We start from the raw sequence: 57,295 nt of genomic DNA, 5'->3' as shown, positions 1-57,295 counted from the left end.
CCCGATCGTGGACAGGAAGTTCTGTCCTTGGGCCAGGCAAATGAAGGTCGCATCGTCCTTTGACCAGCGATAGGTCGTCTGTGCCAGCGAGGTATAGACGAAGCGCGGGTTGGCTGGTTTCAACAGCCCAAAGGGGAAGAACGTCATCCCCGGGAAGCTGGAAGCAAGCTCCCAGCCCGGCGGCAAGGTTGCACCGATAAGTACAGCCACCTTGCCATCACTGGCGGTAAAACTCAGCTGGACGCCGACTTCGCTGACCTTGAGCAGCGCAGCGGTCCCGGTGTTGACTCGCACGACGCCTTGGTCGGGCCCGCTGACATCGCTGCTCTGCAGGCCCTCGACCGTCAGCTTGGTGCCTTTTTCCAACAAGAACGCGGTGGCGATGTCCGCTACCTGCTCATCGCTCAGCAGGCGGTTATCGAGCACCACCTTACCGTTGTCCGCTGCCTGCTTGCGTAGGTCGCTTGCCAGTTGATTGATATCCACTGTGGACTCCTGCTCAAGTGATATTGGTCACTTGTTGGTTATTACCGTTGGGCTGGAACAACTTGTCGGGGATAAAGCCGGCCTTCTTCACCCCGGCAGCGATGATCGATTCCACGGCCTGGCAGATGGCACGGTTGCGAGCTTCGGCATTCCCGGCCTGGGAAGCGATCTGCGAAACGGGGAACACGCTGTTGACGATGAAGTCCTTCAGCGAGACAGGCGTGGCGGCTGCGCCCTGATTGATGACGCTCTTGGTGCCTTCAGTGATCGCATACCAGCGTTCGTAGTTGTAACGGATGCTGTTGAGGACCTTGCCCTTCTCGTCGCTGTCGAAATAGCTGTTCGTCTGCTTGAGGATGGTCGACTCAGTGGTGATGCCAAAGGCGTGCCTCTTGATGTCGAGATAGTTGGTGAGGCTGGTGTCCTCGGCCGAGGCGATGAAATACGGGCTGAAGTTCAGGTTGTTCTGGTCAAGCCAGTCGATGTTCCACAGCACCGCCTGCTGGAGTACCCGGTCTGTCCTGAACACCGAGTTCAGGTAGTCCCCACCCGGGCTGCCCAGCAACCTTCGATGCGCCTGACGATCAGCAATGATGCTGTCGGTGGTATCGGTGGCCGTTTCGCTGCCAAATCCCATCCCGATGAAGCCGCGTGCGAGCATCGCACCTTCGGCGGCGGCCAGCCCCCGGAAGGCATTAAGGTGATAGACGTTGTCATCCACCAGCCAGGCGTAGTTCCAGCGATTGTTGGAGCTGCGCCGCAGCCATTTGCAAAACTCGATGGCCGCGTAACGGCTGGCGCCGAAACCGACATAGGGATAGTTCCCACCCAGCAGCCAGCCGGCATCGTTATGGAACGACCAACCGATGACATGCAGGTTGGGAACGGTGTGCAAGACTTTCCAGTACTTGGGGTATTCGAGAGCGTGAACAATGAGATAGATGCGCCGATTGGCATCATTGACCCGCCCCGGGTAATACCAGGCCGGTACCGGGCGCGTGTCTGGCACGATTTGGCCGCTAGGGTTTTGCTGGGTGCGTGCATTGAAAGCTTGCAGGTCCGACACATTGGCGAAGTGGGTCTGCCTCAGGTCTTGCAGAAGATCCGCACCGCGTGCGAAACCGGAGGCGATCCAGTCGCTGCGATTGCTTGAAATGACGACCAGCGGCGGCAGGGACGCAGCATTGTTTTCGGCGAGTAGAATCGCGGCCGAGGTGCCGTTGGTGTAGAAGTCCAGCGCCCGGGGCAGCTTTCCCGCGTCGCGCAATACATCGATCCTGTCGTTGACCAACTCCAGGCAATCGCTCTGGTCGGTATCTTCGAGTACCGGGGTTTCAATCGGCTGATACTTTTGACTGACCAGGTTGCCGCCATAGTTGCTTTTCACGCGCAGGGTAATCGCCATAAATACTCCTGACCCGGTTATCCAAGTGAGTGGCTGTTGCAGGAGACCGCCTGCGCGGTCCCCTGCGCTGGGCTAGGGCCTTACTTGGCAACCGCAAGGAGTTGCGTCAGCGACACCTTGAACTGCTCGAGCAATTTCGACGGCTGTACCCCCCCACCCTGCGGGGGAGCCTGAATCACCTGCAGCGCGAAATCTGCGCTGAGCTGGCCGCTGACGGGGACCTTGGCGTTGTAATAGGCGGTGACTTTGCTGACGTAGTTGGCCGGCAACGTCGCACTGGTAGCAAAGACTCGCCCGGTGACCAGCGGGGACTTACCGATCGAGATGATCTCGCCGTTGGCATCCGGGGTATCGAAGATGAAATACATTTCGGCATCCGGATCAAACCTGGAAGACGACAACGCCACCGTCACATCCACCGGATTGGCGTTATTCAGTGCAACTGTGCTCGACCAGCCGAAGCCTGTGGCGGGAGTCGGCGGCTTGGGCGGGATCGCCAGCGCAACGTAGGCCGCATTACCCGCTTCCACGATCGCCTCTTGCAGCGGGATAATCGCGCTGCCGGCAGGTGCCGGATGGTTGGCATCGGTAATGAAGGCGATCAGGTTATACGGCGCACCCTGTACGGGTGGCGACACGTTGCTGAACAGGAACGGCGTGTCGGTGACGGCCACCCCCTGCCCTGGCGCGCTGATGCTGACAACGTTGCTCTGGTCCTGGGTGTTCAATCGGACCCACTGCAGCTTCTTGTTGATGTTATCCGCGCTGCAATACCACAGCTGAACGCTGCCGACGGCCGTCTTAGTGACATCCGTGCTCAGGTTCTTGGCCCGGACATACACGTAGTTGGTGCCGTGATAATCGACAGCCTGCGAAAAGCCCTGGTCGTAGCACTCCACGAAACTGCTGAGGTCCGCGGGGCCGGCGGGCGCACTGCGGGTGATGAGGTCCGGCGAGGCGTCGTTCGGCGGCGTCTTGCCTGGCGATGTCTGGGCCAGGTTGTTGCGCACGAATAGCCAGTTGTAGTCATTAGACATGTTGCATTCCTCCTTAAAAGGTTTCGGCCTAACGGAAGCCGCCGTTGGGAACAACGCCATTGGAACCGACAATTGTCACCAGCGTCGGCTCTACATCCAGGAGTGTCCTGTAGCCTTCGTAGCCCAGGTACCGCTCGCCGTTTTTCGAGTCCACAAACACACTGTGTTCATCGAAGTTGCAACGCTTGTAATGGTTCTCCAGGTTCTGATCCCCATCCAGCAAATCACTGATGCTGGCACGCACTGCAGCCGACAGTTCAGGTGCATTGGTCACAACAAACTGCATGGTGAAGTTTGCGGGCTTTGGCTTGCCTTTGAAGTTGACATAGAAGGTGACTTTGCCGGCATAACCACCCTGGATTTTCACATTGGTGCCGACGATAAAGTTGGGGTTGACGTTGGGGTCTGGAGCACCGGGTTTTTGCGGTACGGGGGTGTCCCCGACGGCAATGGAGTCGCCCCATTTGGTGTTGTTGTTTGACGAGAAACCGACGACCGCCCCGACCGGCACGTTGGTTATCTGGATAGAGCAGGTGAACAGCGCATCATCCCAAGTCTGGTTCATGCTGATCTGCTGCTCATAAACATCCGAGGCCGAGACCGCCTGGATATTCACGTTGTGCCAGCCCAGGTTGCGGTTGGCGTAGATCCACGCCGCGTATTGATCGACGCTGGAATTGACGCCCGACGGGAACTGCGCATTCACCGCATCGAAACTGTCCGCGACGACCGCTATCAGGCAATGGTGCTCGGTGGTTTGCGGCTTCCAGGTGAACGCATTAGTGGCAACTACTTCTCCTGGACCGGCAGTCAGGGTTTGATAGTTCTGCCGCACTTCAATGGTTTTTCTCGGATCGTTAGGGTCCTCGACGACGGAGGTGTAGTTCATCAGACTGTCTTGGTTGTACCAGACATTCGGGGCCAGGAAGAGATTCTGCGGCACCTGAAACAAATAGATGTTTTGGGAGACATTTGCCGCACTGACGTTTTTCGCGCGGACATAAAAGTTATTGCTGAAGAACTCTTTTACGTCCTGATCGTAAGCTTGGTCATACTTCGAAACCATTTCCTGGGTCGTCAGCGCACTTTGGCCAGCGACCAGGATATCGGGGCTCCCGGTCCAGCTCCCCGAGCGCGGTAATTTACCAGTGTCACTCAGATTATTTCGAATCAGAAAATCATTTTTGACAGCCATGATGAGGCCTCACATTTTAAAAGAGTGATAGTCGGAATGATGACAACTTAGATGGATGCGCCGGTTAAACCCTCTCCATGCAACATCACATCAGGTGACTTGCAACGGTCTACGGGTATCGAGGTATTGGGTAGCGTTCGACACGAACGGCGAGCGTGCGCCGGTCGGCGTTCGACAGGTGTTGCAGGAAGGGAAATGAGTTCGAGCAAATCATTGGCAAACGCATCATCGGCCTCCTTGGCCTAGGTCAGCGATCCGAGCTCTCGGCCGGAGTGGCAGAGAACCATTGCGATTGAAAATCTCGACTGCTTAACACTGGAATGCTAGATCAGAACTTTATATGCCCGGTTGGGGGGCTGCGCTCCCCATTACCGGTGTGGCGGGTGTATCCGCTGAATGGGTATAGCAACGAGCCATCACCCTGTCTAATTTTTTCCGGCCCGGTTTGCTACCGCCGGTCGTCTGAGCATATCTCGCTGAGGATAACAATCGACAGGGGGGAGGAATGGGCTTGCAAAATCGGCTCGACGAGTCCCGGTTACTGTCCGTTCCTGTGCTGTCCATGCAATCTCAAGCGGGTATGAGCAGCTTCAGCGTTCGACTCACGACTGCCCAAACATCCGACTAATCGACTGGACAGTAAATCGCCCCAGGCGAATGATGCAAGCCAGCTGCATCGGAACAGACCTCGAATAAAAACAACGGAGGGTCGCCTACCGACTATGAACATTCTCTACGATGAACGCGTCGACGGTGTCCTGCCTGACGTCGACAAACAGGCGCTGCTGCACGCCCTGCAGACTCGCTTGCCTGACCTGGAAATCCTGCACCAGCGCGAAGCGCTCAAGCCGTACGAATGCGACGGACTCTCGGCTTATCGCACCACGCCCATGCTGGTGGTGCTGCCGCGCCACATCGATCAGGTCCAGGGCGTGCTTCGAGTCTGCCATGAGCGGCGTGTACCGGTGGTGGCTCGCGGCGCGGGCACCGGGTTGTCCGGCGGTGCGCTGCCGCTGGAAAAAGGCGTGCTGCTGGTGATGGCGCGCTTCAACAACATTCTGCACATCGACCCCGCCGCCCGCACCGCCCGGGTTCAGCCGGGGGTACGCAACCTGGCGATTTCCCAGGCGGCTGCGCCCTTTGGCTTGTATTACGCGCCGGACCCTTCCTCGCAGATCGCCTGTTCCATCGGCGGTAATGTGGCGGAAAACGCCGGTGGCGTGCATTGCCTGAAGTACGGGCTGACCGTGCACAACCTGCTCAAAGTCGACGTGCTAACCGTAGACGGCGAACCTCTGAGCCTGGGGTCCCAGGCCCTCGATGCTCCGGGTTTCGATCTGCTCGCGTTGTTCACCGGCTCCGAAGGCATGCTCGGGGTGATCACCGAGGTCACGGTCAAGCTGCTGCCCAAACCACAAACCGCCAAAGTGCTGCTGGCCGCCTTCGATTGCGTCGAAAAGGCTGGCCGTGCGGTCGGTGACATCATTGCCGCCGGCATCATCCCGGGCGGCCTGGAGATGATGGACAACCTGGCCATTCGCGCCGCCGAAGACTTCATTCACGCCGGCTACCCGGTGGACGCCGAAGCGATTCTGTTGTGTGAACTCGATGGCGTGGAAGCCGACGTCCACGATGACTGCCACCGCGTGCGCCAGGTGCTGGAACAGGCCGGCGCCACCGAAGTGCGCCAGGCTCGGGATGAGGCTGAACGCGTGGGTTTCTGGGCCGGGCGCAAGAATGCGTTTCCGGCGGTGGGCCGCCTCTCACCGGATTATTACTGCATGGACGGGACAATCCCGCGCCGCGAACTGCCTGGGGTGCTGCACGCTATCGCGGCGTTATCGACCGAGTACGGCCTGCGGGTAGCGAATGTTTTCCACGCCGGCGACGGCAACATGCACCCGCTGATCCTGTTCGATGCCAATCAACCGGGCGAACTCGACCGCGCCGAAGCCCTGGGCGGCAAGATCCTCGAATTGTGCGTGAAGGTCGGCGGCAGCATTACCGGTGAACACGGTGTGGGTCGCGAGAAGATCAATCAGATGTGCGCCCAGTTCAATAGCGATGAGCTGACCGTGTTCCACGCCGTCAAAGCCGCCTTCGACCCCGGCGGATTGCTCAACCCCGGCAAGAACATCCCGACGTTGCATCGATGCGCCGAGTTTGGCGCCATGCACGTTCATCTGGGTCAGGTGCCCTTCCCCGACCTGGAGCGTTTCTGATGCGCAGCGCCCCCCCTATCGACGCCAGCGCAGCGCTGCTGGAGCAGGTCAACCAGGCGCTGAACGACGCCACGCCGCTGCGTATCCAGGGCTCCAACAGCAAGGCGTTCCTCGGCCGCGCTGTCACCGGGGAAGTCCTCGACACCCGCGCCCACCGGGGCATCGTCAGCTACGACCCGACGGAACTGGTGATCACCGCCCGTTGCGGCACGCCCTTGGCGGAGTTGGCAGAAGTACTGGACGCCGCGCACCAGATGCTGCCTTGCGAACCGCCCTCCTTCGGTGAACACGCCACCGTCGGCGGCATGATTGCCTGCGGACTCTCGGGACCGCGACGCCCCTGGTCAGGATCGGTCCGCGACTTTGTCCTCGGGACGCGGGTCATCACCGGACAGGGCAAGCATTTGCGCTTCGGCGGCGAGGTCATGAAGAACGTCGCCGGCTACGATCTGTCGCGCTTGATGGCCGGCAGTTACGGCGCACTTGGGGTGGTGACCGAAGTGTCCCTCAAGGTCCTGCCCAAACCACGGCAAACCTTGAGTATCAGCCTGGAAATGGACACCGACCGTGCCTTGCTGCGCCTGGCGGAATGGGGGCAGCAACCGCTGCCGATCAGCGCGGCGTGTCACGATGGCCAGCGCCTGCACCTGCGGCTCGAAGGGGGCGAAGGCTCGGTGGCGGCGGCCCATGAGCGCTTGGGCGGCGAGTTGCTGGACGCGGCCTACTGGCAAGACCTGAACGAACACCGGTTGAGTTTTTTCGATGAGGAACTGCCCCTTTGGCGCCTGTCCTTGCCGCACAACACGCCCCGACTGGCGCTGCCAGGTACCCAATTGATCGACTGGGGTGGCGCCCAGCGCTGGCTCAAATCCGACGCCGACGCGAGGGTCATTCGCGCGGTGGTCGAAAAAGCCGGCGGGCATGGGACCTGCTACCACCCGGGCCTGATTGACAGTCCCTTCCAACCGCTGCCCGACACGTTGATGCGCTACCACCGGAACCTGAAGCAGCAACTCGATCCACGGGGCATCTTCAACCCCGGTCGCCTGTACGCGGAGCTTTGAACCATGCAGACCACCTTGAGCGAAGACGCCCGCCGACTGCCGCGCGCCGAAGAAGCCGAACGCATCCTGCGCAGTTGCGTGCACTGCGGTTTTTGCAATGCCACTTGCCCGACCTATCAACTGCTGGGCGATGAACTGGATGGCCCGAGGGGGCGCATCTACCTGATCAAGCAGGTGCTCGAAGGCAATGAAGTCACGCAAAAGACCCAGCAACACCTGGACCGGTGCCTGTCCTGCCGTAACTGCGAAACCACCTGCCCCTCCGGCGTCGACTATCACAATTTGCTCGACATCGGCCGGGCGGTGGTCGACGCGGCAGTACCGCGCCCACTCAGTCAGCGTTTGCTGCGCGAGAGGTTGCGCAGCGTCGTTCCCAATCCCGCCCTATTCAACCTGCTGATCGGCAGTGGCCAGCTATTTCGGGCATTGTTGCCCAACACCTTGCAGGCCAAGTTGCCTCGCCGCGTCTACCCGCCCAAACCGCGCCCGACCACGCGCCACGCCCGCCAGGTATTGATGCTTGAGGGCTGCGTGCAACCGAGTCTGTCCCCCAATACCAACGCCGCCACGGCGCGGGTGCTGGATCGCCTGGGGATCAGCGTCATATCCACCCGCGAGGCAGGCTGCTGCGGTGCGGTGGATTACCACCTCGACGCTCAGGCTGCGGGCCTTGAGCGTGCCCGCCGCAACATTGATGCATGGTGGCCGAGCATTGAAAACGGGGCCGAGGCCATTGTGCAAACCGCCAGCGGCTGCGGGGCCTTTATCAAGGATTACGGCCACCTGCTCAGCACTGACCCGGCGTATGCCGACAAGGCGCACAGGGTCAGTGCCCTGGCCAGGGACCTGGTTGAAGTGCTGCGCGGCGAGCCGCTGGATAAGCTCGGTGTACACAGCGACCAGCGCCTGGCGTTCCACTGCCCCTGCACCTTGCAGCACGCGCAAAAACTCGGCGGAGCCGTTGAAACCCTGCTGACAAGCCTGGGCTTCAACCTGACCGCGGTTCCCGACGGCCACCTGTGCTGCGGCTCGGCGGGCACCTATTCGCTGACCCAGCCCGAATTGTCGCGGCAACTGCGCGATAACAAGCTGAATGCGCTGGAAAGCGGACACCCAGACGTTATCGTCACCGCCAATATCGGCTGCCAGTCCCACCTCGACGGCGCGGGACGCACCCCGGTCAGGCACTGGATCGAACTGGTCGAGGCCGCGTTGCCCTCGCAGGTACTGGAGAATCCTTGCGGCTGCACGCATCGAAGCCCACAGCAAACTAGCCGGGGCGCAATGCCTGGATTGAATCGCCCCCCTGTGGTAATGGAATGGACGCCCCCTTCCTAACGGCATCTATGTGCCAAAGTTAAAGTGTTACCCACACTTAGCGGAAGGGAGCGTCCTCATGAAGCTTACGACTGTTTCGGTTGACTTGGCAAAAGCTGTGTTTCAACTTCACGCGATCGATCAACAAGGAAAAACAGCGCTAAGGAAGCAGCTTAAACGTGAACAGGTTGTCCCTTTTTTTGCCAACCTGGAGCCCTGCCTAGTGGGCATGGAGGCATGTGGCGGAGCCCACTATTGGGCAAGAAAACTGCAGGCACTTGGTCATACGGTCAAGTTAATGGCTCCGCAATTTGTGAAGCCCTACGTGAAGTCGAACAAAAACGATGTAGCTGACGCAGAAGCGATCTGTGAAGCCGTTACTCGGCCCAACATGCGCTTTGTGCCGATCAAGACGGTAGAGCAGCAAGCTATTTTGGCGGTGCATCGCGCACGGCAAGGGTTTGTAAAGGCCAGAACGGCACAAGCTAATTCGATTCGTGGGCTCCTTGGAGAATTTGGCGTGGTCTTGCCTCAGGGCATTCGACATATCGTCGAGCGTTTGCCGGATATTTTGGAAGATCATGAAAACGCTCTTCCTGAATCGTTACGCCAACTGATGCAGCGCTTGATGGAGCATTTCAAAGAGCTGGATCGACAGGTCGTCGAGTTGGAACGAGAGATTCAACAATGGCATCGCAGCAATGAAGACAGCTGCCGCCTGGCAGAAATCCCAGGCGTTGGCCCACTCACTGCAACCGCGCTAGTGGCGTCAGTGGGTGACGCGAAAAACTTCAGTAACGGTCGGCAAATGGCGGCATGGTTGGGGTTAGTACCACGACAACACTCCAGCGGAGGAAAGCCCACGGTGTTGGTGATCAGTAAACGGTGCGATGGTTATTTACGCACCTTGCTGATTCATGGCTCACGCTCGATAGTGCGAGTGGTGGAGAGCAAGACAGATCCTTCGGCGGATTGGCTGAAGGGGTTATTGGCTCGTCGTCACACCAACGTTGCTGTCGTTGCACAGGCTAATAAAACGGCCCGGATAGCCTGGGCATTATTGGCCCATGGCGGCAAGTTCCGACCCGACTACACCCCCGACGTAACGGTGGCGTAGCCGGCCCGGTGGAATGAAAAAGTGATGCGTTAGAAGGAGTACTTCCAAGGTTGCTCAGGCGATCATGACGTGATGGCAAGACAGGTAGGACCGGGATCGGGTAACTCTGCCCCGCTCACAGCGCTTCGAGCGCGTTGTGGTGATAAGAGCCCGATCAGCGAATTCCATCAGGGACAGAGGCACCGCCTCACTTAAAGTCCGGATGTATGGCTGCAACCTTATCCCGTCTGTGTTTTCACGAATTGAGTGCTTGGCATACTGGGGGCGTCCATGTATGAGCGGGCTTGCCCCGCGCTGGGCTGCGTAGCAGACCCAAAACCAGGCGCTGCGGTTTACCTGACAGAACACAGGGATCCTGATTGGGGCTGCTTCGCAGCCCAGCGCGGGGCAAGCCCGCTCACCACAGCAAGCCCGCTCACCACAAGTAGGGTGTTCGCCCTTAACTGACGGGCCCGGCGCAAACCAAGGGTGCTCAGGCGGCCCAAGCCCCCTGTATGACGTTTTGTCAGCCGATCTGTATCTAACGCGCGCCCTGCTCCCGCACTACCATCACGCGCATTCGACCTGCGCAACGACGCGCTCAACCTACAGGAGTTAACCCATGCCCGAACTGTCGAGCCTGCTGGCTTATGGCCTGATTTCCCTTGGCATGGTGCTGACGCCCGGCCCGAACATGATCTACCTGATTTCGCGCTCGATCTGCCAGGGGCCGCTGGCCGGGTTGATTTCACTCGGCGGCGTGGCGCTGGGTTTCGTCGTGTATATGCTGTGTGCGGCGCTGGGGATTACCGCGTTGCTGATGGCGGTGCCGTATGCGTATGACGCACTCCGGCTCGGCGGTGCGCTTTACCTGTTGTACCTGGCCTGGCAAGCGGTCAAGCCCGGCGGGCGCTCGGCGTTTCATGTGCGCGACTTGCCCAGGGACGGCCCACGCAAGCTGTTCATGATGGGCTTTGTGACCAACCTGTTGAACCCGAAAGTCGCGGTGATGTATCTGTCATTGCTGCCCCAATTCATCTCCCCCACTGGCCACGGCAGCGTGCTGACACAATCCATCGTGCTGGGGTTTACCCAGATCATGATCAGTGTGAGCGTGAATGCGGTGATCGCCATCATGGCCGGTTCCATCGCGACGTTCCTGGCGGCCAAGCCGGTATGGCAACTGGTGCAGCGCTGGCTGATGGGGACGGTGCTGGCTGGCCTGGCGGTGCGCATGGTTTTTGATGCGCGGCGTTGAAGACGGGGTTTGAGGGCACTGTGGTAATGGAATGGACGCCCCCTTCCTAACGGCATCTATGTGCCAAAGTTAAAGTGTTACCCACACTTAGCGGAAGGGAGCGTCCTCATGAAGCTTACGACTGTTTCGGTTGACTTGGCAAAAGCTGTGTTTCAACTTCACGCGATCGATCAACAAGGAAAAACAGCGCTAAGGAAGCAGCTTAAACGTGAACAGGTTGTCCCTTTTTTTGCCAACCTGGAGCCCTGCCTAGTGGGCATGGAGGCATGTGGCGGAGCCCACTATTGGGCAAGAAAACTGCAGGCACTTGGTCATACGGTCAAGTTAATGGCTCCGCAATTTGTGAAGCCCTACGTGAAGTCGAACAAAAACGATGTAGCTGACGCAGAAGCGATCTGTGAAGCCGTTACTCGGCCCAACATGCGCTTTGTGCCGATCAAGACGGTAGAGCAGCAAGCTATTTTGGCGGTGCATCGCGCACGGCAAGGGTTTGTAAAGGCCAGAACGGCACAAGCTAATTCGATTCGTGGGCTCCTTGGAGAATTTGGCGTGGTCTTGCCTCAGGGCATTCGACATATCGTCGAGCGTTTGCCGGATATTTTGGAAGATCATGAAAACGCTCTTCCTGAATCGTTACGCCAACTGATGCAGCGCTTGATGGAGCATTTCAAAGAGCTGGATCGACAGGTCGTCGAGTTGGAACGAGAGATTCAACAATGGCATCGCAGCAATGAAGACAGCTGCCGCCTGGCAGAAATCCCAGGCGTTGGCCCACTCACTGCAACCGCGCTAGTGGCGTCAGTGGGTGACGCGAAAAACTTCAGTAACGGTCGGCAAATGGCGGCATGGTTGGGGTTAGTACCACGACAACACTCCAGCGGAGGAAAGCCCACGTTGTTGGGGATCAGTAAACGGGGCGATGGTTATTTACGCACCTTGCTGATTCATGGCTCACGCTCGATAGTGCGAGTGGTGGAGAGCAAGACAGATCCTTCGGCGGATTGGCTGAAGGGGTTATTGGCTCGTCGTCACACCAACGTTGCTGTCGTTGCACAGGCTAATAAAACGGCCCGGATAGCCTGGGCATTATTGGCCCATGGCGGCAAGTTCCGACCCGACTACACCCCCGACGTAACGGTGGCGTAGCCGGCCCGGTGGAATGAAAAAGTGATGCGTTAGAAGGAGTACTTCCAAGGTTGCTCAGGCGATCATGACGTGATGGCAAGACAGGTAGGACCGGGATCGGGTAACTCTGCCCCGCTCACAGCGCTTCGAGCGCGTTGTGGTGATAAGAGCCCGATCAGCGAATTCCATCAGGGACAGAGGCACCGCCTCACTTAAAGTCCGGATGTATGGCTGCAACCTTATCCCGTCTGTGTTTTCACGAATTGAGTGCTTGGCATACTGGGGGCGTCCATGTATGAGCGGGCTTGCCCCGCGTTGGGCTGTGCAGCAGCCCCAAAACCAGACGCTGTGCGCTATCGGGTATACCGCATTTGTCTTCATTGGGGGTGCTTCGCACCCCAGCGCGGGGCAAGCCCGCTCACCACAAGTTAAGAGTAGTCCTCGATCACGTGGGGTGTGGAGGTGCAATCTCGAATGCGTTATCGGGTGAGCCTGCGCAAGCTTATTGTGGTGAGCGGGCTGCTGTGGTGAGCGGGCTTGCTGTGGTGAGCGGGCTTGCCCCGCGCTGGGGTGCGAAGCGCCCCTATTGAAGACGACTGCGGTGAATCAGGCACGCCCCTGGCACCAACGCTTACAGTGAGACGCAACGTCTCACGGTCTCGTCGCTACCGCGTGCGATCTGGCATGGCGCGTCTCGTTTGACCTCGATGCCGGCCATCCTTGGGTGTTCATTCGGCGGCTCTAGGAGAGGGGCGTCCAGGCGTTTTTGCACAGCTGGCACCGGCCTTGCTCTGGCCACTGGCAACCCACCCGGCGCGCCAGTGCCAACCGTTTCAAGGAGACTTCGCTATGAGCCTTTCGAGCAACTCGCAACGCAGCATGCGTGCCGCTGTCTGGCACGGTCGTAACGACATCCGCGTCGAAGACGTGCCGCTGCCCGTTTCGCCGCCTGCCGGTTGGGTGCAGATCCGCGTGCAATGGTGCGGCATTTGCGGGTCCGATCTGCATGAGTACGTGGCCGGACCGGTGTTCATCCCGGTTGACGCTCCGCACCCGCTGACCGGGATTAAGGGCCAGTGCATTCTCGGTCATGAGTTTTGTGGCGAGATCGTCGAACTCGGTGCCGGCGTACAGGGTTTCAGCGTCGGCGAGCCGGTGGCGGCCGATGCCTGCCAACATTGCGGCACCTGCTACTACTGCACCCACGGGCTCTACAACATTTGCGAAAACCTGGCCTTCACCGGCCTGATGAACAACGGCGCCTTCGCAGAACTGGTCAACGTGCCCGCCAACCTGCTGTACAAGCTACCGGCGAACTTCCCCGCTGAAGCCGGGGCGCTGATCGAGCCGCTGGCCGTCGGCATGCACGCGGTGAAAAAAGCCGGAAGCCTGCTCGGGCAAAACGTCGTGGTGGTCGGTGCCGGCACCATCGGCCTGTGCACCATCATGTGCGCCAAGGCGGCGGGCGCGGCCCAGGTGATCGCGCTGGAAATGTCCGGCGCGCGCAAGACCAAGGCCCGGGAAGTGGGCGCGACCCATGTGCTCGATCCGAATGAATGCGACGCCCTGGCCGAGGTCCGCCGCCTGACCGGCGGGCTCGGCGCGGACGTCAGTTTCGAATGCATCGGCAACAAACACACGGCCAAACTTGCCATCGACCTGATCCGCAAGGCTGGCAAGTGCGTACTGGTGGGCATCTTCGAAGAACCCAGTGAATTCAACTTCTTCGAGCTGGTGGCCACGGAAAAACAGGTACTCGGCGCGCTGGCCTATAACGGGGAGTTCGCCGACGTGATCGCGTTTATCGCGGATGGGCGGCTGGACATCTCGCCGCTGGTGACGGGGCGCATTCAGTTGGAGCAGATCGTGGGGCAGGGCTTTGAGGAGTTGGTTAAAAACAAGGAACACAATGTGAAGATCATTGTGTCGCCTGCCAGGGTCTGACGCGCGCGCTGACCGCCGCAGTCTTTGCCCCGCTCCCGACTCCCCAAGCAAGACAGAGAAGGGGAGTGGGGGGCGTGTGGGCACGACTGAAAAACTCGGCCCGTCGAGATCACCGTGAGGTCGTGCGTGAGCGTGACGTGGCGATAACCGCCCCCGTAATGATCAACACCGCGGGAATCATCAGGATCGGCTTGGCATCGCTTTGCCCCACGGCAATCAGCAGCAGCGTGGAGAACAGCGGCGCCAGGTAAGACAGGGCGCCCAGCATCGATAGGTTTCCGTGCTTGGTCGCGTGGTCCCAGGCGAAAAAAGCCAGGCCCACAGGGCCCAGCCCCAGGGCGATGATTGCGGCCCACTGGCCCGGCTCAGGCCGCACCGTGGTTTCGAAAGCCAGGTGACAGAGCCCGCCGGCCAATGCCACCAGCCCGCAGATCCCCCCGATGATGCTGCTCGGAACATGGCTGAACCGCCGGTTGAACACCGAATACATCGCCCAGACCCAGGCACACGCAAAGGCTGCGGCGTAACCGATCACCGGCATCGACGCACTGTCACTCCGGGCCCGCAGCTGCATGATGAAGGCCGTCCCCGCCAGGCCGAGCAAGGCGCCCAGCAGCTGGCGCTTGCGCAGCGACTCGCCGGTGGCAAAGCTCGACAGCAGCACGATCAGCAGCGGCCACAGGTAGGCAATCAGGCTGGCTTCAGCCGCAGGCGCGGCCTTCAACGCAAAGAAATACAACGCGTGATAGACAAAGATCCCGGCAAACCCCGTGGCCCACACAGGCCAGGGCTGGCGCCAGCTGCTGAACCCTGCTGCGCCACGCATCCCCAGCACGCACAGGCTGGCCACGAACGCGACCGCGAAGCTCAACGCCAGCAACTGAAAGGCCGGGATCCCGGCGGTCAACGTGGTCAGAAGCGCCAGGCACGCCCACAAAAATACGGCAATCACCCCGACCAGCGTCGCACTGGCGGCGCCCTTGGCAAGGGTGATGGATGGGTTGGAAGTACTCATGCAAGCCCCGTCTGCGGATAATCCTCAAGCGGGAACAATAGAAAGGTCGAGAGAGCGAGTATTGATCAGGCCCGCCAAAGAATTGTTCGGGACTGCTGTTTTTTCAGTGATCTCGCCCTTGTTTACGCACCACAGCCGGCGTCAGATGGCGGGCTTTCTTCAGGGCATGGGTTAACGCACTCTGGTCGGCGTACCCGGCGCGATGCGCAATATCAATAATCGACAAAGACGTTTGGCGCAGCAGGTCAATGGCCAGATTCAGGCGCAAGTTCGCGATATGCGAGAACGGCGTCGTGTTCAGGTGCTGCCCAAACAGCACATACAAACGCCGCTCACTGGTGCCCGCATAACGCGCAATATCATGCACCGTCAGGGCGCTGCCCAGGTGCTGCTCAATGTAGGCCAACGCACGAGCGAGAATGAACTGACCGGGATCGCTCCGCGCAACCTCGGGCTGCAATAACGAACACAACAGCAACCGACTCCAGGACTCGGCCATCGCGAGCGAGCCGACCAACTGTGGCCCGTTGCTGCTGGCGTAATCGAGCAAATGCCGTATATCGGGCCTGACCGCAAAAAAGCGCTTGTCGTTGAGTGGGTCAAATGACGCAACCGTACCCTTCTGCGCCTCGTCACGCTCGGTCGAGACGTCCAGCACCAGGAAACGGTTATGGGTGTTGGCCAGGAACGTATGCCGGGAACCCGCAGAAATCACCACCCCCTGGCTCGCATCGACCTTGCCACCTCGCCCGTCGACCTCAATCTCCATCGACCCGGATTGAGGGAGCACGATTTGATGGAAGTCGTGCTGGTGAAGCTCGACCTGACCTGAGTAGGAGCGTAATGAGAGGGAGAGCGATTGGGGGGCGGTGGTGCTCATCCGTGAGTCTCCGGGGGTGAGGGGGGTATCGTATGTCAGGGTTCTGGTTGGATGCCAGACTGTATGTGGGGGGAGGGATTTTGCTGGGCTTAGGGTTGTGTTTATGAGGACGTTAAGGCGTGTGATTCAAAGGTGCGAGAGGGGGGGCATTGCGGCGGGAGGAGGACAGCGGTAAACCGTCAGAAACAAGAAAGCCCGCACAGGGCGGGCTTCTTGAGGTGTTTCGTAGACTGTCTGAGACAGCCAGAAACTAGTATGTGGTGCACCCGGCGGGATTCGAACCCACGACCCCTGCCTTCGGAGGGCAGTACTCTATCCAGCTGAGCTACGGATGCTTGTGCGGGCGACATCATACCCATGTCGACCTTGGGCGTCCATGCCGGTCTTTGGCCGTTCAAACGTAGGCATTTGCCGCGCGGAGGCCCTGCGCCGGGCGCCGTTGGTCAACACGGCGGAACGGGCTCGAATCACGCTGATCAGAAAAATCCGGCAAATGCGCCGTTTTCGTTCTTTTTTTCGAACAGACTATTGCCCTGTACCCCCATTGATCCTAGGATTCGTTTGAGATTTCAAACGCTCTGACTCTCGTGCGCTATTCACTGATCGCGCGCGCGGGGGCTGATTTCCCTGACGGCAGCCCACAAGGCGCCTTTCAACAACTCTAATTCGCTCCGCGTGCGCGCGGTGCTGTTAAGGAAAGCCGACATGCAGCTCAAAGATTCCCAGTTGTTCCGCCAGCAAGCCTTTATCGATGGCGCTTGGGTGGATGCGGACAACGGCCAGACCATCAAGGTCAACAACCCTGCCACGGGCGAGATTATCGGCACCGTGCCAAAGATGGGCGCTGCGGAAACCCGCCGCGCTATCGAAGCTGCCGACAAGGCGCTGCCGGCCTGGCGTGCGCTGACCGCCAAGGAGCGCGCCAACAAGCTGCGCCGTTGGTTCGAGCTGCTGATCGAAAACCAGGACGATCTCGGTCGCCTGATGACCCTGGAACAAGGCAAGCCATTGGCCGAAGCCAAGGGCGAAATTGTCTACGCCGCGTCCTTTATCGAGTGGTTCGCCGAAGAAGCCAAGCGCATCTATGGCGACGTGATCCCCGGCCACCAGCCCGACAAGCGCCTGATTGTGATCAAGCAGCCTATCGGCGTGACCGCCGCCATCACCCCGTGGAACTTCCCGGCTGCGATGATCACCCGTAAAGCCGGCCCGGCCTTGGCCGCCGGTTGCACCATGGTGATCAAGCCAGCCTCGCAAACCCCGTTCTCGGCCCTGGCCCTGGTTGAGCTGGCGCACCGTGCCGGTATCCCGAAAGGCGTGCTGAGCGTGGTCACCGGCAGTGCCGGCGATATCGGCGGCGAGCTGACCAGCAACCCGATCGTGCGTAAATTGTCCTTCACCGGCTCGACCGAAATCGGTCGCCAGTTGATGGCCGAATGCGCCAAGGACATCAAGAAAGTTTCCCTGGAGCTGGGCGGCAACGCGCCATTCATCGTGTTCGACGACGCGGACCTGGATAAGGCCGTCGAAGGCGCGATCATCTCCAAGTACCGCAACAACGGCCAGACCTGCGTCTGCGCCAACCGCCTGTACATCCAGGATTCGGTGTACGACGCGTTCGCCGAAAAACTGAAAGTCGCGGTGGCCAAATTGAAGATCGGCAACGGTCTGGAAGAGGGCACCACCACCGGTCCGCTGATCGACGAAAAAGCCGTGGCCAAGGTCCAGGAACACATCGCCGACGCCCTGAGCAAAGGCGCCAAGCTGTTGGCCGGTGGCAAGGTCATGGAAGGCAACTTCTTTGAGCCGACCATCCTGGTCGACGTGCCGAAGAACGCCGCCGTCGCCAAGGAAGAAACCTTCGGCCCGCTGGCGCCGCTGTTCCGCTTTAAAGACGAAGCCGAAGTGATCGCGATGTCCAACGACACCGAATTCGGCCTGGCGTCCTACTTCTATGCCCGCGACCTGGGCCGTGTGTTCCGTGTGGCCGAAGCCCTGGAATACGGCATGGTCGGGGTCAACACCGGGTTGATCTCCAACGAAGTGGCGCCGTTCGGCGGCATCAAGGCTTCGGGCCTGGGCCGTGAAGGCTCCAAGTATGGGATCGAGGACTACCTGGAAATCAAATACCTCTGCCTGGGCATCTAAGCCCCGTAAGAGATTGCAGCAAACGCAAAGGGCACGAGAGCGCTGACCCTTTGCGTGTTTCACACCGTTATTCGTAGTGGCCGGGAAAGCTGTGGCAGTCGATCATCGCATGCTGCCGTAGTTGCCTCCCCGCCACGTATTCCTTGAACAACGCCACCCGATGAGTGGCGAATGAGGACTTTATGAGCAAGACCAACGCTTCCCTGATGAAACGCCGCGAAGCCGCCGTACCGCGCGGTGTTGGCCAGATTCACCCGATCTTCGCCGAATCCGCGAAGAACGCCACGGTGACCGACGTTGAAGGTCGCGAGTTCATCGACTTCGCCGGCGGTATCGCCGTGCTGAACACCGGCCACGTGCACCCAAAAATCATCGCTGCCGTGACCGAACAGCTGAACAAGCTGACCCACACGTGCTTCCAGGTACTGGCCTACGAGCCGTACGTCGAAGTGTGCGAAAAAGTGAACGCCAAGGTCCCCGGCGATTTCGCCAAGAAAACCCTGTTGGTCACCACCGGTTCCGAAGCCGTTGAAAACGCCGTGAAAATCGCCCGTGCCGCGACTGGCCGTGCCGGCGTGATCGCCTTCACCGGCGCCTACCACGGCCGCACCATGATGACCCTGGGTCTGACCGGTAAAGTCGTGCCTTACTCGGCCGGCATGGGCCTGATGCCAGGCGGCGTGTTCCGCGCGCTGTACCCGAACGAACTGCACGGTGTCAGCGACGACGACTCCATCGCCAGCATCGAACGCATCTTCAAGAACGATGCCGAGCCGCGTGATATTGCCGCCATCATCATCGAGCCGGTCCAAGGCGAAGGCGGTTTCTACGTCGCGCCGAAGCCGTTCATGAAGCGCCTGCGCGAACTGTGCGACAAGCACGGCATCCTGCTGATCGCCGACGAAGTGCAAACCGGTGCCGGCCGTACCGGTACCTTCTTCGCCATGGAACAGATGGGCGTTGCCGCCGACCTGACCACCTTCGCCAAATCCATCGCTGGCGGCTTCCCCCTGGCCGGTGTGTGCGGCAAGGCCGAATACATGGACGCCATTGCCCCAGGTGGCCTGGGCGGCACCTATGCCGGTAGCCCGATCGCTTGCGCCGCTGCGCTGGCGGTGATGGAAGTGTTTGAGGAAGAGCACCTGCTGGACCGCTGCAAGGCTGTCGGCGAGCGCCTGGTGACTGGCCTCAAGGCGATTCAAGCCAAGTACCCGGTGATCGGTGACGTGCGTGCCCTGGGCGCGATGATCGCGGTCGAGTTGTTTGAAGACGGCGACAGCCACAAGCCAAACGCCGCAGCCGTTGCCGCCGTGGTGGCCAAGGCGCGTGACAAGGGCCTGATCCTGCTGTCCTGCGGCACCTACGGCAACGTGTTGCGCGTACTGGTCCCGCTGACCTCGCCGGACGAGCAGTTGGACAAAGGCTTGGCGATCATCGAAGAGTGCTTCGCAGAGCTGGCGTAAGTTAAGGTGTAAGAGTATCTGTACGGTATGGCAGAGCGGCGGCGATAAGTCGCCGCTCTGTTATAGCGGCCTATAACACATAGGCTTTCTATATGTTTATGTCGAACTCTCCATTGATTGTGCTTTGATGTCTGCCATAGGTCGGCTGGCACTTGACATTCACACTTCCGGAAATGTTTGAACTGGTGACAGCTGTAATTGTGACTGTGCCTTCAATGTTTTTGTTGTATACCGGAAGGTTATCGATAATGGTGACTTCATAAAATAAGAAGCTAATATCGTTGACGTTGTGAACGCCTACCGTGACCTCCTTTTCACCAAAATCGATATCGATAAGGCGGCCAGTCGTTGATTCGCGTCCTTGAATCAGCGGATTTCCATCAGGGTGGTAAGAAAACTCATCTGCATTAAAATCATCACAGTACGTGATAGTTGTATTAAATGTTCCGCTCGCATTTGATACTTGGATTATTGAAGGCGCGCAGTTGTTTTGTTGAATGCGATTCATGGTGTTCGTCCTTGTTGGTTAAAATGGCGGTTTCCTATAACTAAGGTCTTCATTGGATGTCTTTATAGAGCATCCGAGTAGTTAGGCTAGGTGTGGGGCAGGCCCCTGTCTACTGTCAAATGTCACAGTGGACAAGCTAATAAATTTATGAATCCTGCAAGTTGTTTGTGAGTGATTCGTCGTAACTAATTGAATGTTAGTGTTTGAGGTTGCCGCGGAATTTGCTTAAACAGGCGTTGTTGAATGTGCTGCGACGCTCGGTTGGATGTGTACGGTGATGGGCCGAACGCCTTCCGGTTGCATCGAGAAAAAACCGTAAGATTTGCTCAGTGCCGACTGGTAGTTGCCGGGGGCGGCGGCTTGCCCTTGGTGTTGTTGTGCTTTGGAGTGAGCACGTTATCAGCAGGCCCGAAACAATATTTGTCGGGCATTCAGCCGGCAACCACGCGATTCTTGCCCAGGCGCTTGGCCTCATACATGGCGGCATCGGCGCGGGCGAACAGGCTGTCCAGGGTGGAGTCTTCCTCGGTCAGGCTGGCTAGGCCCTGGCTGATGGTCACGCTGAACGCCTGGCCCTCATAGCTGAAGCTCAGCGCCTGAATCTCCTTGCCCAGGCGCTCGGCCACTTGCAGCGCCATCTCCGGCGCGCAACCTGGCAGCACGGCCGCGAACTCTTCGCCGCCAATGCGCCCGAACAGGTCGCCACGGCGCAGGACCCCGCGACCGCTCTCGGCGATACGCCGCAGCACCTGGTCGCCCTCCAGGTGGCCGTAGGTGTCGTTGACGTCCTTGAAGTCATCGATGTCCAGCAGCAGGAAGGCCAGCGGCGCGCCTTGGGCGCAGGCGCTGTCGAAGGCCTGGTTGGCGCATTCGAAGAAGTGTCGGCGGTTGCTGCTCTGGGTCAGCACGTCGGTGGTGGCGAGACGGTGCAGCTCCAGTTCCAGCTGTTTTTTTTCCGTGATGTCTTCGGCCATGCCGACGACGATCACCGGCTCGCCGGGTTCTACCTGCTGGTTGATGTAGCACTTGTCGCTCAGCCAGCGGATCTGCCCGTCGGCGGTGATGATGCGGTACTCGCGGTCTTCCACGGCCCCCTGCTCCAGCACGCGCGCCAGGCTGTGTTCGGCGTAATCGAGGTCTTCGGGGTGAATACTGTTGCGCCATTCGCGGTGGTCGGCCAGCAGCAGGCCGGCGGAACGTCCAAAAATCCGCTCATACGCCGGGCTCACGTAGAGCACGCGGCGGGTTTGCCAATCGATGGCCCACAACACGGCGTTTACGCTGACCAGCAGAGAACTGAGCAATTGTTCGCGCTCACTCAGTCGCTCGACTTCGCCCTGGGCATGGACCAGTGCCAGAAGGGTTGCTGCCGCGGCCGGACGCGGAGGGTCAGCGGTAGGGCTGTCGGCGGTGAAGGGCTTTTCGAGAACCATCGGCACAACTCTCTCTGGGCGCGCCGCAAGATCGAGCAGCGGTCACTACAAGGGGCCACCATGATGGCGAAGTGTTCATTGAGAGAGGCGAATTGCAGTGAAGTTCCGTCAACAGGCTCGATTGGCGGTGTCCGAGAAATGGCGCCAAAAAGCTGATGGGTGGGAGGGCAAGCCCTCCCACGCGACTGTCAGACCGCCGCAGGACGCAGCGAATAGGTCTTCAATTGGTGGGCAAAATCCCGCAGGGACTGGATGCCGCTGGCCTCGGCCTCGTGCACCCATTCCTTGATGGCGGCGAGCATATCGTGGCCGTTGGAGCTGGTCTTGAGCCAGATCTGCTGCAGCGCCAGGCGTTTTTCGTAGATCACTTTCAGCGCCTGGCTGTGTTCCAGCATGCTCTGGATACGCAGGTGGTGGCGGTCATCCAGCAGGCTGGTTTCCCGCGACAGCAGGCGTTTGGCGCGGTGGAACTGGTGGCGCACCGAGTGATCGACTTTTTCCAGTTCCTGCTTGACCAACGGGCCGATCACCAACTTGCGGTACTGGGCCATGATCTGGAAGCGGTTGTTGAGGATCGCCATGGCGGTGTCCATGTCCAGATGGCCCTTGCCTTCCACGCGGTGGGCAATCGGTGCCACACGCTGCACCTTGGCCAGGCGCAGGAAGCTGAACACCTTGATCCATGCCCACCCCAGGTCGAATTCCCACTTCTTCACCGACAGCTTGGCCGAGTTGGGGTAGGTGTGGTGATTGTTGTGCAGCTCTTCGCCGCCGACGATGATGCCCCACGGCACCAGGTTGGTGGCGGCGTCACGGCATTCGAAGTTGCGGTAGCCCACGGCGTGGCCCAGGCCGTTGATCACGCCGGCGGCCCAGAACGGAATCCACATCATCTGGATTGCCCAGATGGTGATGCCGATGGCGCCGAACAGCAGCAGGTCGATCACGCCCATGATCGCCACACCCAGCAGCGGGTAAGGAGTGTAGAGCTTGCGCTCGATCCAGTCGTCCGGGCAGTTCTTGCCGTAGATGCGCAGGGTCTCGGGGTTTTCGGCCTCGGCACGGTACAGCTCGGCGCCTTTGCGCAATACGGTGGACAGGCCCTTGATCACCGGGCTGTGCGGGTCGTCGACGGTTTCGCACTTGGCGTGGTGCTTGCGGTGGATGGCGGTCCACTCGCGGGTGTTCTGCGCCGTGGTCAGCCACAGCCAGAAGCGGAAGAAGTGTTTCAGGCCGGCATTGAGCTCCAGGGAGCGATGGGCTGAATAGCGGTGCAGATAGACCGTGACCCCAACGATGGTCACGTGGGTCATCAACAGGGTGACTGCCACCAGTTGCCAGGCCGACAAGTCAAGAAAACCGTTGTACCACATAGGCTGTATGGCCCTCAGATAAAGAAAAGAACAGCACACGCATTATCACTAAGCCTACAGAGAAAACCAGCGGCCCTTTCAGATAAGACTTACGAGATGTTACATATCCTATAATCCCCATTCTTTGTAGGACGATTCTGGGCTTTTAGTAAGGATTACTGGGCATATGCTGTTTTCATACCGAGGAGCCCTGCGTGCGGGGCTGGTATACCTGCTGGCTTCGAGCGTCTGGATAGGCCTCACTCATCGGGTATTGATCGAGTTTCTCGATAGTCCAACCGACCTGCACCAGTGGTTGCAGGTGCGCGGTTACGTGTGGGTCGCGCTCAGTGCCTGGCTGATCTACCTGATCTGTGCCCGATCTGACCGGGCCGACCAGCAGCAACCCTTGAAGGAGAACCGCGAGCGCCTGCGCCAGGCTGCAGCCGTGTTCGATTGCACCCGCGAAGGGGTGCTGGTCACCGACGCCAAGGGCCTGATTGTGCATGTGAACCGGGCCTTCATGGAAATCACCGGCTACCAGTGCGAAGACGTCATGGGCCGGCAGCCGAGCCTGTTCAAGTCCGGTCGCCATTCGTCGAATTTCTATCAACAGATGTTCCAGACCCTGGAACACACCGGTGAATGGAGCGGTGAAATCTGGAATCGGCGCAAAAGCGGTGAGATTTATCCACAGTGGCAAACCATTCGCGTGATTCACGATGACCTGGGCCATATCAGCCATTACGTCGCGGTGTTTTCCGACATCAGCGCCATCAAGGATTCCGAGCACGAACTGGCCCACCTGGCCCACCACGACCCGCTGACCGACCTGCCCAACCGCCTGCTGTTCACCGACCGTGCCGAGCAGGCGCTGGCCTCGGCGCAACTCCACAAGCGCGGCTGCGCCCTGCTGTTGCTGGACCTGGATCACTTCAAGATCATCAACGACAGCCTTGGCCATAATGTGGGCGACCAGTTGCTCAAACTGGTGGGCGAGCGGCTCAAGGCGCTGTTCGGCCCTGGCGTGACCCTGGCGCGCCTGGGCGGGGATGAGTTCGCGGTGCTCGCGGAAAACTGCTCACAGGTGGTGCAGGCGGCGGCTTTGGCACAGCGCATGCTGGATGTGATGAAGCAGCCGTTCATCTTTGACGGCCATCAGCTGTTTATCAGCGCCAGCATCGGCATCAGCCTGTTCCCCAATGATGCCCTGAGCGCCGAGCAATTGTTGCGCAACGCCGATTCCGCGCTCTTCAAGGCCAAAAGCGTGGGCCGCGAAGGCTACGCGTTGTACACCGAAGAACTCACCGCCCACGCGCAGAACCGGGTGGAAATCGCCAGCGAACTGCGCCGCGCCCTCGAGCAGCAGGAGTTGCGCGTCTACTACCAACCGGTGCACGACTTGCACACCAGCCGCCTGATCGGCGTCGAAGCACTGGTGCGCTGGCAACACCCCGAGCGTGGCCTGGTGCCGCCGGGTGATTTCATCCCCATCGCCGAACGCACCGGGTTGATTGCCGAGATCGATGGGTGGGTGATGGACCAGGCCTGCCGGCAGATGTGCCGATGGCTGGCCGACGGCGCGCCGCTGAGCTTTATTGCAATCAATGTATCCAGCCGCCTGTTTGCCCGGCGCGAACTCTACGATCAAGTCGCCCAGGTGCTGCACGATACCGGCCTGGATCCGGCCTTTTTGGAGCTGGAGGTCACCGAAAGCGCGGTAATGGACGACCCCGAAGTGGCCCTGGAGCAACTCCACCGCCTGCGCGAACTGGGCTTGCGCCTGGCCATCGATGACTTCGGCACCGGCTATTCCTCCCTGCTGCGCCTCAAGCGCCTGCCGGTGCAGAAACTCAAGATCGACCAGGGCTTTGTCGCCGGGCTGCCGTGGGACGAAGACGATGCCGCCATCGTGCGGGTGGTGATCGCCCTGGCGAAAAGCATGGGCATGCAGGTGCATGCCGAGGGGATCGAACAGATGGAGCAGGCGCGGTTCTTGTTGGAGCAGCACTGCGATATGGGCCAGGGGTACTGGTTTGGGCGGCCGATGCCGGCGGACGAGATTGATTGGAACTGCGCACCCACTCTCCAGCCTTGAAATGCATTCAAATGTGGGAGGGGGCTTGCCCCCGATAGCGGTGTGCCAGTCTGAACATGTGTTACTGATAGACCGCCCTCGGGGGCAAACCCCCTCCCACATTGGGATATTCACAAGGCGTTATTTCAGCGCTCGGTCGCAAAACACGCGCGCAACCCCACGTCCTGCCAGAAAATTCTTTCTGGTTATATAAACATTCTTAAATAGTATTTTTAAGAATATCCGCGCTTATCTACTATCGCCCTACGCCGCAAGCAGTGCCGCCACTGCGAGGCACTATTCATTTCAGGAGCGAGACCATGAGCGCATCTCTACGTAGCGTCGACGGCCAGGACGAAGCAGCCATTTTGCGCGAGATCCAGAGCGCCTTGCGCGATCTGCGGTTTGGCGCGGTGGAAATCACTGTGCACAACGCTCAAGTGGTACAGATCGAACGCAAGGAAAAATTCCGTTTGCAGAATCCGGGTAACAAACCGAGCTAAGCAATAACGGCGATAGACCCCGTCACTATAAGAAAAAGCCAACACCCAGAATTTTCAGGAGCTTCTATGTCGTCGATTCGCCGTTATGCCCTGGCCGCCCTGGCCAGCGCCGTGTTTGCCGGTTCCGCCGTTGCCAAGGACTACGAGTTGCTCAACGTCTCGTACGATCCTACCCGTGAGCTGTATCAGGACTACAACGCTGAGTTCACCAACTTCTGGAAACAGTCCCACCCCGGCGACACCGTCAAGATCCAGCAATCCCACGGTGGTTCGGGCAAGCAAGGCCGGGCCGTGATCGACGGCCTGCGCGCCGACGTGGTGACCCTGGCCCTGGCCGGCGACATCGACGAAATCGCCAAGCTGGGCAAGACCCTGCCGGAAAACTGGCAGACCCGCCTGCCGGATGCGAGCACCCCCTACACCTCGACCATCGTGTTCCTGGTGCGCAAGGGCAACCCTAAAGGCATCAAGGATTGGGGCGACCTGATCAAGAAAGACGTGTCGGTGATCACGCCCAACCCGAAAACCTCCGGCGGTGCGCGCTGGAACTTCCTTGCCGCCTGGGCCTACGGCCTGAAATCCGGTGGCAGCGAAGCCAAGGCCCAGGAATACGTCAAGGAGCTGTTCAAGCACGTGCCGATCCTCGACACCGGCGCGCGCGGCTCGACCATTACCTTCGTCAACAACGGTCAGGGCGACGTGTTGCTGGCCTGGGAAAACGAAGCCTTCCTGGCCCTGAAAGAAGACGGCGGCGCCGACAAGTTCGACATCGTCGTGCCGTCCCTGTCGATCCTCGCGGAGCCGCCGGTGGCCGTGGTCGACAAGAACGCCGAGAAAAAGGGCAACACCGAGATCGCCACTGAATACCTCAAGCACCTGTACAGCCCGGCTGGCCAGGAGATTGCGGCGAAGAACTTCTACCGCCCACGGGATGCAAAAGTGGCCGCCAAATACGCCCAGCAGTTCCCGAAACTGGACCTGGTGACTATCGACAAAGACTTCGGCGGCTGGAAAACTGCCCAGCCGAAATTCTTTAACGACGGTGGCGTGTTCGACCAGATCTACACGGCGCAGTAAGCCAAAGTACCGGTAGGAGCGAGCTTGCTCGCGAAGATCGTCAACGATGACGCGGGCATTCTGAATGAGCGCGGTGCCCTTGAGGTCTTCGCGAGCAAGCTCGCTCCTACAGTGGTTTCTACCTTTAACCAAGGACTCTTATGTCGCGTCGTATTTCCCCCGTCATACCCGGCTTCGGGCTGACGCTGGGCTACACCGTGGTGTACCTCAGCCTGATCGTACTCATCCCCCTCGCGGCGATGTTTGTACACGCCGCTCAACTCACCTGGGATCAGTTCTGGAACATCATCTCCGCACCGCGTGTGCTGGCGGCGTTGAAACTGAGCTTCAGTACCGCGCTGTACGCCGCCCTGATCAACGGCGTGATCGGCACGCTGCTGGCCTGGGTGCTGGTGCGCTACACCTTCCCCGGCCGCAAGATCATCGACGCGATGATCGATCTGCCGTTCGCCCTGCCCACCGCCGTGGCCGGTATTGCCCTGACTGCGCTGTACACGCCGACCGGCCTGGTGGGCCAGTTCGCCGCCGACCTGGGCTTCAAGATTGCCTACAGCCCCTTGGGCATCACCCTGGCGCTGACTTTCGTGACCCTGCCGTTCGTGGTGCGCACGGTGCAGCCGGTACTCGCCGATATCCCCCGGGAAATCGAAGAAGCCGCCGCCTGCCTGGGCGCCAAGCCGTTGCAGGTGTTTCGCTACATCCTCGTCCCCGCGCTGCTGCCCGCCTGGCTGACCGGCTTCGCCCTGGCGTTTGCCCGTGGCGTCGGTGAGTACGGCTCGGTGATTTTCATCGCCGGCAACATGCCGATGAAAACCGAGATCCTGCCGCTGCTGATCATGGTCAAGCTCGACCAGTACGACTACCGCGGCGCCACCTCCATTGGCGTACTGATGCTGGTGGTTTCCTTTGTCCTGCTGCTGCTGATCAACTTGTTGCAGCGGCGCATCGAACGTCCATAAGGAGGCGCGGAACATGTCCCAATCGTCTATTTCCGCGGCATCCTCGGCCAACGCAGCCCGCCGTGGCAGCGCTGTTTCCCGACGCATCCTGATCAGCCTGGGCTGGCTGGTGTTCTTCCTGTTCCTGCTGCTGCCGCTGTTTATCGTGGTGTCCCAGGGCTTGAAGAACGGCCTCGGTGCGTTTTTCACCGCGATCCTTGAACCGGACGCGTTGTCCGCACTGAAACTCACGGTGATCGCCGTGCTGATTTCGGTGCCGCTCAACCTGGTATTCGGCGTCAGCGCGGCCTGGTGCGTGAGCAAGTACTCGTTCCGTGGCAAGAGCATCCTGGTGACGCTGATCGACCTGCCGTTCTCGGTCTCCCCGGTGATCGCCGGCCTGGTCTACGTGCTGATGTTCGGCGCCCAGGGCCTGTTTGGCCCGTGGTTGCAGGAGCATGACATCCAGATCGTGTTCGCCTTGCCCGGCATCGTGCTGGCGACCATCTTCGTCACCGTGCCGTTCGTCGCCCGCGAACTGATCCCGCTGATGCAGGAGCAAGGCACCCAGGAAGAAGAGGCCGCGCGCCTGCTCGGTGCCAATGGCTGGCAGATGTTTTGGCATGTCACCGTGCCGAATATCAAATGGGGCCTGATCTACGGCGTGGTGCTGTGCACCGCGCGGGCCATGGGGGAGTTCGGCGCGGTGTCGGTGGTGTCCGGCCATATTCGCGGCGTGACCAACACCTTGCCGCTGCACGTCGAGATTCTCTACAACGAATACAACCACGTTGCCGCGTTTGCGGTGGCGAGTCTGCTGCTGATCCTGGCGCTCTTCATCCTGCTGCTCAAGCAGTGGAGCGAGAACCGTATTAATCGCCTGCGCGCCAGTGCGGCTGAGGAATAAGTCATGTCGATCGAAGTCCGTAACGTCAGCAAGAACTTCAACGCCTTCAAGGCCCTGGACAGCATCAACCTGGATATCCAGAGTGGCGAGCTGGTGGCCTTGCTTGGGCCTTCCGGCTGCGGCAAGACCACCTTGCTGCGCATCATCGCCGGCCTGGAAACCCCGGATGACGGCAGCATCGTGTTCCACGGTGAAGACGTCTCCGGCCACGACGTGCGTGATCGCAACGTCGGTTTTGTGTTCCAGCACTACGCGCTGTTCCGCCACATGACCGTGTTCGACAATGTCGCCTTCGGCCTGCGCATGAAGCCGAAGAACCAGCGTCCGAACGAAAGCCAGATTGCGGCCAAGGTTCACGAACTGCTGAACATGGTGCAGCTGGACTGGCTGTCCGACCGTTACCCGGAACAACTCTCCGGTGGCCAGCGCCAGCGTATCGCCTTGGCCCGCGCGTTGGCGGTCGAGCCGAAAGTGCTGCTGCTGGATGAACCCTTCGGCGCCCTCGATGCCAAGGTGCGTAAGGAACTGCGCCGCTGGCTGGCGCGCCTGCACGAAGACATTAACCTGACCTCGGTGTTCGTGACCCACGACCAGGAAGAGGCCATGGAAGTCGCCGACCGCATCGTGGTGATGAACAAAGGCGTGATCGAGCAGATCGGCTCACCGGGCGACGTCTACGAAAACCCGGCCAGCGATTTCGTCTACCACTTCCTCGGCGACTCCAACCGCCTGCACCTGGGCGAGGACAAGCATGTGCTGTTCCGTCCGCATGAAGTGTCGCTGTCGCGCCACGAACTGGAAGACCACCACGCGGCTGAAGTGCGTGATATTCGTCCGTTGGGTGCGACCACGCGGGTGACCTTGAAGGTCGAAGGCCAGACAGACCTGATCGAAGCCGAAGTGGTGAAAGACCACGACAGCCTGACCGGTTTGGCACGGGGCGAGACCTTGTTCTTCAAGCCCAAGGTCTGGCAAAAAGCCTGAGTTCACCGCAAAACCAACTCTGAAACTGGGACCAAATGTGGGAGGGGGCTTGCCCCCGATAGCAGTGGGTCAGCAGCAGATAAGCTGACTGAAACACCGCCATCGGGAGCAAGCCCCCTCCCACATTCAGACCTGTCTCGGCTTCAGATCGCGGCGAACCACCGGTCCCGAGCGCTCTTCGATCTGCTGCTTCAAACCCTTGCGCAGCCCCAGCAAAAACGCCACCTCCGCCACCACAAACAACGGCCCCACAATCAGCCCCGACACGTCGTCCACAAACGCCGGCTTCCTGCCCTCGTAGTAATGCCCGACAAACTGAATCACCCAGCCCACCACGAACATTCCCACCCCGCTGCTGAGCCACACCGTCGTGCTCTGCGCCGCCAACACGTGCCCGGCCCACACCGACAAACCCATCAACACCGTCATCAGCACGCCCAGGGCCAGTTCAAGCCGCAGGTAAAACCACGCCGAAAACAGCGCCACTATCACCGCCGGGGAAAGCCACAGCCCGCCCACCGCCCATTCGGGGCGTGACAGCAGCACAGCCACGGCGACCACAATCAGCGGGATGCCGATGAAGTGGCTGGCGATATTGCGTGGATCGCGGTGGTAGGCGGCGTATTGACTGAGATGATCGACGAGGCTTTTCATTGTTGTTCCTCCTGTAGGATGTTTGATCATGCCCTGTCAGCCTGGGACTAACTGTCAGTTGGGCGACAATCTTCGGAGTTCTCATGGATGCGACGCAATGGCACGCCCGGTTGGCCGTCGGCCACTGGTTCAGTCACCTGCCCGTACCTTTCCAGCATAGTCTGCTGGCCCATGCGCGGCTGCGGCAGCTGACGGCGGGACAGTACCTGTTCAAGCGCGGCGACCCGCCCTGCGGCTTGTATGCGGTGCTCGAGGGCACGTTGCGTGTCAGTGCGGTGAATGAGCACGGCAAGGAAGCGCTGTTGAGCCTGGTGGGGGCGCCTTACTGGTTCGGCGAGATCTGCCTGTTCGACGGCTTGCCGCGCACCCACGACGCCTGCGCCACGGGGGCGTGCACGCTGGTGCAGGTGCCGCAACAGGCGCTGCTGAAGATCCTCGATCAATCCCCTTGTTACTGGCGCGACCTGGCGCTGCTGATGAGCCAGAAGCTGCGCCTGAGTTTTATCGGCCTCGAACAGCTCAGCCTGATGCCCGCTTCGGTGCGTCTGGCCCACCGGCTGTTGATGATTGTTGAGGGCTACGGCGACATGGCGCCTTCAAAACGCGTGCTGCAACTGCCCCAGGAAGACCTGGCGGCGATGTTGAGCCTGTCGCGCCAGACCACCAATGCCTTGCTCAAGGACCTGCAAGCCCAGGGCATCGTGCGCCTGGGCTACGGCGAGATCGAAATCCTCGATGCCCAGCGGCTACGAGAGGCGGCGCACACCTGAGGGTGTTAGCCTGCAAACCTGATCAATCGAGGTGTGTTATGCGTGTGCTGTTAGTGGAACATGAATCCGAAGAGGCACAGCGGATGGCCCAGGGCTTGAACGAGGCCGGCTATACCGTGGAAGTCGCGGCCAACGGCATGGCGGCGCAGCGCTTTGTCGAAAGCGCCGAGTACGACCTGGTGATCCTGGATGTGATGCTGCCAGGCCTGAACGCCTGGAAGCTGCAGCAGGCCATCCGGCAGCAGGGCGAAACGCCGGTGTTGTTCCTGACCACGCCGGGCGGGATTGAAGATCGCCTGCGCGGTCTGGAGTTGCATGAGGATGATTACCTGCTCAAGCCGTTTGAGGCCAAGGGGTTGGTGATGCGGGTCAGGAAACTGTTGCGGCGGGATCGGGGTCGCTGAGCGATCGCCATCGGGAGCATAGGTATCTACACAACTCGGGCTCAACACTGAACGCCCGGCAGATAGGGCTGTTGTGGTGAGCGGGCTTGTCCCGCGCTGGGCTGCGTAGCAGCCCCAGTAAAGAAGAACGCGGTGTATCAGACACTCTGTAGAGGCTGGTTTTGGGGCTGCTACGCAGTCCAGCGCGGGACAAGCCCGCTCGCCACAGTGAGATTTGTCAGGGGCTGAAAAGTTGTGTAGATACCCATGCCCCGATGAGGCCTTCAGCCTCCCCACACATCCCCCTACCGCAACCCATCCCGAAACTGCCCCGGCGTCATCCCCGTCCAGCGCTTGAACGCTCGATTAAAGCTGCTGGTATCGGCAAATCCCAACAGATGGCTGACCTCGGCCAATGAACACTGTGGATCACGCAAGTGGAGCAACGCCAAGTTCTGGCGACACTCATTGAGCAACGCATCAAACCGACACCCCTCATCCGCCAGATGCCGCTGCAGACTGCGCAAACTCAAGTGCAGCGCCTGGGCGATCCGCTCGGCACTCGGCTCGCCGTCGGGCAGTTGGGCCTCGATGGCTGCGCGCACCTTGCGTTCCCAGGTCAGCGGTTGCAGTTGCGCCAGGGTGCGTTTGAGCACGGTTTCGTTGTGTTCGGCCAGTTCCGGGTTGGCATCGTCCAGGTGGCTGTCGAAATCGCTGGCGGCGAATTCGAGGCGGTCTTCCTCGGCGCCGAAAAATACCGGTGCGCGGAACACCGTGTGCCAGGGCTTGGGGTCGGCGGGTTGCGGGCGCCGCAGGTAAACCGCCAGCGGCGCATAGTCGCGGCCCAGGCGATTGCGGCACGTGCGCACATAGATCGCGGCAAACGCATCGATGGCCTCCAGCGCCGGCGCTGGCCTGCCCGGCGGTTGCAGCAGGCGAAAGCGGTAGCGCTCGCCATCGCCGCTGAGTTCCAGGCTCAGGGCATCGCTGACCACCTGGTGATACCGCACGATGCGCTCGAACACCTCGCGCAGGCTGCCACTCGCCACCAGCGCATAACCCAGCGCATGAAAGGTGGTCGGGCTGACAAACCGCGACACCCGCAACCCGATGGCCGGATCGCCGCTGGCCTGCACCGCCAGTTCCCACAGGCGCGTGGTGGCCGACAGCGGATAACGCGCGTTGGGGTCGTCCATCTGCTGCGGATCGAGCCCGGCCTGGGCGCACAGCGCGGCACTGTCGAGGCCCAGGGCATCGAGCTGCTTGCGCAGGGCGCGGGTCCAGCTGGCGAGGGAAGTGGGTTCGGTCATGGCGATTGGCGCTTGCGGTCAACAGGTTGGCGTGTGGGGCTAGCGTCCTGCAAGAAGCCCTGGTGCAGGATGTAACCATCAATGAGTAAGAGGATGGGAGCATGGACGGTACTTCTGCAAGTCCCCAGCAGATGAACGCGCAACAGCGTTCGGCGCATATCCGTGAAGTGGTGCTCGCCGAAGGCGTACGCTTGCGCCGCCGGCACCCGTGGTTGCAGCATCAGGACGCTCTGGGCGCGGGCATCCTGGCCTTCGCCCTGCTCGGCATGATCGGCTCGGCGGCGCTCTATATCAGCGGTCATATGACCTGGTGGGCCTGCCTGCTGCTCAATGCGTTCCTCGCCTCACTGACCCACGAGCTGGAACACGACCTGATCCACAGCATGTACTTTCGCAAACAGCGCGTGCCCCACAACCTGATGATGGGCCTGGTGTGGCTGGCGCGGCCGAGCACCATCAACCCGTGGATCCGCCGGCATCTGCACCTCAATCACCACAAGGTCTCCGGCACCGAGACCGATATGGAGGAACGTGCGATCACCAACGGCGAGCCCTGGGGCCTGGCGCGGTTGCTGATGGTGGGCGATAACGTGATGTCGGCGTTTATCCGCATGCTGCGCGCCAAGACTTGGGGCCACAAACTCAAGATCCTCAAGCGCTCGCTGCTGGTCTACGCACCTTTGGCGCTGCTGCATTGGGGCGCGTGGTACCTCTTCCTCGGTTTCCATGCCGCCAACGGCATCGCCAGCCTGCTGGGCACGCCGATCGACTGGTCCGCCGGCACCTTGCAGATGATGCAGGTGATCGACATCGCCGCCGTGGTGATCATCGGCCCCAATGTGCTGCGCACCTTTTGCCTGCACTTTGTCAGCTCCAACATGCACTACTACGGCGATGTGGAACCGGGCAATGTGATCCAGCAAACCCAAGTGCTGAATCCGTGGTGGCTGTGGCCGTTGCAGGCGTTCTGCTTCAACTTCGGCAGCACCCACGGGATTCACCATTTTGTGGTGAAGGAGCCGTTCTACATCCGCCAGATGACGGCCAAGGTGGCGCATAAGGTCATGGCCGAGATGGGCGTGCGCTTCAATGATTTCGGCACGTTTGCGCGGGCCAATCGGCTTGAGCCCATGGCGTCGCCCCAGGCCCGGCTCAATCCGGCTGAAACGGCGACGCGCTGAGCACCACGCCGGTTTCGTCGACGTACTGCTGCCAGTGGCCGATCAACGTGGCGAGCTTGTCCGGATGACTCAAGGCCAGGTCGTGGATTTCGCCAGGGTCCTGGCCCAGGTCATACAGCTGCCAGGTCGCCGGGCCCACGGGGCCGGGGATGTACACGGCTTTCCACTGGCCCTGGCGAATCGCGCGGCGGCCGAACAGTTCCCAGCCGGTTACGGTGTTGTCGTCGTGCACCTGGGCGGTCTCGCCGGAGAGGAAGCCGAGCCACGACTTGCCCCGCAGCGGCGCCACCGGCTTGCCACGCCATTGTTTGCCCGGATGGCGCACGCCGGCCAGGTCGAGAATGGTCGGCGTGATGTCCATCACCGTGCCGAACCCATGGCTGATACGACCTTTGAGCGACAACTGCGGATAGTGCACCAGCGCCGGCACGCGAATCCCGCCCTCGGTAGTGAACGCCTTGAACAACCGCGACGGCGCCGTCGCCACCTGCGCCCACGACGGGCCATACCAGACGTAGGAGTTGGCGCGGCCGATATTGTCGAGGCTGTTGTCGTAATGCTGGTTGAGGTAAGTGAGCAACTGCGGCCCGAACTTGGGGAACGCCTCCAACAGCGCACCTTCGGCGCCGTTGTCGGACATGAACACAATGAACGTATTGTCCAACTGTCCCTGCTGACGCAGGTAATCCACCACTCGGCCGATGTTCCAGTCCATACGCTCGACCATCGCCGCATACACCTCCATGGCCCGCGCCGACACCTGGCGCTGTTCGTCGCTCAAGGCGGCCCACTGGGTGTTCAGCTCGATCAACGGATGGGGTTCGACATTGGCGTCGATCAGCCCCAATGCCTTGAGTTTTTCCAGGCGTTCCAGGCGCAGCACTTCGGGGCCGGCGTCGTAGCGGCCACGGTACTTTTCGACGATGTCCGCAGGCGCCTGCAACGGCCAGTGCGGCGCGGAAAACGGCAGGTAGGCGAAGAACGGCCGGGCCTGGTCGCGCTCCTTGAGGTAGTGCAGCAGCTTGTCGCCGAAGGCATCGGAGGAATAGAAGTCCTTTGGCAATTGCTCCACGAACCGGTCGTCTTCGATGTACAGCGCCGGGGTGGATTTGAGCAGGCCCGGGGTGTCGTCGTTATAGGTCGGCTCGAAGCCGTAGTGGTTGGCCGCCCCCGGCAACAGCGAGAACGAGCGCTCGAAACCGCGGGCGTGGGGCGCGAGTTCGGCGGTCAGGCCCAAGTGCCACTTGCCGCTCATCAATGTCTGGTAACCGGCTTCGCGCAGCAACTCCGGCAGTGCCACCACCTTGTCATTCAAGTAGCCCTCGTAGCCGGGCTTGCCGATCAGCTCCGGCGTCAGCGCCTCGGCCATGGTGCCGATACCGGCAATATGGTGGTCGGTGCCGGTGAGCAGCATCGAGCGGGTAGGCGAGCACGTCGGGGCGGTGTGGAAGTCGGTCAGGCGCAGGCCGTTCAGGGCGAGGGCGTCCAGGTGCGGCGTGGAAATTTCCCCGCCAAACGCACCGAGGTCCGAGAAGCCCATGTCATCGGCCAGGATCACGAGAAAATTGGGACGTTGCGGCATCAAGGCACTCCTTTTTTCAGCAGGCAATAAAGGCCAATGGCAGATCGCGGATCTGTTCGCGCACCGGCGGCTGGTAGTGGCCATCGTTGGTCAATTCATGCAGCAGTTCTTCACGCAATTGATGGAATTCAAAACTGCTGCGCTGACGTGGATGTGACAGGGCGACGTCCACCACCTGCTTGATCCGCCCCGGCCGAGGCTCCATCACCACCACGCGGTCGGCGAGGAAAATCGCTTCCTCCACATCGTGGGTCACCAATACCGTGGTGATTTTGGCGCGGGCGCGGATCGCCAGGAGTTCGTCCTGCATCTGCTGGCGGGTCAGGGCGTCGAGGGCGCCGAAGGGTTCGTCCAGCAGCAGGATGCGCGGGCTGGCCACCAGGCCGCGGGCAATCGCCACCCGTTGCGCCATGCCGCCGGACAGTTGGTGCGGATAGGCGCGGGTGAAGTCGGTGAGGCCGACCAGCTCGATAAAATCGCTGATGCGCCGATTGCGCTCTGCTTCGCTCAGTGGCTCGTTGACCAGGCCCAGGCCGATGTTTTCCGCCACGGTGAGCCAGGGGAACAAACGATGCTCCTGGAACACGATGCCGCGCTCGCCGCCAATGCCGCTTACTGCCTTACCGTCGACGCGGATCTCGCCGCGAAACTGCGTATCCAGCCCCACCAACAGGCGCAGCAGGGTGGATTTGCCGCAGCCGCTGGAGCCGACAATCGCGACGAATTCGCCTTCGGCAATCTCCAGGTTGAATTCGCGGATGGCTTCCAGCTCGAAGCCGTCGACGTCGAAGGTCTTGCCCACATGGTTGAAGCTGACGATAGGTGCGTTCATGCGTGTCTCCAGCGGGTGGCGCGGGTTTCGATGCGCTGGCCGATCAGGTTGAGGGCCGCGCCGGTAAGGCCGACCAGGAGCATGCCGCTCATGATCAGGTCCATGCGCAGCAGTTGTTGGGCGCCGATCATCAGGCTGCCGATACCGCCGTTGGACGGCATGAAATACTCCGCACCGATGGTGCCCAGCCAGGCGTAGATCAGGCTCAGGCGCAGGCCGGCGAAAATGCCGGCTGCGGCACCTGGCAGTACCAGGCGTCGCAGCCGTTGGAACAGGTTCAGGCGCAACACCTGCGCCGCTTCGTTGAGCTGCGGCGACAGATTCAGCACGCTGCGTTGGGTGGCGATAAACAATGGGAAGAAGGCGGCGAGGGCGATAAACACCCACTTGGCCAACTCGCCCAGGCCAAACCAGGCAGTGAGCAGCGGCACCCAGGCGAAAATCGCGATCTGGCGCAAGGCGCTCAGGGTCGGCCCGAGTACCCGCTCACTGCGCCGTGACAGTCCCAGCCACAGGCCCATGGCAAAGCCAAGGCCGCCACCGAGCAGCAAGCCGCCCAGGCTTCGCCCCAGGCTGGTGCCCAGTGCACCGCTGAGGTTGCCATCCACGACCCCGGCGACGGTGGTGTGCAGCACCACCCAAGGGCTGACCAGAATGTTCGGGTCGACCCAGCCTTGTTGCGTCGCGACCTGCCACAGCGCCAGCAACAGCAGGGGCAGCAACCACGGTTGCAGGCGCTGCCAGCCTTGATAGCGCGGGCCGCGACGAATCTGCGCCGTGGCAGGATGGGGCCAGTGCACCCATTTGCGGTCCAGCCAGCCAATGCCACGGTCCATCACCACGCCGAATACGCCGATGACCACGATGCACACGAAGACGATATCGAGCATGAACAGCTGGCGCGCCCACACCATCAGGTAGCCGATGCCTTCGCTGGAGGCCAGCAACTCCACCGCGAGCAGCGAGGTCCACCCGGCCGCCAGGGCCAGGCGTACGCCGGCCATAAAGGCGGGCAGCGCGGCAGGCAGGATCAGGCGCCGGATCAACAGGTGCGTGGGCAGGCGCAGCACGCGGGCGGCTTCACGCAACTGGGGTTGGGCGTCGCGCACGCCCACCAGGGTATGCAGGGTCACGGGCACCACGATCGCCTTTACCAGCACCACCAGTTTCAGGGTTTCGCCAATGCCGAAGAACACCATGAACAGTGGAATCCAGGCTAGCGTCGGTACCTGCGACAACGCGCTGAACGTCGGAAACACCAGGCGCTCGGCGCGCGCGCTGAAACCCAGCATCGCCCCCAGCAGCGCCCCGGCGCCAATGCCCGCCAGCAACCCCCAGAACAGGCGTTGCAGGCTGATCGCCAGGTGGCTCCACAGCTCGCCGCCGGCCAGTTCCACGGCGCTGCTCCACACCAGGGACGGTGGCGGCAGGATCTGCTCGCTCATCCAGTGATTGCGGCTGGCCAGCCACCACAGCGCAAACAGCGTCACCGGCAGCAACCATGGCAACAGCCGTTCGCTGCGCAGCGGCCAACGTGGCGTGGCGCCGGGAGCCGCGAGCGGGAGGCTCAAAAGTGAGATTCGGGCCATGGAGGACCTCCGTTGTCGCCAGGGGCGTTATGTGATTTCGATCTTATAAAAACGCAATCAAGATGATTGAGGGATAAGAAAAACCATTTAAAGCCTCGCCCCAGCACGCATCCAATGCATTCGAAGAATATTTTCGATGCTATTCATGCATAGCCCTCTGGAGCCTGCGTTTCCCTTCGTATAGTCCTAAAAGCTATTAAATTGTGAATTTATAGTATTTAAAGTTTTGACCAGGTTGTGCCTACTTTCTGCTCCCCAGGCGACCCTCGCCCACAAGGAGCTGCGCTCATGAAACTGCCGTTCAAACGTCTGATCACCCTGGTCGCAGGCACCGCACTGGCGGGCCTGGTACAGGCTGCCGACCTCAAGGAAATCCGCATCGCCGTGCCCGACCTCAGCGCAGGCAGCCAGCACAGCGGCGGGGGCATAACGGACGTGCTGCGCGAGCAGCAGATCTTCGAAAAAGCCTTTGCCGACCAAGGCATCAAGATCCAGTGGAATTACTTCAAGGGCGCCGGCCCTGTGATCAACGAAGCCTTCGCCAACGGGCAGGTGGACCTGGCGTACCTGGGCGACCTGGCGGCGATCATCGGCCGCTCCAATGGCCTGGAGACGCGCTTGCTCAGTGCTACCGCGCGGGACATCAAGCAGTACCTCGGCGTGGTGCCGGGTTCTGGCATCAAGACTTTGCAGGACCTCAAGGGCAAGCGCGTCGCGGTGTTCCGTGGCACGGCCAGCCAGTTGTCGTTCGACAGTGCATTGGCCAGCCAGGGCTTGAGTGAGAAGGACCTCAAAGTCATCAGCCTGGACTACAACGCCGCCAATGCCGCGCTGGCCGCCAAGCAGATCGACGCCACCTGGGGCGGTTCGAACCTGACGGCATTGCAAGCGAAGGGGCTGGCTGAAATACCGCTGACCACCAAGGACCTCGGCGGCGCCGGCAGCGTCCAGGCGGTGCTGGTGGGCAGCAAACAGTTTGTCGACGAGCACCCCGACGCCGTCGCCAAGCTGCTCAAGGCCCAGCAGCAGGCGGTGCACTGGTTGACCGATGACAACAACAAGCAAGCCTACATTGCGCTGGTGTCCGGGCTGGCCAGTTACCCGCCGGTGATCCTCACCAATGACTTGAAAGACCAGACCCTCAGCGAGATTTTCCCGTCGACCCTGGACCCGGTGTTCCTGGCTAAATTGCAGGGTTCGGTGGACCTGGCTTCCAAGGAGAAGCTGATTCGCAAGCCGTTCCAGGTGAGTGACTGGGTGGCGCCGAACCTGGCGGCGGCGGGGCTTTGAGTCGGGTGGTGCCTGGGCTATCGCCATCGGGGGCTTGCCCCCGATGAGGCCCGTCAAACCGCCACGCTCACCTCCTGCCTGTCCACCTCCACCAGCGTCTCGATCATCGCCTTCGCCGCCGGCGACAACCGCGAACCGGTGCGGCTGACAATCCCGCAGCGGGCGCTCATGGTCTCCATGTTCTGCGGCAGGTTGCGCCAGTGCAGCAGCTTCAACGTGCCGTGGGCGATGTCTTCGGCGAACGCCTCCTCGGTGCCGACGCCGATGGCATTGGACTGCAGCACGATCTTCACCAGCGCCGGGAAATGTTCGGTCTGGATGCTCGGGGAAAAATCCATGCGCCCGCTCAGGTTCGCCAACAGTTTGCGAATGCCCTGTGAGATCAGCGGCGCCGCCAGCGGGTAGTCGAACATGTCGTTGGTCGACAGGCTGTCCTTGGCCAGCAACGGGTGCCCCGGTCGGCAAAAAAATACCCCGCGCTTGGGGGTCAGCGCGCGGGTCTGGAAATTCGGGTCGGCTTCGAATTGGCGGATGTCGGCAATAAAGAATTCGATCTCTTCACGGCTCAGGGCACGGCTGAGTTTTTCCCAGTTATCCACCTGGAAACTGGTGCGGATTTTCGGGTGGGCGCTGATAAAGCGCGCCACCGCATCGGGCACCAGTTTCACCGCCGGTGCCGGGCCGCAGCCGAAGCGCAGGTCGCCGGCGTCGAGCTTGGTCATGCGCGTCACTTCACTGCTCAGCAAGGCGGCGCCGTGCACCAGGGACAGGGCATGTTGCAGCACCACTTGGCCCTCCGGCGTGGGGCGCAGGTCCTTGTGGCCACGGTCGACCAGCACGCAGCCGAACTCCTGTTCCAGCCCCTGGATGCTGCGGCTGAACGCCGGTTGGGTGATGCCCATGGCGTCTGCCGCACGCACGAAACTGCGGTGTTCGTTGAGGGCGATGAAGTAGCGCAGTTGGCGAAGATCCATATGCTTTCCCTGCATCTTAAAAATAGGTCGAAGGCATTTGCGACCACGGGAGCAGAGGTTTTAAATGCAAGCTCTTATTCCGTCAATGAAGCATTGGTTCATTTGCTAGACCTAAATTGCATATGGATAGAGCGTTGTCGGAAAGCGTCCCCATCAGCAGGCACAAGAGGGTCATCACCATGAGCAACGCCGCATTAGCTGTTCAACCCGTCGCCCAGGCGCTGGATATTCACCCGGTCGCCGGCCGCATCGGCGCCGAGATCCGAGGCATCACACTGTCTGGCGATCTGGATGCCGCCACGGTCGAAGCCATCCAGCAGGCGCTGGTGCAGTACAAGGTGATCTTCTTCCGTGAGCAGACTCACCTCGATGACCAGAGCCAGGAAGCCTTCGCCCATCTGCTCGGCGAGCCGATTGCCCACCCGACGGTGCCGGTGCGTGACGGCACGCGCTTCCTCATGGAGCTGGACGGCACCCGTGGCCAGCGGGCCAACTCCTGGCACACCGACGTGACCTTCGTCGACGCCTACCCGAAAGCCTCGGTGCTGCGTTCGGTGCTGGCGCCCAAGTCCGGTGGCGACACGGTCTGGGCCAACACCTCGAGCGCCTACAACGACCTCAGCGTCGAACTGCGCGCCCTGGCGGATAACTTGTGGGCAGTGCACAGCAACGAATACGACTACGCCGCGCTCAAGCCGGATGTGTCGGCCGAGCGGCTTGAGGCATACCGCAAGGTGTTCACCTCGACGGTGTACGAGACCGAGCACCCGGTGGTGCGCGTGCATCCGGTCAGTGGCGAGAAAACCCTGCTGCTGGGGCACTTCGTCAAGCGTCTGAAAGGTTATTCCCAGGCGGACTCGACCCAGCTGTTCAACCTGCTGCAAAGCCACGTCACCCGCCTGGAAAACACCGTGCGCTGGCGCTGGAACACCGGCGACGTGGCGATCTGGGACAATCGCGCCACCCAGCATTACGCCGTGGACGACTACGGCACCCAGGAACGCATCGTGCGCCGGGTAACGCTCAAGGGCGATGTGCCGGTGGGCGTGCACGGGCAACGCAGCCAGACCACCAAAGGTCTCTAATGTGGGAGGGGGCAAGCCCTGATGCCAGTCAGTCAACGGCGAACACCGTACCCGTGGTGAGCGGGCTTGCCCCGCGCTGGGGCGCGAAGCGCCCCTGATGAAGACGAATGCGGTGTATCAGGCACTCCTCTGCGCCTGGTTCTGGGGCTGCTGCGCAGCCCAACGCGGGGCAAGCCCGCTCACCACAGAGGTACCCGTTTGCTGCGCGACAACGCTACTTCGAAGAGGTAGTGGGCCCCCCCACATTCGATGTGTGGTTTACCACACGCCGATCTGCACCACTTTCTCCGCTTCCGGCTCACCGTAACGAAACCGTTGGCCACGCAGATCGATCTCTGCGTGGCTGATGGTGGTGCGCCGCTTCAGCCCGCGCAGCCATTCGAACAGATACCCCACATGGGTTTCGCGCACTTCGGCATAGGCCGGGTCGTTGCCCAGGTCGTGCAGTTCCTGCGGGTCGTTTTCCAGGTCGAACAGCTGTGGGCGGAAGCCGTCGTACGCCAGGTATTTCCAGCGTTCGCTGCGCACCATGGTCATCCGGCAACGGTCGATGGGTTGCGCCAGGCGTTCGCGGGCCGGGGCCTGGAAGGCGTAGTCGTACTCGGCGATGGCGTAGCGGCGCCAGTTGGTTTCCTGGCCGTGCAGCAGCGGGATCAGCGAGTGGCCTTCCAGGCGATGCTCGGCCGCTGGCAAACCCAGGGCGTCGAGGAAGGTCGGCAGCGCATCGATGGTTTCCACCAAGCGCGCGTCCACCGTGCCACGGCGGGTATCGGCGGCGGCGCGTGGGTCGCGCACGATCAGCGGAATGCCCACCGCAGGTTCCAGCAGAAATTCTTTTTCGCCGAGGAAGTGATCGCCGAGGAAATCGCCGTGGTCGCTGGTGAACACGATCAGGGTGTCGTCCCAACGGCCATTGCCTTGCAGGAAATCGAACAGGCGCCCGAGTTGGTCGTCGACCTGTTTGATCAAGCCCATGTAGGTGGGAATCACCGTGAGCCGTACCTCGTCACGGGAAAAATTCAGGCTTTCCTGGTGCTGGCGGAACGCCTGGTACACCGGGTGATCGCTGGTCTCCCCTGGCTGGATCGGTGCCTGGATATGCTCGGCGCCATACAGCGCGTGATAGGGCGCCGGTGCGATGTAGGGCCAGTGTGGCTTGATATAGGACAGGTGCAGGCACCACGGTTGTTCGGCCTGTTCACGGATAAAGTCGATGGCGCGGTCGGTGGTGTAGACGGTTTCCGAATGTTCCTCGGCCACGCGCGCGGGGCGGCCCGCATTGCGCATGTGCCAACCGCTGAGCACTTCGCCGTTTTCACCGGCTGCCGCATTGGCCCATTCGTGCCACGGGTTGGCGCCACTGTAGCCCTGCTCGCGCAGGTAATGGGTGTAGGGCGCGGACTCACGTTTATCCTCGAACAGCGGGCTGTCGGGGTAGATGCCGTCGTGACGCAGGTACGCCTCGAAGCCGACCTCGTTCAACGGCTCGGCCTGCTTGCTGTCAGGGTCGATGTTCAGGCGTTGCAAGGCGTCCACATTGGGCGTGGCGTGGGTCTTGCCGACCAGTGCCGTGCGGATGCCGTGGGGACGCAGGTAGTCGCCGAGGGTCAGTTCTTCCAGGGGCAACGGCACCGCGTTCCACGCCACCTGGTGGCTGCTGACGTAGCGCCCGGTATAGGCCGACATGCGCGAGGGCCCGCAGATGGTGCCCTGGGTGTAGGCGCGGCTGAAGCGCACACCGGCGGCAGCCAGGCGATCGATGTTCGGCGTGTGCAAGTGGGCGTGGCCGTAGCACGACAGGTAATCGCGGCGCAGTTGGTCGCACATGATGTACAGCACGTTGCGCACGGGTTGGGGGTGGGACATGGGGCTTCACCAGACGGAGGACAGGTGAGGTTTTTCGCCGTTCGGGCAGGGGGCTGGCAAGTGCATTTGGGGACTGGCTTTGATGCAGTGAATGCATGGCCTAGACCGCGACGTTATCCAGAGCGCACACCTCTTCATCCAACTCATCGATCTGCTTGATCTGCTCGATCATCGCTTCCGCCAGTGGCGACAAGCGATACCCCGCACGGCTGACGATGCCGTAGCGGGTGTAACGCTCCTCCAGATCCTCCGCCAGGCCCTCGATCGTCAAGCACACCAGTTCGCCCCGGGCCATGTGCAGCACATCGCTGTTGGCGCTGACGATGCCGATGGCGTCGGAGCGCAGCACCACGCCCATCAGGCTATAGCCGTTCTCGCACTCGACATTGGGCAGGAAATCGGGCCGGCCGCTGAGGTCGACGATGACCTTGCGCAGGTTGGGCGGGCGGATGGTCACGGCCAGTGGGTAACTCATCAGCTCGGCGGCGCTTACGCTGCCACGCCCGGCCAGAGGGTGGCCGGCGCGGCAGCAGAAATACCAGCGGCGCGGGCGCAGGCGGTGAGTGTGATAGTCCGGGTTGGCTTCGAAGTGGCGGGTGTCGGCGACGAAAAACTCGAACTCTTCACTGAGCAGGCGTTTGCTCAGGCTCTGCCAGTCGTCCACCTGGTACTGCACCCGTGCCTTGGGGTAGCGCCCGATAAAACTGCCGATGGCGCGGGGGATCAAGCCGCCGGCCGGTGCCGGGCCGCAGCCGAAGCGCAATTCCCCCGCCTCCAGGCCATTGAACTGGCTGATCTCGTTGGCCAGTTGCTGTGCACCGCTGACCAGGCGCCGAGCGTGCTCCAGCAATACCTGGCCTTGTTTGGTCGGCGCCAGGTCTTTGCGGCCACGGTCAATCAGCTGGCAACCGGCGCTGTGTTCCAGGGCCTGGATACTGCGACTGAACGCCGATTGCGACAGGTTCACCGTCAACGCGGCGGCGACAAAACTGCGTTGTTCGGCAAGGGCGATGAAGTGACGAAGCTGGCGCAAATCGATATGCATTTTTCACATCAAAAATATCCGGGAAATGCATTGGCTATGCATTAGGTCGACTCCTTATAAAGGCTATCTCTTATGCAGTAAATGTTCGTAAAAACATAAATAAATAACCTAAAGGAATATCTCTCGATGGATATTTCCGGGTTCCGGAGCCGCTTATGAGTCTGTTGAAGTCCTTGCCCCTGGCCATTCTGGTGGCCGGCAGTTCCAGTTGGTCGCCGACCCAGGCCGCCGAAACGCCCGCGCCGGTAAGCAAGGGCGAGAGCGCCGGCGGCGAGTTGGAGACGGTCACCGTCACCGCCCGGCGGCGCACCGAAAGCGCCCAGGCAGTGCCGACGCCCATGAGCGTGATCGGCGGCCAGGCCCTGGAGAGCCAGCGGGTGTATCGGATTCAGGATCTGCAGCAACTGGTGCCCAGCGTCAACGTCGCCTATATGCATGCACGCCAGTCCAGCGTGTCGATCCGCGGGCTTGGCAACAACCCGGCCAGCGACGGCCTGGAAGGCAGCGTAGGGCTGTATATCGACAACGTGTACCTGGGGCGGCCGGGCATGGCGGTGTTCGACCTGATGGACATCGAGCAGCTTGAAGTCTTGCGCGGCCCCCAAGGCACCTTGTTCGGCAAAAACACTACCGCCGGGGTGATCAACATCAGCACACGCGCGCCGAGTTTTACCCCGGAGCGCAGCATCGAAACCTCGCTGGGCGAGGACGGCTACTTCCAGACCAAGGGCACGATTTCCGGCCCGCTCACCGATGACCTGGCGGGGCGTTTCTCGGCGTATCGCACCCGCAGCGACGGCGACATCAAGAACGAATACAACGGCCATGACCTCAACGGCGGCTCGCGCCAGGGCTTTCGCGGGCAACTGCTGTACAAGCCCAGCGAGACCTTCAACCTGCGCTGGATCGGCGATTACAACGAAGAGGATTCCAGCGCCGGCACCCGGGTGCTGTACAGCACCGGGCCGACCATCAATGGCACCAACCTCTACCAGTCGCGGGCCAACGCGGCAGGCGCGACCCTGGTCGATGGCACCCACCGCAAGGTCAACCTGGACAGCGACCAGCACGTCACCGTGTTCCAGGGCGGTACGTCGCTGGAGGCCAACTGGACGTTGCCGAGTGATTTCACCCTGACCTCGGTCAGTTCCTATCGCTTCTGGAATTTCACCCCGCGTAACGACGACGGCCTTAACGTGCCGGCGTCGTATAACGCCGGGGTGTCGGTGGAAGATAAGCAGTGGTCCCAGGAATTCCGGCTGGCTTCACCCACCGGCGGGTTCTTCGATTACGTGCTCGGTGCCTACTACTTCGGTAATTCGCTGGATAACAAATCCTTCAGCTATTACGGGCCGCAGGCCGACATCTGGAACGGCACGCCAGCCGGCGCACTGGCCAACGTCAGCAGCGTCGGCAACGGGCACATTCGCACCGACAGTTTTGCACTGTTTGCCCAGGGCACCTGGCACCTCACCGAGCGCCTGGATTTCACAGCCGGCCTGCGTGGCACCTATGAAGAAAAAAGTGCCTGGGTCACGCGTAACGCTCCCCTTGGCGGTGCGGCGGTCATCGGTGCTGCCGCGACGGCTCGACGCGGGCGCGCGGGGGCGTACGATTCCGGCGACCTCACGCAATACAGCACCAGCCCCTCGGGTTTGCTCAACCTGAGCTATCGCTTTAACGAAAACCTGCTGGGCTACGCGACGCTGTCCCATGGCGAGAAGTCCGGCGGGGTCAACCTGGCGGTAGGCTCGGCACCGACGGCCGGGGCCGACTCGCTGTTGATCGGCACCGAGCGCGCCAATAACGCCGAACTGGGTTTCAAAAGCACCCTGTGGGACCGGCGGCTGCAGCTCAATGCCAACCTGTTCTGGACCCAGGTCAACGGCTACCAGACCAATGCCTATGACCAGGACAACCGTGTGCAGTACTTGACCAACGCCGGTTCGGTGCGCTCGCGGGGTGTCGAGGTAGAAAGCACCCTGGTGCCGATCAAGGGCCTGACGCTGAACCTCAACGGCTCGTTCAACGATGTGAGTTACCTGTCTTACAAGGACGCGCCGTGCCCGCCGGAAGTCAGTCTGCGCCCCGGTGCGCCGGCTTCCTGCGACCTGAGTGGGCACCAAGTGGTGGGGGCGTCGAAGTGGATCGCCAACGCCAACGGCGAATACAAGTGGAACCTGGATAACGGCTTCGAACCCTACGTCACCGCCAGCTATGCCTTCCGCTCCAAGGCCGTGGGCACCGTGGAGGACTCCGACTATGGACAGATTCCTGCCTACGCCGTGGTCAACCTGTCCACCGGCCTGCGTGGCAACTATGAGCAGGGGCAGTGGGACGTGTCGTTATGGCTGAAAAACGCCTTCGACAAGACCTACTACACCACGCTGTGGACGGGGGGGAACGGCGGCTACGAAGGCCTGCTCGGTACACCGCGTACGTTAGGAGTGACCGGGCGCTATGACTTCTAGCCCCGTGCGATAGGTGGCCGGGCTGAACACGCGCGTCACCACCAGCATCGCCACCGCCGTGACCGTCAGCACCACCCAGGCGCTGACAAAGTTGCCGGTCAGCCCGCGCAGCCAGCCGGTCAGCCACGGCGACACCGCATTGATCAAGAAGCCCACGCCTTGCACAAAGGCCGCCAGTTGCCCGGCCTGGCGTGGGTCGCGATGGTGGTCGAGGGTCAGCAGCAGGCTCAGGGCGAAACACGCGCCCAGGCCGAAGCCGCACAGCGCCACCCAGAGGTGCGGATATTCCTGCGGCGCGACGATCAGGCCGAGGTAACCCACGGTCTGGGCCAGCAGGGCGATGCCCAGCAGCGGCCGACGGTCGATACCGCGCTGCGCCAGCACCGGCATCAACAGCGCGGCGATCACCTGGAAGATGGTCATGAACGCCAGCAGCGAACCGCTGGGCAGCACGCCCCAGCCCAGTTGCTGATAGTAGGCCGGCAGCCACGCCACCAGGCTCATGTAGCCGCAATTGACCAGGCCGAAATACAGCGCCAGCAACCAGGCGCGGCGATTGCGCAGGTCCTTGAAGGCCGGCACCACCTGTGGATTTCTGGCCGCGCCCAGGGGCAGCCAGGCCCATAGCAGCAAGGCGCCCAACGCCGGCAGCAGCCACACCCCCAGCCCCGCCTGCCATTCCTGGAAATGCGTGGCCACCAGCGGGCTGAGCAGCGCTGCCAGCCCGCCGCCCGCCATCAGCGAAGCAGAGTACACACCCATCGCCACCGGCACGCGATGACGGAATTCGCGCTTGATCATCGCCGGCACCAAGGCCTGGATCAGCGCCACACCCGCACCGCCGAGCAACGCCGTGACCAGCAGCGCCGACGCCTGGCCCATCAGCCAGCGTGCCAGGCACGCCAGCAGGATCATCATCAGGCCCAGGGCGATGCCACGCCGTTCGCCGAGGCGGGCTTCGACGCGCACGCCCACCAGCGCCACCAGCCCCATGCACACCACCGGCAGGCTGGTCAGCAGGGCGCTGCTCTGGAAACTCAGGCCGGTGGCCTGGCGAATCTCGCCGAGCAACGGGCTGATGGAACTGAGGATCGGCCGCAGGTTCAGGCCGAGCACCACCAGCAGGCCCCAGCCGGCGAGGGATTTATTCAGGGTCATGCAACGCTCTTGCAGTCGGTAAATGAGGCGTGAGTATGGCCAGCACCCAAGGTATTCTGAAATTAAATATAACCATGCCAACCAGTGGCAAAGAGAATGGTGACGCTGATGTTCGATCCCGTGTTGTTGCGCAGCTTTGTCGCCGTGGTGGACTGCGGCAACTTCACCCGCGCCGCCGAGCGCCTGCACGTGACCCAGTCCACCGTGAGCCAGCAGATCCGCCGCCTGGAGGAGGCGGTGGCGTGCCAGTTGCTGGACCGCGACCAGCGCCGTGTGGTCGCCACCGCCGAGGGCGAACGCTTGCTGGCCTATGCGCGGCGCATCCTCGCGCTGCATGAAGAAGCCACCGATGTGTTGATCAACCAACAGAGCGACGGCGTGCTGCGCCTGGGGGTACCGGAAGACTTTGCCGCCGAGCGCCTGATGCCGTTGCTGTCGGCATTTGTGCTCGCCTATCCACGGGTGCGCCTGGAGGTCACCAGCGGCCTGGGCCCCGAGTTGCAGCGTCAGTACCGCAATGGTGAATTCGACGTGTTGCTGGTCAAGCAGATGGGTAGCAGCGATGACTGCCTGGCGTCGTGGCCCGAGCCGCTGTGTTGGGTCGACAGCCGCAGCACGCCGTGCCTGGGGCGCGACCCTCTGCCGTTGGTGGCATTCCCGGTGGGCGGCCTGTACCGCAATGAAATGCTGCACCACCTGGAAGTGGGCGGCTGGCGCTGGCGTATCGGTTATTCCAGCGCCAGCCTGGCCAGCGTGTGTTCGGCGGTGGCGGCGGGGTTGGGGGTGAGTCTGTTGCCGCGACGGGTCGTGCAGCCAGGGCATGTGGAACTGGGACCGGACAGCGGTTTGCCCGTGGTGCAAGGCGTGCGCCTGGCGTTGTATGCCCGTCATGGCCTGAGTGCTGCGGGGCAGTGCTTACAGGCCGAACTGTTCGATTTGTGCGCAAACAGCCCTGTTGAGCCATGCCTTAACTGAATATTTTGTATGCCTGAAAAGCATCAAAAAAAACCACCTCGGCGCCAGGCCACGTGGGCCGGGGCTTTGGTGTTTGCAGAGCATTCTTTTATTCAAATTTGATCTATCTATAACTTCAAAGATTACTTTAAGAGATAAGCGTCTGGCCCCGATGATTCAGCCCTCGACGGCCTTCCACGCAGGCCCGTCGGTTTTTTTGTTTCGAAACCGTAGGGAGTCAATCAATGGGCAATGTCCAGACCGCCGCCAGTGCACCCGAGGCGCAATGGCGCCAGGCACCGAGTGGTGAGTTGGTCGACCTTGGCCGGCCGCACCGCGCGCCGTTGGGGCAATTGCGAACGCAGCAAACCCCGAAGCGATTCTCCAGCCGCCGCGAGGGGATCCTGCTCGGTTTGTTGGTACTGGCCCTGCACGGTGCAGTGATTTATTGGGTCAGCCAGAAACCCACCCCGGTGCTGCCGATTGTGCCGCCGGAGATTCCGCCGATGACCATCGAATTTTCCCAGCCGGCACCGCCCGTGGTGGAACCGCCACCGCCTGTGCCGCCACCACCGCCACCGCCTGTTGTCGAGCCACCGCCGCCGGTGGTGGATGAGTTGGCCGCCAAGCCGGCGCCGCCCAAGCCGATTCCAAAACCCAAGCCCAAGCCGGTGCCAAAGCCTGAGCCCAAGCCCGCACCGAAACCGGTCGAGCAGGCGCCCACGCCACCGCAACCGGCGCCACCGGCCCCTGCGCCCGCTCCGCCCGCGCCAGCCCCGGTGACACCGGCTTCGGCCAACGCCGCGTACCTCAAGAACCCGGCGCCGGAGTACCCGTCCCTGGCGCAGCGTCGCGGTTGGGAAGGCACGGTGTTGTTGCGGGTGCATGTATTGGCCAGCGGCAAGCCGGGCGAGATCCAGGTCCAGAAAAGCAGCGGTCGCCAGCAACTCGACGACGCCGCACTGACCGCCGTGAAGCGGTGGAGCTTCGTGCCGGCCAAGCAGGGCGATGTGGCCCAGGACGGCTGGGTCAGCGTACCGATCGACTTCAAGATTCACTAACTATTGCGCTGCGGTGTGCAGCACACGCCGCGACTTGTACAGAGGGAAAACATCATGGCATTAGCATCTCCACTTGAATCCATCGAAAGCGCGGTGATCTGGCTGCTGGTGGTCTTTTCGGTCGCCACCTGGGGCCTGGCCCTGCTCAAGGGCGTGCAGTTCGGTCGCCTTAAAGCGCAGGATCGCAAGTTCCACAAACAGTTCTGGGCGGCGTCGAGCCTCGACTCGGCCGCCGAGTTGGCCGAAACCCAGCCCGGCGCCGCTGCCCGTGTGGCCCAGGCCGGTTACGCCGCGATCCAGGTCGGGGAAGCGCCGCATGCGGCCGACCTGAGCCAGGCGATCAACCACCAGGACCGCCTCGAGCGTGCCCTGCGCCAACAGATCGTACGTGAGCGCCGCTCCCTGGAAACCGGCCTGGCCGTGGTCGCCAGTATCGGCAGCACCTCGCCGTTTATCGGCCTGTTCGGCACGGTGTGGGGGATCATGGAAGCGCTCAAGGGCATCAGCGCCGCCGGCTCCGCCAGCCTTGAAACCGTGGCCGGCCCCATCGGTGCCGCCCTGGTTGCCACGGGCGTGGGGATCGCCGTCGCGGTGCCGGCGGTGCTGGTCTACAACTACTTCCTGCGTCGCCTGAAGCTCACTGCGGCGGACCTGGATGACTTTGCCCACGACTTCTACAGCCTGGCGCAGAAGAACTCCTTCCGTGTGCTGCTGCACCCGGCCCTGACTAAACATGCGCCGGGCAACCCGCAAAAAGTGAAGGAGGCGTCCTGAAATGGCCTTCTCCACGCAAGACAGTGATGAGGTACTGAGCGAGATCAACGTCACGCCGCTGGTGGACGTGATGCTGGTGCTGCTGGTGGTGTTTATCGTCACCGCGCCGCTGTTGACCAATGCGATCCCGATCAACCTGCCCAAGACCGAGGCCGTAGCCCCGGTGGAGCAGAAGGACCCGCTGGTGGTGAGCATCGACGGCGCCGGCAAACTGTTTATCAACAAGGACGAAATCCAGCCGGACCTGCTGGAATTCAATCTGCAGGCGGCCAAGGCCAAGGACCCCGATGTGCGGGTGCAACTGCAGGCTGACGATGGTGTGAACTACGGCGAAGTGGCGCGAGCCATGGCGTCTATCGAACGCGCGGGGATTACCAAGCTGTCGGTGATTACCGCACGTTAGTTGCAAAAGCCTCGACAATTTTTTGGCCGTTTCCTTGGCAGGGTGCGGCCTTTTTTTTGCCTCCGTTTCAGTAACATCACACGATCAAAGTGCGCCAACCCCAGCGATTTGCGGATACCGGATTTCAACTTCTTGCTGAAACTTTCTAGCGCTCTCTTTAAGCCAGTCAATCAACCGAGCGATATCAGGTTCCGACTGCCGCCCATTCCTACAAATAACGTAGTACGCCGCCGGCGACATCATCAGCGGGCCGCCTAGTGTGACTAATGCACCTTCTTCCAACTGTTCATACACCAACGCTGTCCTGGCCAGCGCAATCCCGCCACCCTTGACCGCCAGACTGATTGCCAGGCTTGAGTCCGGAAAGCGCGGCCCATGGTGATAAGGCGCAGCTGCCAGGTCCTGGAACGCAAACCAGCTTTCCCACCCTGGACACACTTGATCGTCCACACGGTGAATGAGTGGATACCGCGCGATATCCGTCAGCGAAATATCGCCATTCATGCGTTGAAACTCCGGTGAGCAAACCGGGAACACGGCATCGCGCATCAGAAGCTCGGCATGATGATCCGGGTAGTCGCCGTACCCCATCACAATCGCAACATCGAATTGATGGGCACCGAGATTGGCGCTATTCATATCCGCACTGGTCAATACCAGGTCGAGATTGAATGAAGCGTCGGTGTGGGAACCATGCATTCTGGGGATTAGCCAGGTCGAACACAGGGACGAAGTGCACGAAAGATAAAGGGGCTGAGATTTGCGCGGATTCAGCGAGTGCAACACCGTCTCAAGGGTTTTGAAAAAATCATCGGTCACCGGCAACAAAGCCTGCCCGGCGGTTGTGAGGTTGACGCCCCGCGAATGGCGCTCGAACAACTGAACGCCCCACCACTCTTCCAGACCTGCGATCTGATGACTGATGGCACTGGCGGTGAGGCTCAACTCTGATGCTGCGCGGGCGAAACTGCCTGTTCGTGCAGCACTGACAAAGGCTTGCAGCATGGGTGTAGGTGGCGGACGTTGGCCCATCAGGTGCTCACTTTGATCAGGATGATCCCGCAAACAATGACGAACGCCGAAAGCATCCGCCGCCAGCCGAACCGCTCGTGAAAAAACAGCGCGGCAATAATGGCGCCGATAATAACACTGGTTTCCCGCAACGCTGAGACCTTGGCCACCGCATCCAGCGACAGCGCGAACAGCACCAGGCCGTAGGAAGTGAGGTAAAAAACGCCGCCCATTACGCCGACTTTCCAATGGTTGCGAATGGCCTCTGTGAATTCCAGACGTTTCTTGAAAAACGCCAGCGCCGGAATCGGAATGCTCTGGAATACCGTCAGATAGATGATGTATTGCAGCACCGTCTCACTGGCTCTGACACCTTTGGCATCCACCACTGTGTAGGACGCGATGAAAGCACCTGCGCACACCGCCATCAGAATTGGTTTGAACATACGCGCGGACATCCTGCGCACGAATGTCAGGCTGATAATGCCTACGCAAATCAGCAACACCCCCGCCATGGCATGAAACGATAGCTGCTCGTGCAGCAGGAAATAGGAAAACAGCGCGACTAAAACCGGTGGCACCCCGCGCATGACCGGGTAGACCTGCCCAAAGTCGCCGGTTTCATACGCTTTGATCAGAAACAATCGATAGGCCGTGTTGAGCACCACGGAAACCAGCACGTAGCCCCACACCTGCAGGCTTGGCGTATTCACCAGCGGCAGCGCCGCCAGGCAGATCAGCAACGCCGTACCATCGACCATGGCCAAGGTCATGAAGCGACTGCTCCCCGCCCGGACGACCGCGTTCCAGGTGGCGTGCATGAAGGCGGAGATCAAAACAAGGGTGATCGCGATGTTGGAGTTGTCCATGGGGCTCGGCTTGTGATGGGAATATGAAGTTGTGCCTTATGGCCAGCGAGGGATCATCGTTTGCGCAACCACATTCGTAACATGTATCGATTGAGATCTTTCAAAGAGACTGCGTCATCAATCTCTAAGCGCGGAGCGCTCTTATCGATGAAATGCGTTCGGGTATGGAGAAACTTGTTGTCAGCTGAAATAAGAACCTGCCCTGGTTCAAGCAGCACTCGATGTTGAACTGAAGATTGATCAAGGACTGTATCTAGAAAATCCAATGCATGTATTTGCGCCAGGGTTAATGGCGCTCCCGCTTTGATGTGGGCCGATTCGATATAGACGCGGAAGTACCTAATCAAAGGGATGCCCTCATTTGAAAAGCTCAAGATTGGCGCTTTGAATAATTGTTCTTCCTCCGCCATACCTCGATTTTCAAAATAGAAATCGCACTTAAGTTCTTCCAGTACCTCAGGGAATGCCATTAATTCAGCGTATACCGCGCTTGCGTCTATCAGAATACTTTCGCCGCCGAGTAAGGCTTTCTGGCCACAAGCCAGAATCAAATAATCGATAGGGAGCGGATCGCTTACGCCATCGTTATGGACATATGCGCCCTGACGGGTCTGATGATATCTCGTACCTTCTTCAATGCTTTTACCTCCCCGGTCATACACCTCAATAACCCTATGGCCAAGATGGTTCTGCACCATTGGCGCTCCCAGCAAAGAGCCGAACGTCCATATCAAAGATTTGAAGCCTGCAAGATCATCGACTTTAAATCCATCTAGGATAAGGACGTGTTTTTCGTGATCAACGATTTTTCGTATATTGCGCAGTTCTGCGCTGAGGGTCTGCGAGTGATGGGGGGCGATGTAAGCAGGCTTTACATCGAATCGATTAGTTTGATCATCCGGTTCGGAGCTGGCTTTTGCGCTCAGTAGTTCGTTGAATGCGGTTTTAGAAAGCCTGACTTTAGAAATTTCGTGGTGGAAAGTACTTATATTTATATTCATTGCGATTTTTTACGGGGTTGGTTGGAGTCAATATTTAACTAACCTCACCACTCTCCGGAAAAGCGAAAAGTCGTCAGCGGAGCCATAAAAAACCGTCATGGAAGATATTTCCTACAAGAAAGTTCATCAGGTGATCGATGCTGGCATTTCGTCATGATTTGTAAAGGGCCAGCAAGCCGTGTCCCTTTAAATTGCAGGACGTTTCCGAGACAATTCCCGCCGCCTTGGGACTGTTGAATGGATGGCTAGTCTTCGGCCCGTCGCTGGTTTTCAGCGATCGGGTTTAGCAGCCTGAGTTCAATAGGCACACGGTTCACATCCGCGTTTATGGTGGCTGTGCGTGGGGCACCCTCGGGTGCGCTGGTGTTCCTATTGGCCAGTCTGCTAACCCGCGTACAGCTGCCACCTATCGTTTAGCCGCGTTAGTGGTCGCTCCCGTGTTCAATAGGAGTTACACCATGACCAAAAGCACTTCCCGACCCACCCGTTGACTGCCTTGTCGCCAACGAAAACCTCAGTTTCGAAGACGCCCAACTTTATATCGCTCACCTGATCCACAGCGCATCGGCCACCGTATGGGACTGTTGTGAGCACCTGCAGCCGCACGACCGCGCGAAAGTCCATGCGGTGCGGCATTTGCTGGAAATGGCCAATACCGTGGTGGATCGCACCATCGACTGCATGCCTCGTATCAATCACGTCATCTAAAACCACTGCAAATTGAATGTGAAATCGAGTCAATGTGGGAGGGGGCTTGCCCCCGATAGCGGTCCGTCAGCTAAAAATAGGTAGCTGACCCATCGCCATCGGGAGCAAGCCCCCTCCCACATTTGAACCTCATGCAGGTTTGAGTTTTTGGTTATTAATAAATAGCTTCTTATTCCTTAACGAATATAACCCTCGTCCCTATACTGTCCTACAACGTTAAACGCTGCAGGAGGGCACACCCATGCACAGCGAGTCGATTCGTTATCTGATCGTGCCGGGCTGGCAAGGATCGCCAGAAGATCATTGGCAAAGTCACTGGCAGAACAGCCTGCCCAACAGCGCACGCGTGGAGCAGGCCGATTGGCTCACACCGCGCCGTGAAGATTGGGTCGCCGCGCTGGCCGAGGCGATCGCCGCCGACAGCACGCCGGTGATCCTGATCGCCCATAGCCTGGGCTGCATCACCGTGGCCCATTGGGCGGCCACTGCCCCGGTGCAGTTCCTGCGGCAGGTGCGCGGTGCCTTGCTGGTGGCTCCGGCGGACGTTGAACGGCCAGCCTGCTCGCCGGCCCTGCGCAACTTTGCGCCGATCCCGACCGACCTGCTGCCGTTTCCCAGCCAGGTGGTCAGTTCCGATAACGACAGCGCCGTCAGCGCCCCCCGGGCCCTGGAGCTGGCGCGTAATTGGGGCGCCGAAGCCGGCATCCTGTCGGGGGCCGGGCATATCAATGTGAAGTCCGGTCACCAGCGCTGGGAGCAGGGGTTTGCCTACCTGTATCGCCTGCAAAGCCGCCTGGAGCATCACGCCCGGCGCACCGCCTGATATTTTTTCAACGCCCCGTCCCTGAGTGGATTTGGGGCGGGAGCCTGCCATGAGTCTGCATGAAACCTTCGGTCAGCCGCTGCTGACCTTCCCCGACGCCGAAAAAAGCCCGCTGAGCATCCGCGCCAAGGCGCTGGTGTTTGTCGACCCGCGCTCGCGCAAGCTGCGCGAAGACCTGGAAAACCTGGCCCCGCGCGCCTTGCCCGTATTGATTCGAGGCGAGACCGGCAGTGGTAAAGAATTGCTGGCGCGGCATATTCACCGGGGCAGCGACCGCTCCGGTTTGTTTGTCTCGGTCAATTGCGGCGCCATCAGCCCAACCTACGCCGACGCCGAGTTGTTTGGCTATGCCGCCGGCGCCCACAGCGGCGCGGCCAGCAGCCGGGCCGGGTGGTTTGGCTCGGCCAATGGCGGCACGTTGTATCTGGATGAGATCGGCGACTTGCCGCTGCCGATCCAGGTGAAACTGCTGGCGGCCCTGGAAAACCATGAAGTCACCCGCGTGGGCGCCCACCAGCCGAGTCCGGTGGACGTGCGCCTGGTGGCCGCCACCAGCATCGACCTGGCCCAGGCCGTGGCCGCCGGCAAGTTTCATGAGAGGCTGTTCCATTACCTGAGCGAAGGCCAGCTGGACTTGCCGGCATTGCGTGAGCGGGTGGGCGATATCCTGTCGTTGGCCGAGTACTTCCTCGGCATCTACAGCCAGCGCCTGGACCTGCCGGTGCCGCTGATCAGCGACGCCGCCCAGCGCGTACTGGAACACCACAGCTGGCCGGGTAATACCCGCGAGTTGGAGAACGTCATTCACTTTGCGCTGCTGGTCAGCAGCGGCGATGAAATTTTGCCCGAGCATCTGAATCTGCCCGTGGCCGGTTCGCCCCTTGAACAGGTGCAGCGAATATTCGATAACGCCAGCCCCGCCGAGCAGGAAACCTTGCGCCGCTTTCTGCATGAACAAAATGGAATATCAACGTGAATAAAAGATATTGTTCGGGAATAAAAAATCTAGGTATTGTCCATTCCACGCCGCGATAGCACTTCGCTGGCACACCACATAAAAAACGGTCGTCAGAGACGCCCCGGAATTTCGATAAGGACACTGCATGAAAAAGGTTCTGTTGTTTACCGCACTGGCGGCTGCCCTGACTGCAAGCTTCGCCCAGGCCAACGAGAAACTGGTGGTGGCCGCCACCCCGATCCCGCACGCCGAGATCCTCGAACTGGTCAAGCCAACCCTCGCCAAAGAAGGCGTGGACCTGGAAATCAAAGTTTTCACCGACTACGTACAGCCAAACGTACAGGTTGCCGAGAAGCGCCTGGACGCCAACTACTTCCAGACCCTGCCGTACCTGGAAAACTTCAACAAGGGCAAGGGCACCAACCTGGTCACCGTGGTTGGCGTGCACGTTGAACCCTTCGGCGGTTACTCGAAAAAGATCAAGAACATTTCCGAGCTCAAGGATGGCGCCACCGTGGCTATCCCGAACGAAGGCTCCAACAGCGGCCGCGCCCTGTTGCTGCTGCAGAAAGCCGGTGTGATCACCCTGAAAGACCCGACCAACGCCCTGGCCACGCCGAAAGACATCGCCAGCAACCCGAAGAACCTGAAGTTCAAGGAGCTGGAATCGGCCCTGCTGCCACGCGTACTGGACCAGGTTGACCTGGATTTGATCAACACCAACTACGCCCTGGAAGCTGGCTTGAACCCAGCCAAGGACGCGCTGATCATCGAAGATGCCAAGTCGCCGTACGTGAACTTCCTGGTGGCGCGCCCGGACAACAAGGACAGCGACGCTATCCAGAAACTGTCCAAGGCCCTGACCAGCCCGGAAGTCAAAGCCTTCATCGAGAAGAAGTACAACGGCGCAGTCGTGCCCGCGTTCTGATGTAAGCCAAAACCCCCTTCAAGGTTTCAACGCCGACGGCTACTACAGCGTCGGCGTTTTTTATGCCTGGAATTTGGAAGGCAATAAAAATGTGGGAGGGGGCTTGCCAGTCATTTAAGGCTTTTTGTAGGAGCGAGCTTGCTCGCGAAAAACTCACAGGCGCCGCGTTCATTCAGGAAGC

48 protein-coding genes, 1 tRNA gene and 2 pseudogenes (1 of these 51 cut by a window edge) are annotated in these 57,295 nt (G+C 60.7%); 29 read left to right on the top strand and 22 right to left on the bottom strand.

The genetic code is table 11. From position 1 onward, the window contains the following. The 4 genes from AC07OP_RS25405 to AC07OP_RS25390 all read right to left on the bottom strand — a co-directional run. Positions 1-486: the 5' portion of a DUF6603 domain-containing protein gene (locus AC07OP_RS25405; RefSeq protein ID WP_495102967.1), read on the bottom strand. The gene continues 4,014 nt to the left of window position 1, outside the view; the window shows 486 of its 4,500 coding nt (coding positions 1-486); the start codon lies at positions 484-486; its stop codon lies beyond the left edge, outside the window. A gap of 13 nt (positions 487-499) precedes the next feature. Then, on the bottom strand, positions 500-1,891 hold the full coding sequence (locus AC07OP_RS25400) for a hypothetical protein (protein WP_495102968.1): 1,392 nt from the start codon (positions 1,889-1,891) through the stop codon (positions 500-502). An 80-nt stretch (positions 1,892-1,971) separates the two neighbouring features. Further along, positions 1,972-2,928 carry a hypothetical protein gene (locus tag AC07OP_RS25395; protein ID WP_065941379.1) on the bottom strand — a complete coding sequence of 319 codons (957 nt, stop codon included), beginning with the start codon at positions 2,926-2,928 and terminating at the stop codon, positions 1,972-1,974. A 28-nt stretch (positions 2,929-2,956) separates the two neighbouring features. Beyond that, positions 2,957-4,123 (bottom strand): hypothetical protein, encoded by a 1,167-nt coding sequence (locus tag AC07OP_RS25390; protein ID WP_141155030.1) that lies wholly within the window; start codon positions 4,121-4,123, stop codon positions 2,957-2,959. 722 nt (positions 4,124-4,845) lie between these two features. Between AC07OP_RS25390 and glcD the strand changes: the two genes are divergently transcribed. From glcD to AC07OP_RS25355, 7 genes and pseudogenes are all read left to right on the top strand, one after another. Next, positions 4,846-6,345, top strand: coding sequence for a glycolate oxidase subunit GlcD (gene glcD / locus AC07OP_RS25385; protein WP_495102969.1), 1,500 nt, complete (start codon positions 4,846-4,848; stop codon positions 6,343-6,345). Beyond that, positions 6,345-7,409, top strand: coding sequence for a glycolate oxidase subunit GlcE (gene glcE / locus AC07OP_RS25380; RefSeq protein WP_495102970.1), 1,065 nt, complete (start codon positions 6,345-6,347; stop codon positions 7,407-7,409). Before glcD ends, glcE begins: the two co-directional genes overlap by 1 nt. A 3-nt stretch (positions 7,410-7,412) precedes the next feature. Beyond that, positions 7,413-8,627 (top strand): annotated as a pseudogene (gene glcF / locus AC07OP_RS25375) (glycolate oxidase subunit GlcF); the annotation flags it as partial. Between the two features lie 178 nt (positions 8,628-8,805). Then, positions 8,806-9,843, top strand: coding sequence for an IS110 family RNA-guided transposase (locus AC07OP_RS25370; protein WP_495109920.1), 1,038 nt, complete (start codon positions 8,806-8,808; stop codon positions 9,841-9,843). A gap of 601 nt (positions 9,844-10,444) precedes the next feature. Beyond that, the gene (locus tag AC07OP_RS25365) at positions 10,445-11,080 is read left to right on the top strand and encodes a LysE family translocator (protein ID WP_027607878.1); all 636 of its coding nucleotides are present in this window, start codon (positions 10,445-10,447) and stop codon (positions 11,078-11,080) included. A gap of 108 nt (positions 11,081-11,188) precedes the next feature. After that, complete coding sequence (locus tag AC07OP_RS25360) at positions 11,189-12,226, top strand: IS110 family RNA-guided transposase (protein ID WP_495103286.1); 1,038 nt, start codon at positions 11,189-11,191, stop codon at positions 12,224-12,226. A gap of 858 nt (positions 12,227-13,084) precedes the next feature. Continuing rightward, positions 13,085-14,149, top strand: a complete 1,065-nt coding sequence (locus AC07OP_RS25355) for a 2,3-butanediol dehydrogenase (protein ID WP_227451536.1) — start codon at positions 13,085-13,087, stop codon at positions 14,147-14,149. A 109-nt stretch (positions 14,150-14,258) separates the two neighbouring features. Here the strand turns inward: AC07OP_RS25355 and yddG are convergent, their stop codons facing one another. The 3 genes from yddG to AC07OP_RS25340 form a co-directional block, all read right to left on the bottom strand. Next, on the bottom strand, positions 14,259-15,164 hold the full coding sequence (yddG, locus tag AC07OP_RS25350) for an aromatic amino acid exporter YddG (RefSeq protein WP_495103159.1): 906 nt from the start codon (positions 15,162-15,164) through the stop codon (positions 14,259-14,261). 103 nt (positions 15,165-15,267) lie between these two features. After that, on the bottom strand, positions 15,268-16,044 hold the full coding sequence (locus tag AC07OP_RS25345; protein WP_495103160.1) for a helix-turn-helix domain-containing protein: 777 nt from the start codon (positions 16,042-16,044) through the stop codon (positions 15,268-15,270). 258 nt (positions 16,045-16,302) lie between these two features. After that, positions 16,303-16,379: transfer RNA gene (locus tag AC07OP_RS25340), tRNA-Arg, on the bottom strand. Between the two features lie 370 nt (positions 16,380-16,749). On the opposite strand from AC07OP_RS25340, the gene gabD reads away from it, so the two are divergent. Next, a complete protein-coding gene (gabD, locus tag AC07OP_RS25335) occupies positions 16,750-18,192 on the top strand; it encodes an NADP-dependent succinate-semialdehyde dehydrogenase (RefSeq protein WP_027607874.1) in 1,443 nt (480 codons plus the stop codon). Positions 18,193-18,374: 182 nt separating this feature from the next. Next, positions 18,375-19,655, top strand: a complete 1,281-nt coding sequence (gene gabT / locus AC07OP_RS25330) for a 4-aminobutyrate--2-oxoglutarate transaminase (RefSeq protein WP_495103161.1) — start codon at positions 18,375-18,377, stop codon at positions 19,653-19,655. A gap of 88 nt (positions 19,656-19,743) precedes the next feature. On the opposite strand, the gene AC07OP_RS25325 is transcribed toward gabT, so the two are convergent. From AC07OP_RS25325 to desA, 3 genes are all read right to left on the bottom strand, one after another. Beyond that, on the bottom strand, positions 19,744-20,163 hold the full coding sequence (locus AC07OP_RS25325; RefSeq protein WP_147296044.1) for a hypothetical protein: 420 nt from the start codon (positions 20,161-20,163) through the stop codon (positions 19,744-19,746). Positions 20,164-20,594: 431 nt separating this feature from the next. Continuing rightward, positions 20,595-21,596, bottom strand: a complete 1,002-nt coding sequence (locus AC07OP_RS25320; RefSeq protein ID WP_495103162.1) for a sensor domain-containing diguanylate cyclase — start codon at positions 21,594-21,596, stop codon at positions 20,595-20,597. A gap of 188 nt (positions 21,597-21,784) precedes the next feature. Next, positions 21,785-22,969, bottom strand: coding sequence for a delta-9 fatty acid desaturase DesA (desA, locus tag AC07OP_RS25315; protein WP_027607871.1), 1,185 nt, complete (start codon positions 22,967-22,969; stop codon positions 21,785-21,787). A 166-nt stretch (positions 22,970-23,135) separates the two neighbouring features. Between desA and dibA the strand changes: the two genes are divergently transcribed. From dibA to AC07OP_RS25285, 6 genes are all read left to right on the top strand, one after another. Further along, a complete protein-coding gene (gene dibA / locus AC07OP_RS25310) occupies positions 23,136-25,046 on the top strand; it encodes a phosphodiesterase DibA (protein ID WP_495103163.1) in 1,911 nt (636 codons plus the stop codon). A 299-nt stretch (positions 25,047-25,345) separates the two neighbouring features. Then, positions 25,346-25,528 (top strand): sulfur starvation response protein OscA, encoded by a 183-nt coding sequence (oscA, locus tag AC07OP_RS25305; RefSeq protein ID WP_003170956.1) that lies wholly within the window; start codon positions 25,346-25,348, stop codon positions 25,526-25,528. A gap of 66 nt (positions 25,529-25,594) precedes the next feature. Beyond that, positions 25,595-26,605 (top strand): sulfate ABC transporter substrate-binding protein, encoded by a 1,011-nt coding sequence (locus tag AC07OP_RS25300; protein ID WP_027607869.1) that lies wholly within the window; start codon positions 25,595-25,597, stop codon positions 26,603-26,605. Between the two features lie 140 nt (positions 26,606-26,745). Then, positions 26,746-27,564 (top strand): sulfate ABC transporter permease subunit CysT, encoded by an 819-nt coding sequence (gene cysT, locus AC07OP_RS25295; RefSeq protein WP_027607868.1) that lies wholly within the window; start codon positions 26,746-26,748, stop codon positions 27,562-27,564. Between the two features lie 13 nt (positions 27,565-27,577). Beyond that, positions 27,578-28,450, top strand: coding sequence for a sulfate ABC transporter permease subunit CysW (cysW, locus tag AC07OP_RS25290; RefSeq protein WP_065926322.1), 873 nt, complete (start codon positions 27,578-27,580; stop codon positions 28,448-28,450). Between the two features lie 3 nt (positions 28,451-28,453). Beyond that, positions 28,454-29,434, top strand: coding sequence for a sulfate/molybdate ABC transporter ATP-binding protein (locus AC07OP_RS25285; RefSeq protein ID WP_495103164.1), 981 nt, complete (start codon positions 28,454-28,456; stop codon positions 29,432-29,434). Between the two features lie 126 nt (positions 29,435-29,560). Here the strand turns inward: AC07OP_RS25285 and AC07OP_RS25280 are convergent, their stop codons facing one another. After that, entirely contained in the window at positions 29,561-30,088 is a 528-nt protein-coding gene (locus AC07OP_RS25280) for an Mpo1 family 2-hydroxy fatty acid dioxygenase (protein WP_495103165.1), read from the bottom strand. An 83-nt stretch (positions 30,089-30,171) separates the two neighbouring features. Between AC07OP_RS25280 and AC07OP_RS25275 the strand changes: the two genes are divergently transcribed. Beyond that, positions 30,172-30,858: a Crp/Fnr family transcriptional regulator gene (locus AC07OP_RS25275; protein WP_495103166.1), complete on the top strand. Its 687-nt coding sequence runs from the start codon at positions 30,172-30,174 to the stop codon at positions 30,856-30,858. 38 nt (positions 30,859-30,896) lie between these two features. After that, positions 30,897-31,262, top strand: coding sequence for a response regulator (locus AC07OP_RS25270; protein WP_495103167.1), 366 nt, complete (start codon positions 30,897-30,899; stop codon positions 31,260-31,262). Positions 31,263-31,546: 284 nt separating this feature from the next. Here the strand turns inward: AC07OP_RS25270 and AC07OP_RS25265 are convergent, their stop codons facing one another. After that, complete coding sequence (locus AC07OP_RS25265; RefSeq protein WP_115487836.1) at positions 31,547-32,551, bottom strand: AraC family transcriptional regulator; 1,005 nt, start codon at positions 32,549-32,551, stop codon at positions 31,547-31,549. A gap of 101 nt (positions 32,552-32,652) precedes the next feature. Here AC07OP_RS25265 and AC07OP_RS25260 point away from each other — a divergent pair, with 101 nt between their 5' ends. Further along, positions 32,653-33,732 (top strand): fatty acid desaturase, encoded by a 1,080-nt coding sequence (locus AC07OP_RS25260; RefSeq protein WP_495103168.1) that lies wholly within the window; start codon positions 32,653-32,655, stop codon positions 33,730-33,732. Here AC07OP_RS25260 and AC07OP_RS25255 read toward each other — a convergent pair. From AC07OP_RS25255 to AC07OP_RS25245, 3 genes are read right to left on the bottom strand one after another with little or no spacing between them, the layout of a single operon-like run. Next, complete coding sequence (locus tag AC07OP_RS25255; protein WP_065926329.1) at positions 33,704-35,314, bottom strand: arylsulfatase; 1,611 nt, start codon at positions 35,312-35,314, stop codon at positions 33,704-33,706. The genes AC07OP_RS25260 and AC07OP_RS25255 overlap by 29 nt on opposite strands. A gap of 16 nt (positions 35,315-35,330) precedes the next feature. Next, the gene (locus tag AC07OP_RS25250) at positions 35,331-36,146 is read right to left on the bottom strand and encodes an ABC transporter ATP-binding protein (RefSeq protein ID WP_495103169.1); all 816 of its coding nucleotides are present in this window, start codon (positions 36,144-36,146) and stop codon (positions 35,331-35,333) included. Further along, on the bottom strand, positions 36,143-37,735 hold the full coding sequence (locus AC07OP_RS25245) for an ABC transporter permease (protein WP_495103170.1): 1,593 nt from the start codon (positions 37,733-37,735) through the stop codon (positions 36,143-36,145). Before AC07OP_RS25245 ends, AC07OP_RS25250 begins: the two co-directional genes overlap by 4 nt. A 288-nt stretch (positions 37,736-38,023) precedes the next feature. Here AC07OP_RS25245 and AC07OP_RS25240 point away from each other — a divergent pair, with 288 nt between their 5' ends. Then, positions 38,024-39,025, top strand: a complete 1,002-nt coding sequence (locus AC07OP_RS25240) for an ABC transporter substrate-binding protein (RefSeq protein ID WP_012721637.1) — start codon at positions 38,024-38,026, stop codon at positions 39,023-39,025. 53 nt (positions 39,026-39,078) lie between these two features. Here the strand turns inward: AC07OP_RS25240 and AC07OP_RS25235 are convergent, their stop codons facing one another. Beyond that, positions 39,079-39,999: a LysR family transcriptional regulator gene (locus AC07OP_RS25235; RefSeq protein ID WP_012721638.1), complete on the bottom strand. Its 921-nt coding sequence runs from the start codon at positions 39,997-39,999 to the stop codon at positions 39,079-39,081. 179 nt (positions 40,000-40,178) lie between these two features. Here AC07OP_RS25235 and AC07OP_RS25230 point away from each other — a divergent pair, with 179 nt between their 5' ends. Next, entirely contained in the window at positions 40,179-41,084 is a 906-nt protein-coding gene (locus tag AC07OP_RS25230) for a TauD/TfdA dioxygenase family protein (RefSeq protein ID WP_065941064.1), read from the top strand. A gap of 258 nt (positions 41,085-41,342) precedes the next feature. Here the strand turns inward: AC07OP_RS25230 and AC07OP_RS25225 are convergent, their stop codons facing one another. Both AC07OP_RS25225 and AC07OP_RS25220 read right to left on the bottom strand, forming a co-directional pair. Further along, positions 41,343-42,950: an alkaline phosphatase family protein gene (locus AC07OP_RS25225; RefSeq protein WP_495103171.1), complete on the bottom strand. Its 1,608-nt coding sequence runs from the start codon at positions 42,948-42,950 to the stop codon at positions 41,343-41,345. A 100-nt stretch (positions 42,951-43,050) separates the two neighbouring features. Further along, on the bottom strand, positions 43,051-43,995 hold the full coding sequence (locus AC07OP_RS25220; RefSeq protein WP_495103172.1) for a LysR family transcriptional regulator: 945 nt from the start codon (positions 43,993-43,995) through the stop codon (positions 43,051-43,053). Positions 43,996-44,150: 155 nt separating this feature from the next. Here AC07OP_RS25220 and AC07OP_RS25215 point away from each other — a divergent pair, with 155 nt between their 5' ends. Beyond that, entirely contained in the window at positions 44,151-46,466 is a 2,316-nt protein-coding gene (locus AC07OP_RS25215) for a TonB-dependent receptor (RefSeq protein WP_495103173.1), read from the top strand. On the opposite strand, the gene AC07OP_RS25210 is transcribed toward AC07OP_RS25215, so the two are convergent. After that, entirely contained in the window at positions 46,437-47,624 is a 1,188-nt protein-coding gene (locus AC07OP_RS25210) for a CynX/NimT family MFS transporter (RefSeq protein WP_253492838.1), read from the bottom strand. The two genes, AC07OP_RS25215 and AC07OP_RS25210, sit on opposite strands and share 30 nt — an antisense overlap. A gap of 108 nt (positions 47,625-47,732) precedes the next feature. Here AC07OP_RS25210 and AC07OP_RS25205 point away from each other — a divergent pair, with 108 nt between their 5' ends. The 4 genes from AC07OP_RS25205 (at position 47,733) to AC07OP_RS25190 (ending at position 50,816) form a co-directional block, all read left to right on the top strand. Further along, positions 47,733-48,599 carry a LysR family transcriptional regulator gene (locus AC07OP_RS25205; RefSeq protein ID WP_495103174.1) on the top strand — a complete coding sequence of 289 codons (867 nt, stop codon included), beginning with the start codon at positions 47,733-47,735 and terminating at the stop codon, positions 48,597-48,599. Positions 48,600-48,823: 224 nt separating this feature from the next. Next, on the top strand, positions 48,824-49,639 hold the full coding sequence (locus tag AC07OP_RS25200) for an energy transducer TonB (protein ID WP_012721645.1): 816 nt from the start codon (positions 48,824-48,826) through the stop codon (positions 49,637-49,639). A gap of 54 nt (positions 49,640-49,693) precedes the next feature. Next, positions 49,694-50,413: a MotA/TolQ/ExbB proton channel family protein gene (locus tag AC07OP_RS25195; RefSeq protein WP_027607855.1), complete on the top strand. Its 720-nt coding sequence runs from the start codon at positions 49,694-49,696 to the stop codon at positions 50,411-50,413. A gap of 1 nt (position 50,414) precedes the next feature. Further along, positions 50,415-50,816, top strand: a complete 402-nt coding sequence (locus AC07OP_RS25190; protein WP_010565408.1) for an ExbD/TolR family protein — start codon at positions 50,415-50,417, stop codon at positions 50,814-50,816. A gap of 84 nt (positions 50,817-50,900) precedes the next feature. Here the strand turns inward: AC07OP_RS25190 and AC07OP_RS25185 are convergent, their stop codons facing one another. From AC07OP_RS25185 to AC07OP_RS25175, 3 genes are read right to left on the bottom strand one after another with little or no spacing between them, the layout of a single operon-like run. Further along, positions 50,901-51,848, bottom strand: a complete 948-nt coding sequence (locus AC07OP_RS25185; protein WP_495103175.1) for a LysR substrate-binding domain-containing protein — start codon at positions 51,846-51,848, stop codon at positions 50,901-50,903. Next, the gene (locus AC07OP_RS25180; RefSeq protein WP_495103176.1) at positions 51,848-52,696 is read right to left on the bottom strand and encodes an EamA family transporter; all 849 of its coding nucleotides are present in this window, start codon (positions 52,694-52,696) and stop codon (positions 51,848-51,850) included. The genes AC07OP_RS25185 and AC07OP_RS25180 overlap by 1 nt, the downstream gene beginning before the upstream one ends. Positions 52,697-52,749: 53 nt before the next feature. Beyond that, positions 52,750-53,697, bottom strand: coding sequence for a TauD/TfdA family dioxygenase (locus AC07OP_RS25175; protein ID WP_495103177.1), 948 nt, complete (start codon positions 53,695-53,697; stop codon positions 52,750-52,752). A 465-nt stretch (positions 53,698-54,162) separates the two neighbouring features. Between AC07OP_RS25175 and AC07OP_RS25170 the strand changes: the two are divergent. The 4 genes and pseudogenes from AC07OP_RS25170 to AC07OP_RS25155 all read left to right on the top strand — a co-directional run. Then, a pseudogene (locus AC07OP_RS25170) lies at positions 54,163-54,405 on the top strand (DUF6124 family protein); the annotation flags it as partial. Positions 54,406-54,646: 241 nt separating this feature from the next. Next, positions 54,647-55,228, top strand: a complete 582-nt coding sequence (locus AC07OP_RS25165; RefSeq protein WP_016975008.1) for an alpha/beta hydrolase — start codon at positions 54,647-54,649, stop codon at positions 55,226-55,228. A 49-nt stretch (positions 55,229-55,277) separates the two neighbouring features. Next, positions 55,278-56,204 (top strand): sigma 54-interacting transcriptional regulator, encoded by a 927-nt coding sequence (locus AC07OP_RS25160; protein ID WP_115487848.1) that lies wholly within the window; start codon positions 55,278-55,280, stop codon positions 56,202-56,204. Positions 56,205-56,331: 127 nt separating this feature from the next. After that, a complete protein-coding gene (locus AC07OP_RS25155) occupies positions 56,332-57,114 on the top strand; it encodes a MetQ/NlpA family ABC transporter substrate-binding protein (protein ID WP_027607851.1) in 783 nt (260 codons plus the stop codon). Positions 57,115-57,295 lie beyond the last annotated feature (181 nt).

It is taken from the genome of Pseudomonas sp. GW821-FHT09D08, from assembly GCF_059416305.1.
Note: the sequence above shows the minus strand (reverse complement) of the source record. Positions and strands in the feature narration are given on the sequence as shown.

Coding starts and splice junctions, on each gene's coding strand:
- AC07OP_RS25400 (WP_495102968.1), bottom strand. CDS start 1,891: ATGGCGATTACCCTGCGCGTGAAAAGCAACTATGGCGGCAACCTGGTC.
- AC07OP_RS25395 (WP_065941379.1), bottom strand. CDS start 2,928: ATGTCTAATGACTACAACTGGCTATTCGTGCGCAACAACCTGGCCCAG.
- AC07OP_RS25390 (WP_141155030.1), bottom strand. CDS start 4,123: ATGGCTGTCAAAAATGATTTTCTGATTCGAAATAATCTGAGTGACACT.
- glcD (WP_495102969.1), top strand. CDS start 4,846: ATGAACATTCTCTACGATGAACGCGTCGACGGTGTCCTGCCTGACGTC.
- glcE (WP_495102970.1), top strand. CDS start 6,345: ATGCGCAGCGCCCCCCCTATCGACGCCAGCGCAGCGCTGCTGGAGCAG.
- AC07OP_RS25370 (WP_495109920.1), top strand. CDS start 8,806: ATGAAGCTTACGACTGTTTCGGTTGACTTGGCAAAAGCTGTGTTTCAA.
- AC07OP_RS25365 (WP_027607878.1), top strand. CDS start 10,445: ATGCCCGAACTGTCGAGCCTGCTGGCTTATGGCCTGATTTCCCTTGGC.
- AC07OP_RS25360 (WP_495103286.1), top strand. CDS start 11,189: ATGAAGCTTACGACTGTTTCGGTTGACTTGGCAAAAGCTGTGTTTCAA.
- AC07OP_RS25355 (WP_227451536.1), top strand. CDS start 13,085: ATGCGTGCCGCTGTCTGGCACGGTCGTAACGACATCCGCGTCGAAGAC.
- yddG (WP_495103159.1), bottom strand. CDS start 15,164: ATGAGTACTTCCAACCCATCCATCACCCTTGCCAAGGGCGCCGCCAGT.
- AC07OP_RS25345 (WP_495103160.1), bottom strand. CDS start 16,044: ATGAGCACCACCGCCCCCCAATCGCTCTCCCTCTCATTACGCTCCTAC.
- gabD (WP_027607874.1), top strand. CDS start 16,750: ATGCAGCTCAAAGATTCCCAGTTGTTCCGCCAGCAAGCCTTTATCGAT.
- gabT (WP_495103161.1), top strand. CDS start 18,375: ATGAGCAAGACCAACGCTTCCCTGATGAAACGCCGCGAAGCCGCCGTA.
- AC07OP_RS25325 (WP_147296044.1), bottom strand. CDS start 20,163: ATGAATCGCATTCAACAAAACAACTGCGCGCCTTCAATAATCCAAGTA.
- AC07OP_RS25320 (WP_495103162.1), bottom strand. CDS start 21,596: ATGGTTCTCGAAAAGCCCTTCACCGCCGACAGCCCTACCGCTGACCCT.
- desA (WP_027607871.1), bottom strand. CDS start 22,969: ATGTGGTACAACGGTTTTCTTGACTTGTCGGCCTGGCAACTGGTGGCA.
- dibA (WP_495103163.1), top strand. CDS start 23,136: ATGCTGTTTTCATACCGAGGAGCCCTGCGTGCGGGGCTGGTATACCTG.
- oscA (WP_003170956.1), top strand. CDS start 25,346: ATGAGCGCATCTCTACGTAGCGTCGACGGCCAGGACGAAGCAGCCATT.
- AC07OP_RS25300 (WP_027607869.1), top strand. CDS start 25,595: ATGTCGTCGATTCGCCGTTATGCCCTGGCCGCCCTGGCCAGCGCCGTG.
- cysT (WP_027607868.1), top strand. CDS start 26,746: ATGTCGCGTCGTATTTCCCCCGTCATACCCGGCTTCGGGCTGACGCTG.
- cysW (WP_065926322.1), top strand. CDS start 27,578: ATGTCCCAATCGTCTATTTCCGCGGCATCCTCGGCCAACGCAGCCCGC.
- AC07OP_RS25285 (WP_495103164.1), top strand. CDS start 28,454: ATGTCGATCGAAGTCCGTAACGTCAGCAAGAACTTCAACGCCTTCAAG.
- AC07OP_RS25280 (WP_495103165.1), bottom strand. CDS start 30,088: ATGAAAAGCCTCGTCGATCATCTCAGTCAATACGCCGCCTACCACCGC.
- AC07OP_RS25275 (WP_495103166.1), top strand. CDS start 30,172: ATGGATGCGACGCAATGGCACGCCCGGTTGGCCGTCGGCCACTGGTTC.
- AC07OP_RS25270 (WP_495103167.1), top strand. CDS start 30,897: ATGCGTGTGCTGTTAGTGGAACATGAATCCGAAGAGGCACAGCGGATG.
- AC07OP_RS25265 (WP_115487836.1), bottom strand. CDS start 32,551: ATGACCGAACCCACTTCCCTCGCCAGCTGGACCCGCGCCCTGCGCAAG.
- AC07OP_RS25260 (WP_495103168.1), top strand. CDS start 32,653: ATGGACGGTACTTCTGCAAGTCCCCAGCAGATGAACGCGCAACAGCGT.
- AC07OP_RS25255 (WP_065926329.1), bottom strand. CDS start 35,314: ATGCCGCAACGTCCCAATTTTCTCGTGATCCTGGCCGATGACATGGGC.
- AC07OP_RS25250 (WP_495103169.1), bottom strand. CDS start 36,146: ATGAACGCACCTATCGTCAGCTTCAACCATGTGGGCAAGACCTTCGAC.
- AC07OP_RS25245 (WP_495103170.1), bottom strand. CDS start 37,735: ATGGCCCGAATCTCACTTTTGAGCCTCCCGCTCGCGGCTCCCGGCGCC.
- AC07OP_RS25240 (WP_012721637.1), top strand. CDS start 38,024: ATGAAACTGCCGTTCAAACGTCTGATCACCCTGGTCGCAGGCACCGCA.
- AC07OP_RS25235 (WP_012721638.1), bottom strand. CDS start 39,999: ATGGATCTTCGCCAACTGCGCTACTTCATCGCCCTCAACGAACACCGC.
- AC07OP_RS25230 (WP_065941064.1), top strand. CDS start 40,179: ATGAGCAACGCCGCATTAGCTGTTCAACCCGTCGCCCAGGCGCTGGAT.
- AC07OP_RS25225 (WP_495103171.1), bottom strand. CDS start 42,950: ATGTCCCACCCCCAACCCGTGCGCAACGTGCTGTACATCATGTGCGAC.
- AC07OP_RS25220 (WP_495103172.1), bottom strand. CDS start 43,995: ATGCATATCGATTTGCGCCAGCTTCGTCACTTCATCGCCCTTGCCGAA.
- AC07OP_RS25215 (WP_495103173.1), top strand. CDS start 44,151: ATGAGTCTGTTGAAGTCCTTGCCCCTGGCCATTCTGGTGGCCGGCAGT.
- AC07OP_RS25210 (WP_253492838.1), bottom strand. CDS start 47,624: ATGACCCTGAATAAATCCCTCGCCGGCTGGGGCCTGCTGGTGGTGCTC.
- AC07OP_RS25205 (WP_495103174.1), top strand. CDS start 47,733: ATGTTCGATCCCGTGTTGTTGCGCAGCTTTGTCGCCGTGGTGGACTGC.
- AC07OP_RS25200 (WP_012721645.1), top strand. CDS start 48,824: ATGGGCAATGTCCAGACCGCCGCCAGTGCACCCGAGGCGCAATGGCGC.
- AC07OP_RS25195 (WP_027607855.1), top strand. CDS start 49,694: ATGGCATTAGCATCTCCACTTGAATCCATCGAAAGCGCGGTGATCTGG.
- AC07OP_RS25190 (WP_010565408.1), top strand. CDS start 50,415: ATGGCCTTCTCCACGCAAGACAGTGATGAGGTACTGAGCGAGATCAAC.
- AC07OP_RS25185 (WP_495103175.1), bottom strand. CDS start 51,848: ATGGGCCAACGTCCGCCACCTACACCCATGCTGCAAGCCTTTGTCAGT.
- AC07OP_RS25180 (WP_495103176.1), bottom strand. CDS start 52,696: ATGGACAACTCCAACATCGCGATCACCCTTGTTTTGATCTCCGCCTTC.
- AC07OP_RS25175 (WP_495103177.1), bottom strand. CDS start 53,697: ATGAATATAAATATAAGTACTTTCCACCACGAAATTTCTAAAGTCAGG.
- AC07OP_RS25165 (WP_016975008.1), top strand. CDS start 54,647: ATGCACAGCGAGTCGATTCGTTATCTGATCGTGCCGGGCTGGCAAGGA.
- AC07OP_RS25160 (WP_115487848.1), top strand. CDS start 55,278: ATGAGTCTGCATGAAACCTTCGGTCAGCCGCTGCTGACCTTCCCCGAC.
- AC07OP_RS25155 (WP_027607851.1), top strand. CDS start 56,332: ATGAAAAAGGTTCTGTTGTTTACCGCACTGGCGGCTGCCCTGACTGCA.